Origin of the sequence: Catellatospora sp. NPDC049111, from assembly GCF_040648615.1 — a bacterium.
GTDB classification, from domain to species: Bacteria; Actinomycetota; Actinomycetes; order Mycobacteriales; family Micromonosporaceae; genus Catellatospora; species Catellatospora aurea.
In genome coordinates this window covers 1-55,437 of the sequence record NZ_JBEZEB010000022.1, presented here as the reverse complement: position 1 = coordinate 55,437, position 55,437 = coordinate 1, and the positions used below count along the sequence as shown (strand labels likewise).

56 protein-coding genes and 1 pseudogene (1 of these 57 only partly in view) are annotated in these 55,437 nt (G+C 71.1%); 27 read left to right on the top strand and 30 right to left on the bottom strand.

What is annotated here, in order from left to right; all coding sequences use genetic code 11:
• On the bottom strand, nt 1-54 hold the 5' portion of the coding sequence (locus tag AB0B66_RS26310; RefSeq protein ID WP_360534880.1) for a GGDEF domain-containing protein. It extends 1,404 nt beyond the left edge of the window; 54 of the gene's 1,458 nt are visible here — the first part of the coding sequence; its start codon is at nt 52-54; its stop codon lies off the left edge, out of view.
• A 180-nt stretch (nt 55-234) separates the two neighbouring features.
• Here AB0B66_RS26310 and AB0B66_RS26305 point away from each other — a divergent pair, with 180 nt between their 5' ends.
• Complete coding sequence (locus AB0B66_RS26305) at nt 235-384, top strand: hypothetical protein (RefSeq protein ID WP_360534878.1); 150 nt, start codon at nt 235-237, stop codon at nt 382-384.
• Between the two features lie 120 nt (nt 385-504).
• On the opposite strand, the gene AB0B66_RS26300 is transcribed toward AB0B66_RS26305, so the two are convergent.
• The 3 genes from AB0B66_RS26300 to AB0B66_RS26290 form a co-directional block, all read right to left on the bottom strand.
• On the bottom strand, nt 505-2,847 hold the full coding sequence (locus tag AB0B66_RS26300; protein ID WP_360534876.1) for a hypothetical protein: 2,343 nt from the start codon (nt 2,845-2,847) through the stop codon (nt 505-507).
• A gap of 150 nt (nt 2,848-2,997) precedes the next feature.
• A complete protein-coding gene (locus AB0B66_RS26295) occupies nt 2,998-4,428 on the bottom strand; it encodes a GH1 family beta-glucosidase (RefSeq protein WP_360534874.1) in 1,431 nt (476 codons plus the stop codon).
• Nucleotides 4,429-4,456: 28 nt separating this feature from the next.
• Nucleotides 4,457-5,479, bottom strand: a complete 1,023-nt coding sequence (locus AB0B66_RS26290) for a LacI family DNA-binding transcriptional regulator (RefSeq protein ID WP_360534872.1) — start codon at nt 5,477-5,479, stop codon at nt 4,457-4,459.
• Nucleotides 5,480-5,873: 394 nt separating this feature from the next.
• Here AB0B66_RS26290 and AB0B66_RS26285 point away from each other — a divergent pair, with 394 nt between their 5' ends.
• From AB0B66_RS26285 to AB0B66_RS26270, 4 genes are all read left to right on the top strand, one after another.
• Entirely contained in the window at nt 5,874-7,184 is a 1,311-nt protein-coding gene (locus tag AB0B66_RS26285) for a sugar ABC transporter substrate-binding protein (RefSeq protein WP_360534870.1), read from the top strand.
• Between the two features lie 133 nt (nt 7,185-7,317).
• On the top strand, nt 7,318-8,280 hold the full coding sequence (locus AB0B66_RS26280) for a sugar ABC transporter permease (protein WP_360534868.1): 963 nt from the start codon (nt 7,318-7,320) through the stop codon (nt 8,278-8,280).
• A gap of 15 nt (nt 8,281-8,295) precedes the next feature.
• Nucleotides 8,296-9,195: a carbohydrate ABC transporter permease gene (locus AB0B66_RS26275; protein WP_360534866.1), complete on the top strand. Its 900-nt coding sequence runs from the start codon at nt 8,296-8,298 to the stop codon at nt 9,193-9,195.
• On the top strand, nt 9,192-10,670 hold the full coding sequence (locus tag AB0B66_RS26270) for a trehalase family glycosidase (protein WP_360534864.1): 1,479 nt from the start codon (nt 9,192-9,194) through the stop codon (nt 10,668-10,670). The genes AB0B66_RS26275 and AB0B66_RS26270 overlap by 4 nt, the downstream gene beginning before the upstream one ends.
• 311 nt (nt 10,671-10,981) lie before the next feature.
• On the opposite strand, the gene AB0B66_RS26265 is transcribed toward AB0B66_RS26270, so the two are convergent.
• The 3 genes from AB0B66_RS26265 to AB0B66_RS26255 form a co-directional block, all read right to left on the bottom strand.
• On the bottom strand, nt 10,982-11,326 hold the full coding sequence (locus AB0B66_RS26265; RefSeq protein ID WP_360534862.1) for a MazG nucleotide pyrophosphohydrolase domain-containing protein: 345 nt from the start codon (nt 11,324-11,326) through the stop codon (nt 10,982-10,984).
• Nucleotides 11,327-11,682: 356 nt separating this feature from the next.
• Nucleotides 11,683-12,939 carry a GDSL-type esterase/lipase family protein gene (locus tag AB0B66_RS26260; protein ID WP_360534860.1) on the bottom strand — a complete coding sequence of 419 codons (1,257 nt, stop codon included), beginning with the start codon at nt 12,937-12,939 and terminating at the stop codon, nt 11,683-11,685.
• Between the two features lie 175 nt (nt 12,940-13,114).
• The gene (locus tag AB0B66_RS26255; protein ID WP_360534858.1) at nt 13,115-13,891 is read right to left on the bottom strand and encodes a pirin family protein; all 777 of its coding nucleotides are present in this window, start codon (nt 13,889-13,891) and stop codon (nt 13,115-13,117) included.
• A 92-nt stretch (nt 13,892-13,983) separates the two neighbouring features.
• On the opposite strand from AB0B66_RS26255, the gene AB0B66_RS26250 reads away from it, so the two are divergent.
• From AB0B66_RS26250 to AB0B66_RS26240, 3 genes and pseudogenes are all read left to right on the top strand, one after another.
• Nucleotides 13,984-14,439: a MarR family transcriptional regulator gene (locus tag AB0B66_RS26250; RefSeq protein ID WP_360534856.1), complete on the top strand. Its 456-nt coding sequence runs from the start codon at nt 13,984-13,986 to the stop codon at nt 14,437-14,439.
• Between the two features lie 24 nt (nt 14,440-14,463).
• A pseudogene (locus AB0B66_RS26245) lies at nt 14,464-15,275 on the top strand (DNA-formamidopyrimidine glycosylase family protein).
• Nucleotides 15,272-15,811 carry a DUF1697 domain-containing protein gene (locus AB0B66_RS26240; protein ID WP_360534854.1) on the top strand — a complete coding sequence of 180 codons (540 nt, stop codon included), beginning with the start codon at nt 15,272-15,274 and terminating at the stop codon, nt 15,809-15,811. Before AB0B66_RS26245 ends, AB0B66_RS26240 begins: the two are co-directional and overlap by 4 nt.
• A gap of 135 nt (nt 15,812-15,946) precedes the next feature.
• Here AB0B66_RS26240 and AB0B66_RS26235 read toward each other — a convergent pair whose 3' ends face one another.
• The 14 genes from AB0B66_RS26235 to AB0B66_RS26170 all read right to left on the bottom strand — a co-directional run bounded on the left by AB0B66_RS26235 (nt 15,947) and on the right by AB0B66_RS26170 (nt 26,971).
• Complete coding sequence (locus AB0B66_RS26235) at nt 15,947-16,984, bottom strand: family 2 encapsulin nanocompartment cargo protein polyprenyl transferase (protein WP_360534852.1); 1,038 nt, start codon at nt 16,982-16,984, stop codon at nt 15,947-15,949.
• Nucleotides 16,985-17,075: 91 nt separating this feature from the next.
• A complete protein-coding gene (locus AB0B66_RS26230; RefSeq protein WP_360534850.1) occupies nt 17,076-18,470 on the bottom strand; it encodes a family 2B encapsulin nanocompartment shell protein in 1,395 nt (464 codons plus the stop codon).
• Between the two features lie 214 nt (nt 18,471-18,684).
• Complete coding sequence (locus AB0B66_RS26225) at nt 18,685-19,884, bottom strand: hypothetical protein (protein WP_360534848.1); 1,200 nt, start codon at nt 19,882-19,884, stop codon at nt 18,685-18,687.
• On the bottom strand, nt 19,871-20,380 hold the full coding sequence (locus tag AB0B66_RS26220; RefSeq protein ID WP_360534846.1) for a SigE family RNA polymerase sigma factor: 510 nt from the start codon (nt 20,378-20,380) through the stop codon (nt 19,871-19,873). Before AB0B66_RS26220 ends, AB0B66_RS26225 begins: the two co-directional genes overlap by 14 nt.
• Before the next feature lie 68 nt (nt 20,381-20,448).
• A complete protein-coding gene (locus AB0B66_RS26215) occupies nt 20,449-20,847 on the bottom strand; it encodes a hypothetical protein (RefSeq protein ID WP_360534844.1) in 399 nt (132 codons plus the stop codon).
• On the bottom strand, nt 20,825-21,607 hold the full coding sequence (locus AB0B66_RS26210; RefSeq protein WP_360534842.1) for an SDR family oxidoreductase: 783 nt from the start codon (nt 21,605-21,607) through the stop codon (nt 20,825-20,827). Before AB0B66_RS26210 ends, AB0B66_RS26215 begins: the two co-directional genes overlap by 23 nt.
• Before the next feature lie 106 nt (nt 21,608-21,713).
• Nucleotides 21,714-22,520: a family 1 encapsulin nanocompartment shell protein gene (locus AB0B66_RS26205; RefSeq protein ID WP_360534840.1), complete on the bottom strand. Its 807-nt coding sequence runs from the start codon at nt 22,518-22,520 to the stop codon at nt 21,714-21,716.
• Nucleotides 22,517-23,629, bottom strand: a complete 1,113-nt coding sequence (locus AB0B66_RS26200; protein ID WP_360534838.1) for a Dyp-type peroxidase — start codon at nt 23,627-23,629, stop codon at nt 22,517-22,519. Before AB0B66_RS26200 ends, AB0B66_RS26205 begins: the two co-directional genes overlap by 4 nt.
• A gap of 259 nt (nt 23,630-23,888) precedes the next feature.
• On the bottom strand, nt 23,889-24,425 hold the full coding sequence (locus AB0B66_RS26195; RefSeq protein WP_360534836.1) for a hypothetical protein: 537 nt from the start codon (nt 24,423-24,425) through the stop codon (nt 23,889-23,891).
• 114 nt (nt 24,426-24,539) lie between these two features.
• Nucleotides 24,540-24,818 (bottom strand): DUF1622 domain-containing protein, encoded by a 279-nt coding sequence (locus AB0B66_RS26190; RefSeq protein ID WP_360534834.1) that lies wholly within the window; start codon nt 24,816-24,818, stop codon nt 24,540-24,542.
• Complete coding sequence (locus AB0B66_RS26185) at nt 24,815-25,213, bottom strand: DUF1622 domain-containing protein (RefSeq protein WP_360534832.1); 399 nt, start codon at nt 25,211-25,213, stop codon at nt 24,815-24,817. Before AB0B66_RS26185 ends, AB0B66_RS26190 begins: the two co-directional genes overlap by 4 nt.
• Nucleotides 25,214-25,367: 154 nt before the next feature.
• Entirely contained in the window at nt 25,368-25,775 is a 408-nt protein-coding gene (locus AB0B66_RS26180; RefSeq protein ID WP_360534830.1) for an OsmC family protein, read from the bottom strand.
• Between the two features lie 68 nt (nt 25,776-25,843).
• The gene (locus tag AB0B66_RS26175; RefSeq protein ID WP_360534828.1) at nt 25,844-26,419 is read right to left on the bottom strand and encodes a YdeI/OmpD-associated family protein; all 576 of its coding nucleotides are present in this window, start codon (nt 26,417-26,419) and stop codon (nt 25,844-25,846) included.
• A 96-nt stretch (nt 26,420-26,515) separates the two neighbouring features.
• Nucleotides 26,516-26,971 (bottom strand): GNAT family N-acetyltransferase, encoded by a 456-nt coding sequence (locus AB0B66_RS26170; RefSeq protein ID WP_360534826.1) that lies wholly within the window; start codon nt 26,969-26,971, stop codon nt 26,516-26,518.
• A gap of 137 nt (nt 26,972-27,108) precedes the next feature.
• On the opposite strand from AB0B66_RS26170, the gene AB0B66_RS26165 reads away from it, so the two are divergent.
• From AB0B66_RS26165 to AB0B66_RS26135, 7 genes are all read left to right on the top strand, one after another.
• Complete coding sequence (locus tag AB0B66_RS26165; RefSeq protein WP_360534824.1) at nt 27,109-27,747, top strand: nucleotidyltransferase family protein; 639 nt, start codon at nt 27,109-27,111, stop codon at nt 27,745-27,747.
• Nucleotides 27,748-27,794: 47 nt separating this feature from the next.
• On the top strand, nt 27,795-28,004 hold the full coding sequence (locus tag AB0B66_RS26160) for a hypothetical protein (RefSeq protein ID WP_360535016.1): 210 nt from the start codon (nt 27,795-27,797) through the stop codon (nt 28,002-28,004).
• Nucleotides 28,001-28,783: a metallophosphoesterase gene (locus tag AB0B66_RS26155; protein WP_360534822.1), complete on the top strand. Its 783-nt coding sequence runs from the start codon at nt 28,001-28,003 to the stop codon at nt 28,781-28,783. The genes AB0B66_RS26160 and AB0B66_RS26155 overlap by 4 nt, the downstream gene beginning before the upstream one ends.
• 15 nt (nt 28,784-28,798) lie before the next feature.
• A complete protein-coding gene (locus AB0B66_RS26150; RefSeq protein WP_360534820.1) occupies nt 28,799-29,167 on the top strand; it encodes a hypothetical protein in 369 nt (122 codons plus the stop codon).
• Nucleotides 29,168-29,273: 106 nt separating this feature from the next.
• A complete protein-coding gene (locus tag AB0B66_RS26145; protein WP_360534818.1) occupies nt 29,274-29,699 on the top strand; it encodes a cytochrome c oxidase subunit 4 in 426 nt (141 codons plus the stop codon).
• Nucleotides 29,700-29,770: 71 nt separating this feature from the next.
• Nucleotides 29,771-30,007 (top strand): CsbD family protein, encoded by a 237-nt coding sequence (locus AB0B66_RS26140; protein WP_360534816.1) that lies wholly within the window; start codon nt 29,771-29,773, stop codon nt 30,005-30,007.
• Nucleotides 30,008-30,184: 177 nt separating this feature from the next.
• A complete protein-coding gene (locus AB0B66_RS26135) occupies nt 30,185-31,516 on the top strand; it encodes a wax ester/triacylglycerol synthase family O-acyltransferase (RefSeq protein WP_360534815.1) in 1,332 nt (443 codons plus the stop codon).
• 119 nt (nt 31,517-31,635) lie between these two features.
• Here the strand turns inward: AB0B66_RS26135 and AB0B66_RS26130 are convergent, their stop codons facing one another.
• Complete coding sequence (locus AB0B66_RS26130; RefSeq protein WP_360534813.1) at nt 31,636-31,914, bottom strand: hypothetical protein; 279 nt, start codon at nt 31,912-31,914, stop codon at nt 31,636-31,638.
• A gap of 288 nt (nt 31,915-32,202) precedes the next feature.
• Here AB0B66_RS26130 and AB0B66_RS26125 point away from each other — a divergent pair, with 288 nt between their 5' ends.
• Nucleotides 32,203-32,652: a DoxX family protein gene (locus tag AB0B66_RS26125; protein ID WP_360534811.1), complete on the top strand. Its 450-nt coding sequence runs from the start codon at nt 32,203-32,205 to the stop codon at nt 32,650-32,652.
• Nucleotides 32,653-32,783: 131 nt separating this feature from the next.
• The gene (gene rnhA / locus AB0B66_RS26120) at nt 32,784-33,248 is read left to right on the top strand and encodes a ribonuclease HI (RefSeq protein ID WP_360534809.1); all 465 of its coding nucleotides are present in this window, start codon (nt 32,784-32,786) and stop codon (nt 33,246-33,248) included.
• A gap of 7 nt (nt 33,249-33,255) precedes the next feature.
• On the opposite strand, the gene AB0B66_RS26115 is transcribed toward rnhA, so the two are convergent.
• Nucleotides 33,256-33,855 carry a putative glycolipid-binding domain-containing protein gene (locus AB0B66_RS26115; protein WP_360534807.1) on the bottom strand — a complete coding sequence of 200 codons (600 nt, stop codon included), beginning with the start codon at nt 33,853-33,855 and terminating at the stop codon, nt 33,256-33,258.
• A gap of 159 nt (nt 33,856-34,014) precedes the next feature.
• Between AB0B66_RS26115 and AB0B66_RS26110 the strand changes: the two genes are divergently transcribed.
• The 4 genes from AB0B66_RS26110 (at nt 34,015) to AB0B66_RS26095 (ending at nt 37,344) form a co-directional block, all read left to right on the top strand.
• Nucleotides 34,015-34,797 carry an SGNH/GDSL hydrolase family protein gene (locus AB0B66_RS26110; protein ID WP_360534805.1) on the top strand — a complete coding sequence of 261 codons (783 nt, stop codon included), beginning with the start codon at nt 34,015-34,017 and terminating at the stop codon, nt 34,795-34,797.
• Between the two features lie 64 nt (nt 34,798-34,861).
• Nucleotides 34,862-35,809 (top strand): hypothetical protein, encoded by a 948-nt coding sequence (locus AB0B66_RS26105; protein WP_360534803.1) that lies wholly within the window; start codon nt 34,862-34,864, stop codon nt 35,807-35,809.
• Nucleotides 35,810-35,908: 99 nt separating this feature from the next.
• Nucleotides 35,909-36,400: a DUF402 domain-containing protein gene (locus AB0B66_RS26100; RefSeq protein ID WP_360534801.1), complete on the top strand. Its 492-nt coding sequence runs from the start codon at nt 35,909-35,911 to the stop codon at nt 36,398-36,400.
• 101 nt (nt 36,401-36,501) lie between these two features.
• Nucleotides 36,502-37,344: a hypothetical protein gene (locus AB0B66_RS26095; protein WP_360534799.1), complete on the top strand. Its 843-nt coding sequence runs from the start codon at nt 36,502-36,504 to the stop codon at nt 37,342-37,344.
• A 171-nt stretch (nt 37,345-37,515) separates the two neighbouring features.
• Here the strand turns inward: AB0B66_RS26095 and AB0B66_RS26090 are convergent, their stop codons facing one another.
• On the bottom strand, nt 37,516-38,829 hold the full coding sequence (locus tag AB0B66_RS26090; RefSeq protein WP_360534797.1) for an amino acid permease: 1,314 nt from the start codon (nt 38,827-38,829) through the stop codon (nt 37,516-37,518).
• A gap of 71 nt (nt 38,830-38,900) precedes the next feature.
• Here AB0B66_RS26090 and AB0B66_RS26085 point away from each other — a divergent pair, with 71 nt between their 5' ends.
• Both AB0B66_RS26085 and AB0B66_RS26080 read left to right on the top strand, forming a co-directional pair.
• A complete protein-coding gene (locus AB0B66_RS26085) occupies nt 38,901-39,875 on the top strand; it encodes a helix-turn-helix domain-containing protein (RefSeq protein WP_360534795.1) in 975 nt (324 codons plus the stop codon).
• 61 nt (nt 39,876-39,936) lie between these two features.
• Nucleotides 39,937-40,686: a hypothetical protein gene (locus tag AB0B66_RS26080; protein WP_360534793.1), complete on the top strand. Its 750-nt coding sequence runs from the start codon at nt 39,937-39,939 to the stop codon at nt 40,684-40,686.
• Between the two features lie 48 nt (nt 40,687-40,734).
• Here AB0B66_RS26080 and AB0B66_RS26075 read toward each other — a convergent pair whose 3' ends face one another.
• From AB0B66_RS26075 to AB0B66_RS26060, 4 genes are all read right to left on the bottom strand, one after another.
• Entirely contained in the window at nt 40,735-41,301 is a 567-nt protein-coding gene (locus AB0B66_RS26075; RefSeq protein WP_360534791.1) for a GNAT family N-acetyltransferase, read from the bottom strand.
• Between the two features lie 100 nt (nt 41,302-41,401).
• A complete protein-coding gene (locus AB0B66_RS26070; RefSeq protein ID WP_360534789.1) occupies nt 41,402-42,244 on the bottom strand; it encodes a hypothetical protein in 843 nt (280 codons plus the stop codon).
• A 294-nt stretch (nt 42,245-42,538) separates the two neighbouring features.
• A complete protein-coding gene (locus AB0B66_RS26065) occupies nt 42,539-42,967 on the bottom strand; it encodes a hypothetical protein (RefSeq protein WP_360534787.1) in 429 nt (142 codons plus the stop codon).
• A gap of 143 nt (nt 42,968-43,110) precedes the next feature.
• On the bottom strand, nt 43,111-44,856 hold the full coding sequence (locus AB0B66_RS26060; RefSeq protein WP_360534785.1) for a glycosyl hydrolase family 18 protein: 1,746 nt from the start codon (nt 44,854-44,856) through the stop codon (nt 43,111-43,113).
• Between the two features lie 164 nt (nt 44,857-45,020).
• Between AB0B66_RS26060 and AB0B66_RS26055 the strand changes: the two genes are divergently transcribed.
• Nucleotides 45,021-45,881, top strand: a complete 861-nt coding sequence (locus tag AB0B66_RS26055) for an NAD-dependent protein deacetylase (protein WP_360534783.1) — start codon at nt 45,021-45,023, stop codon at nt 45,879-45,881.
• 155 nt (nt 45,882-46,036) lie between these two features.
• Here the strand turns inward: AB0B66_RS26055 and AB0B66_RS26050 are convergent, their stop codons facing one another.
• Both AB0B66_RS26050 and AB0B66_RS26045 read right to left on the bottom strand, forming a co-directional pair.
• Nucleotides 46,037-47,296 carry an FAD-binding protein gene (locus tag AB0B66_RS26050; RefSeq protein WP_360534781.1) on the bottom strand — a complete coding sequence of 420 codons (1,260 nt, stop codon included), beginning with the start codon at nt 47,294-47,296 and terminating at the stop codon, nt 46,037-46,039.
• Between the two features lie 123 nt (nt 47,297-47,419).
• Nucleotides 47,420-48,826 (bottom strand): GH1 family beta-glucosidase, encoded by a 1,407-nt coding sequence (locus tag AB0B66_RS26045; protein ID WP_360534779.1) that lies wholly within the window; start codon nt 48,824-48,826, stop codon nt 47,420-47,422.
• Nucleotides 48,827-49,122: 296 nt separating this feature from the next.
• Between AB0B66_RS26045 and AB0B66_RS26040 the strand changes: the two genes are divergently transcribed.
• The 3 genes from AB0B66_RS26040 to AB0B66_RS26030 all read left to right on the top strand — a co-directional run.
• Nucleotides 49,123-52,614 carry a discoidin domain-containing protein gene (locus AB0B66_RS26040; RefSeq protein ID WP_360534777.1) on the top strand — a complete coding sequence of 1,164 codons (3,492 nt, stop codon included), beginning with the start codon at nt 49,123-49,125 and terminating at the stop codon, nt 52,612-52,614.
• Nucleotides 52,615-52,869: 255 nt separating this feature from the next.
• Nucleotides 52,870-53,922 carry a LacI family DNA-binding transcriptional regulator gene (locus tag AB0B66_RS26035; RefSeq protein WP_360534775.1) on the top strand — a complete coding sequence of 351 codons (1,053 nt, stop codon included), beginning with the start codon at nt 52,870-52,872 and terminating at the stop codon, nt 53,920-53,922.
• Between the two features lie 295 nt (nt 53,923-54,217).
• Nucleotides 54,218-55,437 (top strand): extracellular solute-binding protein (locus tag AB0B66_RS26030; RefSeq protein ID WP_360534773.1); only part of this gene is annotated, 1,220 nt, incomplete at its 3' end.

Here is a 55,437-nt window from a genome sequence, read left to right as displayed (position 1 = left end):
GGCCGCGACCTGCGCCACGTCCTCGATGACACCTTTACCGAGCCGGGGAGCCATCACATCCCGCCATGCCACGCCGCCTGCCGCGGACCGACTTCCAGCCTAATCCCGGGCACCTGCCCGGCGGCCCGGTTCCGGCTCGGCCGCCGCCCCACCGATGCGGGCCCGGCGGCTATTCTGCGCCGATGACGGGTTCCACGGACCGGCCGCTGGGCCGCGGGGCGGGCGTTCGTCTGGGTGGACGACGAGCTGACCGACCACGACCGTGACTGGGTGGCGGCGCACCACGAGGGCCGGGCGCTGCTGCACCGGGTGGACCCCCGCCGGGGCCTTCAGCCCGCCGACTTCGCCGCCATCCGCGCCTGGCTGGCGGCCCTGGAACGGTGAAGATCGCCGTTTCCGGTCCGAAGATGAGGTCGGACCTCACTTCCTGACCGGAAACGGCGATCTTCGTCCAGTCGGCCCGCCCACGGCCCGGGGGAAGGTGGGACGTGGGCGGGCGGCGGGTCAGATGCGGTAGATGGCCAGGCCCATGACGGCGGGCTTGCCGTACGCGCCGGTGACGTCGATGTTGAGCACGCCGTCGGACACCGTCACGGTGTACGCGCCGTTCTCGCGCCAGTGGCTCAGCGCCAGGTCACCGAGGTTGCTGGCCTTGAGGATGCCCTCCAGGGTGACGTTGAACCGGCGCGTGTTGCCCTGCACCGACTCCATCTCCCAGACGTACACCTGGTAGGTGCCGTTGGCGACGGTCTGCGACATCGAGATCGTGCCCAGGTCCGTGCCGATCAGGCCGGTGTGGAGCATGTCCACGGTGGCCGTGTCGGGCAGCGGGCTGGGCGTGACGGTGTTGGTGTGGGCGGTGCCGCCGGACACGGTGAACCCGGTGGACTGGGCCGTGCTCTGGCTGACCCACTGGTTGCCCTCGATGACGACCGCCGGCCCGTTGAGGTTGATGCCCTTGACGAAACCGGTGGCCGGCGGCGTGGACGGGGACGGCGAGGCGGGCGGTGCGGACGGCGACGGGGAGGTGGTGGACCCGCCGGTGACCACGGCCCGGTCGAGGGTGACGACCGTGCCGGAGGCGCTGGCGTTCTTGGTGCCGGTGTTGCGGATCCGCAGCGTGTGGTTGCCCGCGGCCAGCACCGGGCTGGTCCAGACCGCCACGTCGCCGGTCTTGGCGGCGGCGTACAGGTCGACGTTGACCTCGGTGCCGCCGTCGATCGACACCGCGGCGATGCCGTGGTGGGATCCGGTCACGGCCCGGTAGACGACCCGGGTGCCGTTGAAGGCCAGTGTCGCGGTCTCCCCGCTGGTGAGGCTCCAGCTCTGCGAGGCGTTGTAATACACCGCCGGGGCGGTCTCATTGCAGCCGGCGCAGTGGTTCCAGCCGCTGTAGTTCCACTGGTTCTGCCCGGTGCCCTGGGTCGCGTCGTCGACGTTGACCGTGCCCGGCGGCTGCGGCGACGCGCTGGGCGACGGCGACGGCGAGGCCGGGGGAGACGGCGGCGGCGACGACGGCAGGACCCCGCCGTTCTTGGCGATCAGGCGCGCGGCCTGGGTCGCGAACATCTGGTACGCCGGGTCGTACTGCGATTTGGTGGTGTCGGGTTCGCCGTAGATGGAGAAGCCCTCGCCGTTGTCGGGCGGCCAGATGAACGTGGCCGGGTCGACGGTGTCGTCCTGCGGGTGCGGCCTGGTCGCCGGGGGCACGACCTTGCCCTCGACCCGCCAGGACAGCCAGCCGGCGCAGTCGTTGTTGTTGTAGATCGTGTCGGCCCAGCCGCTGTAGATGCTCGACCGGGTGACCTTCTCCGCCGCGCTGCGGGCTGGGTAGGCGAACTCCTGCATGAGGACCGGCTTGCCGGAGGCCACCGCCGTCGCGCAGTGCTGCGTGATCAGGTTGTTGACCTGCTGCGGGGAGATGTTGTGGTACGTCGGGTAGGTGTGCCAGGTCTGGAAGTCGATCGCCGGCACGTTGGCGGCCTCGGTGTTCGGGTCGGAACCTGCCTGCCCGCCGTAGAAGCCCTCACTGCCGGTGGTGACCAGCTGCTGCGCGCCCTGCGCCTTGATGTAGGACGCCATCTCCTGGTACCAGCCCTGGGCCAGCGACACCGAGCTGACCTCGGGCTCGTTCATCAGGTCCCAGGCGAAGATGGTCGGATCGTCCTTGTACTTCACACCCGTGATGCTGTTGGTGCGGTTGAGCACGAAGCTCACCCAGTCCTTGTACAGCTGCTTGGTGCGGGAGTCGCTGTAGAAGAACGTGTAGCGCTGCGCGTGGCTCGACCCGTTGTAGCCGGGGATGTACCACGAGTTGATCTGCTGGGTGCCGCCCGCCCACTGCCAGAAGTCCATCATCGCGATGTTGAGCTTCAGGCCGAGCTGCCCGGCCTTGGCGATGACGTAGTCCCAGCGGCCCAGCCCGTTGGTGGTGCTCGGGTTGAACGCGTACGTGTTGGTGGCGGTGTCCCAGTAGATCAGGTACGTGCCGTGCATGCCCATGTTGGACGCGTCGCCGGTGCTGGCCGGGTTCCAGATGTGCGGCTTGGTGGTGCCGTCCAGCGACCCGATGACCGAGTGCAGGATGCCGCGTACGACGTTGTAGTTGCTCGCGTCGGCGTAGCCGAGCATCGAGTCGACCTCGGCGCGGGTGCCCCAGCCGAGGTAGTGGCTGTTGGTGCCCGCGACGTAGAACGGCTTGCCGTCGAGCATGAACTTGGTGCCGGAGGTGGTGACGAAGCCGGGGGCGGCGTTCGCCTTGTTGCCGACGAGCAGGGGTAGTGCCACGGCGAGGACCATCGCAATCATGAGCGGGATGGTGAGCCGGTTGAGCCGAAGAGCTTTCATGCCAGGTCTCCTACCTGTGTCTCTCCTGGTGCTCTGGGGGGAGCGCCGCGTCCGGGGCCGGGCGCCCCGAACGCGACGTGCTTCGATTAATGCGCATCTTTCAAACATCACGGACACAGGCGTCCCCGGGTCCGGTTCTTGCGACGCCCGTCAGCCGGCTGCGGGCGGGTCCAGTGGGGGGATGGCGTTCGCGGCGATGACCTGCCGGAACCAGTGGCCGCTGTCCTTGACGGTGCGGCGCTGGGTGTCGCGGTCGACGTGGATGAGGCCGAAGCGCTGGCTGTAGCCGTACACCCACTCGAAGTTGTCGATCAGGGACCACATCACGTAGCCGCGTACGTCCACGCCGTCGGTGATGGCGTCGTGCAGCGCGGCCAGGTGCGCGTGCAGGTAGGCGACCCGGCCCGCGTCGTCCACGCGCCCGTCCGGGCCGACCGTGTCCGGTGAGGCCACCCCGTTCTCGGCGATGACGATCGGCACCGGGCCGTAGTCGTGCCGGATGCGGTTGAGCAGCTCGCGCAGCGCGGCAGCGTCGACGACGCCGTGGATCGTGGACGGCCCGTCGGCGGGCGCGATGTGCAGCAGGCCGTCGCTGCCGACCCACCGGTTGTACGGGTCGGCGGGCCCGGGACCGGCGGCGACGTACAGCGGCGTGTAGTAGTTCACGCCCAGCACGTCGATCGGCGCGGTCGCCGTCGCCAGGTCCCCGTCGCGCACGAAACCCCAGTCGGTGATGTGCGCCGTGTCGGCGATCAGGTCGGCCGGATACTGCCCGCGCAGCAGCGGGTCGAGGAAGATCCGGTTGCGCAGGGCGTCGGCGCGGCGTACCGCGTCCTGGTTTTCCTGGGTGTCCACCGGCGTGCGGACCGGGGCCGGGTTGAGCGCGATCGAGACCTGGGCGGTGCCCGGCAGCGCGGCCCGCAGCGCCTGCACGCCCAGGCCGTGGGCGAGGTTGAGGTGGTGCGCCACGGTCAGCGTGGTGGCGTCGTCGGCGACGCCCGGGGCGTGGATGCCCGACGCGTGCCCGAGGAACGCCGTGCACCACGGCTCGTTGAGGGTGACCCACAGCGGCACCCGGTCGCCCAGGCGCGCCGCGACCAGGGCCGCGTAGTCGGCGAAGCGCTCGGTCATGTCCCGGTTCGCCCAGCCGCCCGCGTCCTGCAGCACCTGCGGGTGGTCCCAGTGGTAGAGCGTCAGCATCGGCTCGATGCCGTTGGCCAGCAGCTCGTCCACCAGCCGGGAGTAGAAGTCCAGCCCCTTGACGTTGACCGCGCCGCGCCCGTCCGGCTGCACCCGCGGCCAGGACACCGAGAAGCGGTACGTGTTCAGGCCCAGCTGCGCCATCAGCGCCACGTCGTCGCGGTAGCGGCGGTAGTGGTCGACGGCCAGGTCGGCGCGGTCGCCGTTGTCCACCCGCCCGGGGACTGCGGTGAAGGTGTCCCAGACCGAGGGCGTGCGCCCGTCGGCGTCCAGGGCGCCCTCGACCTGGAACGCCGCCGTCGCCGCGCCCCAGCGGAAGCCCGCGGGGAACTCCGGCGGGGCGTGGCGGCGGTCGGGCGCGGTCTGGCTGGGGGCGGTCATCGGCGGCACTCCTTGCGGGTCAGGGCGGTCAGGACGTGCGGTATTTCCCGGTGCTGCCGCGCGGCAGCAGCCGGTAGGGCTCGGCGGGCTGGGAGTCGGCCCCCGGCCCGCCGTCGATGGCGGCGAACAGCATGCGCGCCGCCTGCGCGCCCCGGCCCGGGATGTCGTGGGCCAGCGCGGTCAGCTTCGGGTTGACCAGCCGGCACAGCCGGGAGTCGTTGAACGCGACCAGGGACAGCTCGTCCGGAACGGACAGCCCCATCTCCAGGGCGACCTCCAGGCCGGTCACCGCGGTCAGGTCGGTGTGGTAGATGATCGCCGTCGGCCGGTCCGGAGAGGCCAGCAGCCGCCTGGTGGCCTGGGCGCTGTCCTCGTCGGAGTAGTCCGCGCGCACCGTCACCGGTTCGGGCAGGCCGCGCAGGCGGCACACCTCGTGCAGGGCGGTGGTGCGGTCGACGATGTGGCGCATGTCCGGGTCGCCCGCGACGTGCGCCAGGCGGCGGTGGCCGAGCGCCGCCAGGTACTCGACGACGTCGGTCATGCCGGCCGCGTCCTGCGACCAGATGCTCGGCAGCGAGCCCGTGCCGACGGGGCCGCCGATGACGACCGCGGGCAGGTGCAGGTCCTCCAGCACGCCGACGCGAGGGTCGTCGTCGCGCAGGTTGAGCACGATGACGCCGTCGACGCGGTGCTCGGCCCACCAGCGGCGGTAGGTCGCGATCTCGGCCTCGGTGTCCTCGACGACCTGGAGGTTGAGCCCGCAGGAGCGGGCCGACAGCTCGGACTCCAGACCGCTGATCAGCTCCATGGTGAACGGCTCGGCCCCGAGCAGTCGCGCGGGCCGCTGCAGCGCCAGGCCGATCGCGCCGGCCCGGCCGCCGCGCAGGGCGCGGGCCGCGCTGTGCGGCCGCCAGCCCAGTTCGGACGCCACGGCCAGGACCCGCTGGCGGGTCTCCTCGGAGACCCCGGGCTGGTCGTTGAGCGCGAACGAGACCGCCGACCGGGAGACTCCGGCACGGCCGGCGATGTCGGCGATGGTGGGGCGCTTCACGGCCGTCCTCCGTTCCGCATGGGCAGCTCCCTGGTCGTTGGCACTAAACCGATTTTGTTACGGACCGGGACAGTAGCAGCGCGCTCCGTCGTGTGGAAGACCCCGGTCGATCCGACCGCCACCCGGCGGGATCCGTTGAGCCGCTGGAGATAGTTGCTCATCTGCGGTGATGCTCCTCTGGGGATGTGGCGGAAAAGTTTCCGGCGTAACACGGTGTTGACGTACCTGTGGGGGCGGGCTATGGTCCCGGTCACTGTTTCGATTTAGTTCGCCATCGCGTCAAGATGGATCGCGACAGGACCGCCGGGGCACCGCTCCGGAGGCCCGCCCGATGCCGGCCGGACGCAACGCTTCCGCACCTCTCCACGCGCATCGCACCTCACAGGAGTTCACTATGGAGCATGCTCGATCCAGGAAGTCCCGCCGGAGGCCCGGCGTCGTCCTGAGCGCGCTGCTGCTGGCCGCGTCGCTCGTCACGGCGGCCTGCGGCGGCGGTGACGAGCCCGAGGCCGCCGGCGGCCCGGTCACCATCAGCTGGGGCTGGTGGAGCAACACCCCCGAGAAGGACGCGCTCTACCGCAAGTGGCTCGACGGCTTCGAGGCCGCCAACCCCAACATCAAAATCAAGTCCGAGTTCCTGCCCTGGGACGCGTACTGGGACAAGGTCAAGACCACGACCGCGGGCGGCAACGCCTACGACGTGGTCGGCCTGTGCTCCTGCTTCGCGGCGTCGTACTTCGACAACGAGGTCTTCGCCGACCTCAAGAAGATGGACGGCTACGCCGACGCCGTCAAGGGCGCCCAGCCCGGCCCGGTCGGCGTCTTCGGCTGGCAGGACAAGCAGTACGCGATGCCCGTCGGCATCTCCGTGCCGCTGGTCGGCTACAACAAGGACCTGTTCAAGGCCGCGGGCGTCGCCGACCCGGACCCGGCCGTGCCGATGACCCTGGACGCCTTCAAGGAGATGGCCAAGAAGCTCACCAAGGTCAACGGCTCCGGCAAGGTCACCCAGTACGCCCTGCACCCGGGCAGCCTCAACTTCTGGGAGTCGCTGATCGCGATGCGCGGCGGCTCGATGTACGACAACTTCGTCAGCCCGACGAAGGTCACCATCAACACCCCGCAGGGCATCGCCGGCCTGGCCGACTACGCCGGCCTGTTCACCGACAAGATCGTGCCGCCGATCGACGAGCAGCGCGAGAACCAGTGGCTCAACGGTGACCTGGACAGCCTGCGCACCGGCAAGGTCGCCATGGCCCGGGTCGGTCCCTGGAACTTCGCCGACATCGCCGCCAAGTCCCCGAACATCGGCGTCTTCCCGCTGCCGAAGGTCGGCGACAGCCTGGTCCTCTACTCCGGCGCCAACGGGTACGCGATCTCCGCCGAGAGCGAGCACCCCAAGGAGGCCTGGGCGTTCCTGAAGTGGATGCTCAAGACCGAGAACCAGGTCGAGTTCGCCAAGTTCAGCGACGTGCCGGTCGACGTCGAGGCGCTGAAGAAGCTGCCCGACTTCATCACCCCGAAGGACTTCGCGCCGACCCTGCTGGCCTCCGTGCCGGCCTTCCGCCCCGGTCTGCTGACCGTCAAGGAGGAGCTGGGCAAGGACGTCGGCCTGATCATCGACGACCTGGGCCGCGGCAAGCTCACCCCCGAGCAGGCCGCCGCCGAGATCGAGAAGAAGGGCAACGCGCTGCTGGCGCAGTGACCCGTCCCTGCGGCGACGCCCCACACGCGCGGGGCGTCGCCGCCCGGGCCCGGCCGCCCCGGGGGCGGCCGGGCCCACCCCGCCCGACCCCATCCGCGCCCGTTCCCGCAGGTCCCGACCGGAGGCGTACCGCATGACCATGGCTCTTAACCCGCAGCGGCCCAAGCGCCGCTGGTGGCGGCGGGAGGGGGTGCAGGGATACCTCTACATCAGCCCGTGGCTGCTGGGCTTCCTGATGTTCGGCGTCGCGCCGCTCATCGCCGCGTTCATGACCAGCCTGTCCAAGGCCAACGTGTTCCGCACGATCCGGTTCGTGGGCACCGACAACTACGAGAAGATCCTCACGAACGACCCGGTGTTCGCCACCATCGCCGGGAACATGCTGATCTACGTGATCGGATCGACGGTCATCTCGATCGGCCTGGGCCTGATCCTGGCGCTGCTGCTGTTCAAGGACTTCCGCGGCAACCACGTCTTCCGCACCCTGATCTACGTGCCCAGCCTGCTCGTCGGCATCGCCACCGCGTACCTGTTCAAGCAGGTGTTCCGGGGCGGCGAGGTGGGCCTGGCCAACATGTTCCTCAGCCTGTTCGGCACCGAGCCGGTGAACTGGCTCGGCGACTCCGACAAGCCCTGGCTCGCGCTGGTCGCGCTGATCCTGGTCAACGTATGGTTCGCCGGCGGCACCATGCTGATCTTCCTCGCCGGGCTCAAGGGCATCCCGGCCAGCTACTTCGAGGCCGCCCGCGTCGACGGGGCCGGGCCGTGGCAGATGTTCCGCAAGGTCACCCTGCCGCTGCTGTCGCCGGTCATCGTCTTCAACACCGTCATGGCGCTGATCGGGCACATCCAGGTCTTCGAGACCCCGCTCGCGTTCGCCAACAGCGGCGGCGTCGCCACCGGCAACCCGCTCGGCTACGAGAACAGCCTCGGCACCTTCGTCACCTACCTGTACGTCAAGGGCTTCGTCTACCAGGACATGGGCTATGCCTCGGCGCTGGCGTTCATCATGTTCGCCGCGACCCTGCTGCTGACCGGCCTGGTGCTCTGGCTGGCCCGGCGCTTCACCGCGTACGGCGACGCCGACCAGAACTGACCCCGGAGGACTGTCATGCACGACGTGTTGGAGCGCCCCGCCGCCACGACGCCCGCCCCGCCCGCGGCGAACACGCTCAAGCGCCGCCGCAACAGCCGCACGCGCTGGGAGCTGACCGCGCGGATCACCGCGCTGAGCCTGTTCTGCCTGCTGTTGCTGTTCCCGTTCGTGTGGCTGGTGTCGCAGTCGCTCAAGGACACCAACCAGTACTTCGCCGTGCCGTTCGAGTGGATCCCCAGCCCGTTGCGCTGGGAGAACTTCACCGACGTCATCTTCAAGTACGAGTTCCTGCACTACATCGGCAACAGCCTGTGGCTGGCGGTGTACGCCGTCGTGGTCAACATCCTGTCGTCGTCGTTCGTCGCGTACGGCTTCTCCCGGTTCCGCTTCCCCGGCCGCAACGCGCTGTTCATGGTCGTGCTCGCCACCATGATGCTGCCCGGCCAGGTCATGACGATCTCGCTGTACCGCTTCTACCGCGACATCGGCTGGATCGACACCTTCTACCCGCTGCTGGTCCCGAAGCTGTTCGGGGCCGCGTTCGAGATCTTCCTGTTCCGGCAGTTCTTCCTCAGCCTGCCCCGCGAGATCGACGAGGCCGCCCGCATCGACGGCTGCGGCACCCTGCGCACCTGGTGGCACATCATCCTGCCGCAGTCCAAGCCGGTGATCATCGTCGTCGCGGTGTTCACGTTCCTGGGCAGCTGGCGGGAGCTGTTCGGGCCGCTGATCTACCTCACCGGGGAGGAGAACCGCACCCTGCCGCTGGGCCTGCTCTACTTCACCTCGCCGTTCGGCTCGTCGCTGCCCATGCTGATGGCCGCCATCGTCATCTCGCTCATCCCACCCGTCGTCCTGTACGCCCTCGGGCAGAAGTACATCGACAAGGGCGTCGCCATCGCGGAGATCAAATGAACCTGCCCCAGCCTGTCGCTCTTCGCCGGCCGTTGGACCGGGCCGCGCTGCCCGCCCCGGTGCTGGACGCCGAACCCGAGCTCGTCGAGCTGTACTGGGCCGCGTGGGAGCTGGCGTACCAGCACGTCGTGACGCGGGAGGGGGCGCCGCGCTCGCCGTACATGGACGAGGGGTTCGATCCGGACACGATCTGGATCTGGGACACGTGCTTCATGGCGCACTTCTGCAAGTACGCCCCCGACCTGTTCCCCGGGGTGGAGAGCTTCGACAACTTCTACCGGCCGATGTACGACGGTTCGCCGACGTCGTTGAAGATCCATCACCCGGACAACCCGCCGCTGTTCGCCTGGTCCGAGGAGGAGTACGTCCGCCACACCGGCGACCTGGACCGGGTCCGGTGGCTGCTGCGCGATCGCCGCTACCTGCAGCAGCACTTCGCGTTCATGGAGGGCACCCCGGCCGGCAGCCGCTTCCCGCACAGCAACATCCCGACCACCGTGCAGCGCGTGCCGCGCGGCTACCTGTGGGAGGGCGTGACCAGCGGCATGGACAACACGCCCCGCGCCCCGATCCAGGGCGAACACGGCACCTCCGGCGGCATCCTCTGGTTCGACGTCGCCGCTCAGCAGGCGTTGTCGGCCCGCTCCATCGCCACGCTCGCCAGGCTCATCGGGGATTCGGCCCTCGCCGAGGAGTACGACGCGCACCACGCGCGGCTCGTCGCGCTGGTCGACGACTTCTGGTCGACCGAGCACGGGTTCTACCTCGACCGCTTCGCCGAGGAGCCGTACAACTTCCACCGGGTACGCACGCCCGCCGCGTACTGGCCCCTGCTGGCGGGTGCGTGCGACGCCGAGCAGGCCGCCGTGCTGGCCACCGCGCTCGCCGACCCGACCTGCTTCGGCGGCACGGTGCCCTGGCCGTCGGTGGCCCGCGACGACCCGGAGTTCCGCCCCGACGGCATGTACTGGCGGGGAGGGGTCTGGGTCCCCGTTGCCTATGCCAGTGCCCGTGCGCTGGCCGACTCCGGCCACCACGACGTCGCCCACCGCGCGTCCCTCGACCTGATCCGCCACATGGCCGCCACCTGGTCGTCCTACTCGCCCCCGACGATCTGGGAGGCCTACTCACCGACCCGCCCGGCCCCCTCCACGGCCAAGGACGACCGCACTCCCGTACGCCCCGACTTCTGCGGCTGGTCAGCCCTGGCCCCGATCTCCATGCTCATCGAACACGTCCTCGGCTTCCGCGTCGACGCCCTCACCCGCACCCTCCACTACCGCCCCCACCTCCCCGGCCGCACCGGCATCCGCAACCTCCGCGTCGCCGACACCCGCATAACCGTCGTCGCCGACGACACCACCCTCACCGTCGACACCGACGGCCCCCTCACCCTCGCCCTCCCCGACCGCACCCTCCCCCTCACCCCCGGCCACCACCGTTTGGAAAGGAAGGGCACCTTCACATCGCCATAGGTAGCGGAAGGGCACCTTCTTAACGTGGCATGCCGGCTGGGCTGCGGTGGAAGAACGCCGCTGGTGGGCAGGGCGTGGGCAGCGCGGGGGAGGGCAGGCGCGCGGTCGCGGGTAGGCGGCCGCGCCGTGCGTCGCGCCGTCTTTGTCGGCGCAAGATCTGTTTTTGTGGACGATGGACGTCGTCAGGGCAGCGTCCATCGTCCACATAAACAGATCTTCACGGGCGCGGTGAGTTCGCGGAGCCAGGCGCGTAGAGCAACGCCTTCGGGCATGGCGTCGTCGGAGCCACCGACGACGGGGTGTTCGCGCAGTCAGTCCGCAGGGGGGAGCGCGTCCAGGCGGGCGGCCACGTGTCGCTCGACGCGGGCCATGGTGCGGGTGAACTCGGCGGCGAGGTCGAAGTCGTACCGTCGGGCCAGTACCAGCACCGACCACAGGCAGTCGGCCAGCTCGTGCGCGAGCGCCTCTCGCCCGCCGGGCAGCTCGCGCCGGCCCTCGGCGGCCATCACCTGCTTGGCCAGGTCGCCGACGTCGCCGACGAAGCCGAGCATCAGGTCTTCCCGGGTCCACGCCCGGCCCTGGACGCGCAGGTTGAGTTCGTCGTACAGCTCGCAGATCTGCAGCGCTCGCTCCTGCAGGCTTTCCAACTCGGTCATGGTCTCCCCGTCTGCTCCGTCGCGACACCGCACGGTATCGCGTCGCCCGCCCGCCATGGGGGCGCAAGCACGCAGCTCACCGCAGGTGAGGAGTTAAGAAGGTGCCCTTCCTCTACGAAAAACGATGGGAAGGTGCCCTTCCTTCATACAGTGGCGGCGCAGCCCCGAGGGGTGCGCCGCCGCCGTTGTGTCAGAGGCCCTGAGCGGCCTACTCGAGTGCGAACTCCAGTGCGTACTCGAGAGCGAACTCCAATGCGGACATGGCGAACACCACCTTTCCGAGGACTGCCTGACGTGCGTGGACTCAGCTTCCTGCCCCCGCAACAAAGTGTCAAGCAACTCTATATTTAGATTGATTACGATCCGGTCAACAGATCCAGTGGCACGGCCTTCGCGATCGCCTCGTTGCCCGCGTCGTTGGGGTGGATGTGGTCGCCGCTGTCGAAGGCGGCGCGCAGTTTGCCGGACGCGTCGGGATCGCGGAGCACGGCGTCGAGGTCGATGACGTCGTCGAACTGGTCGCTGTCGCGCAGGTACGCGTTCACCGCGAGGCGGGTGTTCTCCTTGCCGGGTGTCCACGAGCTGAACCCCTGGAACGGCCCCAGCGTGCAGGCCACCACCCGCAGCCCGAGCTGGCGGGCCTGGGTGGCGAGCTGGCGTAGGCCGAAGATGATGCGCTCGGGGGAGTCGTCGTAGATCTGGATGTCGTTGATGCCCAGCGCGATGACGACCGTGTGTGCGCCGGTCTGGCCGGGGGCGTCGCGCAGGAAGCGGGCCAGGCCGTTGACGCCGAGTTCAGGGAAGCCGATCTCGGAGCCGTCGTGGGTCAGCGCGTTGCCGGCCAGGCCGAGGTTGAGCACGGCCGGGTCGGCGTCCGCCGGGTCGTCGTGCAGGCGGGTCGCCAGGTAGTCGGTCCAGCGCCGGTGCAGGCCCAGCGTGGAGCCGTTGCCCGCGGTGAGCGAGTCGCCGAGGACCGCCACGGACCCGGCCGCGTGCCTGGTGTGCACGTCGACGCCGCTGAGGAAGAACCAGTAGTTGCGGCTGTCGGTGACCGTGTACTCGGCCTTGGCGGCCTGGTCGCCCGCGCCGATGTACGCCGGCTCGCGGGCGTTGAACTGGAACGTCACCGGGCCGGTCGCCACCGGCAGGAAGAGGCTGACGGTCAGCTCCTGCAGCGCCTGCACCGGCATCGGCACCGGGTCGCTGAGCACCTGGCCGCCCTTGGGCACGGTGACCTGCTGGCGGCCGTCGAAGGTCAGCTCACGCAGGGTGGCGGGCTGGATCTGCGGGGTGTCGTTGGCGACCGGCAGTGCCAGCGTCGCCCGGCCGATGGTCAGCGGCTGCGTGCCGTACGCGTTCGACAGGCGGATGCGGGTCTCGTCGCCGCCGACCGAGGTGCGCACGGTCATGCGTACCGTCTGGTTGGTGAAGCCCTTGCCGGCGATGCCGCCACCTGCCGGGGCCAGCGCGGCCGCCCACGTGCCTACCCAGCCCTCGCCGGGCGCCGCCTCGGCCGGCGAGCCGGACCGGCCCCACGCGACGGCCAGGGTGAGCGCGGTGGCGACGAGCACGACGGCCGCGACGACGACGCGCCGCTGCGAGGGATTGGCCACGGACATCGACCTTCCAGGCGGGACGCCGCACCACGTCGCGCGATGTCCAGGTAGGAGGTCATCAAAGACCGGTCATCGCACGTACGTCAATACGTCGATCACCCGATCCGGGGTGGAGGCCGGACCTCCGGCCGCGTTGGGGCGCAGGGTCGGAGATCCGGCGGCTGTGGGGCCGTCAGCCGGCGATGGTGGCGTGCATCTCCCAGATCATCACTTCGGCGGGTCCGCTCGCGGTGATGCGCTGGCCGCCGCTGCCGGTCAGGCGTACGGCGTCGCCCTGGGCCAGTGGGCCGGCCTGCTCCATGGTCACCGAACCGCGTGCCACGAACAGGTGCAGGTACGGCGCGTTCGGCAGCTCGACGCTGCCGCCCGCCTCCAGCCGCGCGACGTGCAGCGCGGCGTGCCGGTTCTTGATCCGGATCGCGGCCGCGCCGTCGTGCTGCTTCATGCCGGAGGCCACCGTGACCAGGCCGCCGCGCAGCAGCTCGTCGTCGATCTCGAGCTGCTCGTAGCCGGGCTTGATGCCGTCGGTGTCCGGGACCACCCACATCTGGATGAAGTGCACCGGGTCGGCGTGCTTGCTGCCCTCCAGCCGCCAGGAGTCGTTCTTCTCCGAGTGCAGGATGCCCTTGCCCGCGCTCATCCGCTGGGCCAGGCCCGGGTAGATGATGCCGGAGTGGCCGGTCGAGTCCTGGTGCACCAGCGAACCGCGCAGCACCCAGGTCACGATCTCCATGTCGCGGTGCGGGTGCGTCTCGAAGCCCATGCCGGGCTTGACGATGTCGTCGTTGTTGACCAGCAGCAGCCCGTGGTGGGTGTTGCGCGGGTCGTAGTGGCGACCGAACGAGAACGAGTGCTTGGAGTCCAGCCAGCCGATGCGGGTCTTGGCCCGCTCGTCGGCGTACCGGACGTCGATGAGCTCGCGGCGGGGCTTGGCGGTGGAGGTCTTCACGGCCGTGCCTTTCGATCAGGTCGTTGCGTTGTCAACGAGTGCAGCATACATGACATTGTTGCGCGGTCAACTATTCCCGGTAGACTGCAGCCATGGCTGAGACGCGCTGGCTGGACGACGACGAGCAGGCGACCTGGCGGGCGTACCTGGAGGGCACCCGGCTGCTGATCCACGCGCTGGACCGGCAGCTCGAAACGGACTCCGGGGTCTCTTTCGCCGATTACGAGCTGCTCGTCCTGCTCTCCGAAGCGCCGGGACACCGGTTGCGCATGCGTGATCTGGCCGACGCCAGCTTCACCTCCCGCAGCGGGGTGACCCGTGCGGTGACCAGGCTGGAGGACGCAGGCTGGGTGCGCCGCGTCGAGTGCGACGCCGACCGGCGCGGCATGCACGCCGAGCTGACCGAGGCGGGCGCGGCCAAGCTCGCCGCCGCCGCGCCCGGCCACGTCGGCGCGGTGCGCGAGCACATGTTCGACCACCTCAGCCAGGCCGAACAGGAGCACATCCGCGAGGCGTACACCCGGATGCGGGCGCATCTGCGTCCCTGAGCCGGCCCCGGATATCGTGTACCGATGCCCGAGGGTCACACCGTACGCAGGCTCGCCGAGCGGCACCGCGAGCTGTTCGCGGGGGAGCGGTCGCCGTCACCAGCCCGCAGGGCAGGTTCGCCGAGGGCGCGGCCCGCATCAGCGGCGCGGTCCTGCTCGACACCGAGGCGTACGGCAAACACCTGCTGCATCACTACGGCGATGTCAGCCTGCACGTGCACCTGGGGCTCTACGGCAAGTTCGCCGACGGCGACCTGCCCGTGCCGGCGCCCGTCGGCCAGATCCGGCTGCGTTTGGCCAACACCCGGCACTGGCTCGACCTGCGCGGCCCGACCGCCTGCGAACTGCTCGACCCGCCCGAGGTCGACGCGCTGCGGGCCCGGCTGGGCGCCGACCCGCTGCGCCCCGACGCCAAACCCGAGCAGGCGTACGAGCGCATCCGCCGCAGTGACCAGGCGCTGGCCGCACTGCTGCTCGACCAGTCGGTGGTGGCGGGCACCGGCCTGATCTTCGTGCTGGAGGCGCTGTTCCGGGCCGGGCTGTCCCCGACCACGCCCGGCCGCAGGCTCACCCCCGACGGGTGGCGGGAGCTGTGGGCCGACCTCGTCGACCTGATGGGCAAGGCCGTGGTCAGCGGCCGGATCGACACGGTGCGCCCGGAGCACGAGCCGCAGGCGATGGGCCGCCCGCCACGGGTCGACCGGCACGGCGGCGAGGTCTACGTGTACCGCCGTCCCGGACTGCCCTGCCTGGCCTGCGGCACCGAGGTGAGCCGCGGCGAGCTGGCCGGGCGCAATTCGTACTGGTGCGCGACGTGTCAGAAGGGGGCGGCGTGACGCGGTACGCCGGGTTGCTGCGCGGGATCAACGTGGGCGGCAACAAGAAGATCGCCATGGCCGACCTGCGCAAGCTGGTTGAGGGACTGGGCCACGCGGACGTGAAGACGCTGCTGCAGAGCGGCAACGTGGTCTTCTCCAGCGACTCGCCGGACCAGGCCGCCCTGGCCGCCGAGCTGGAACGGGCCATCGAGGCCGAGCTGGGTTTGTCCGTCGGCTGCCTGGTGCGCGACGGGGCCGACCTGGCCCGGATCGTCGCGGCCAACCCGCTCGGCGAGATCGCTGACAACCCGTCCCGCCAGTTCGTGGTGTTCCTGTCCGGCCCGGTGGACCCGGCGAAGCTGGCCGAGGTCGAAACGCTGGCCAAACCGGGGGAGCGGCTCGCGGCGGGGGAGCGCGAGGTCCACATGTGGCTGCCCGACGGCGCGGCCGAGACCAAACTGACCCACCTGCTCTTCCAGAAGCGCCTCGGCGTCACCGTCGCCACCGCCCGCAACTGGAACACCGTCACCAAACTCGCCACCCTTCTCACCTGACCCCGCCCCCGCCGCGCTGCCCCGCGCCGCCCACCCCGTTCCGTCATAGACGCTGGCCTATCACATCGAAAATCCGTGCCCCGGATTCGATGTGATAGGCCAGCGTCTATGTAGAGCGGGCCGCGGGAGCGGACGTCAGTGGTGGCGGTGGGTGGCCAGACGGGCCAGGGCGTGCAGCTGCGATGCCGGGGCCAGGGCCAGGTCGGCGGCGTGCAGGCGGCGCAGGGCCTGGGCGAGCAGAGCGTCGGCGCGGGCGCGGGCCCAGGCGCGGGCGCCGGCGGCGTCGACCAGTTCCGCCGCGCGGGTGAGGTCCGGGCCGTCGAGCGGGCCTTGGCGCTGGTACAGCAGGGCCAGCTCGTGGCCGGCGGGGGTGCCGGAGGTGAGCGCGGCGACGACCGGTAGCGACTTCTTGCGGCTGGCCAGGTCGGAGTGCACCGGTTTGCCGGTGACGGCGGGGTCGCCCCAGATGCCGAGCAGGTCGTCGACGAACTGGAAGGCCAGCCCCGTCCGGCGGCCGAACTCGGTCAGCGCCGCGACCTGGTCGACGTTGCCGCCGCCGAGCAGGGCGCCGAGCGCGCACGCCCCGCCCAGCAGCGCGGCCGTCTTCGCCTCGGCCATCGACAGGCACTCGGCCAGGCGCACGTCGTCGCGTTCCTCGAACTCCAGGTCGGCGCTCTGGCCGTCGAGCAGTTCCTGGACCGCGATGTTGAGCAGCCGGCCCGCCTCGGGCACGGCCGGATGCCCGCAGCCGGCGAGCACGTCGAAGCCGAGCGCGAGCAGCGCGTCCCCGGCGAGGATGGCCGGGGCCTGCCCGAACACCGTCCACGCGGTGGGCCGGTGCCGCCGGGTGACGTCGCCGTCCATGATGTCGTCGTGCAGCAGCGAGAAGTTGTGGATCAACTCCACCGCCACCGCCGCGGGCACCGCCTGCGCCGCGTCGGCGCCCACCGCCTCGGCCGCGACCAGCGCCAGCGCGGGCCGGATCGCCTTTCCGGCGTCACCGCTGGCCGGGGTGCCGTCGGCGTCCCACCAGCCGAAGTGATACCCCGAGATGCGGCGCATCGAGGGCCGCAGCGTGCCTACCGCGGTTCTTAACGCGGGGTCGACGAGGGTGCGGCTCCACGCCAGCACGTCCCGTGCGGACTGACCGCGTGCCATCTCCACAGTGCTCATGGTGCTACCACCTCTCCGAAAGGCTTACGACAGGAAACGCCGGGCACCCTGTCCAACGTGCGCACACGCCCGCAAGGTGCCCGGCGGCGGATCAGTGGCCGAGTTCCACGTTCTCCAGCACCCCGAGCGCGTCGGGGACCAGCACCGCGGCCGAGTAGTAGGCGCTGACCAGGTACGACAGGATGGCCTTGTCGTTGATGCCCATGAAGCGCACAGACAGGCTCGGCTGGTACTCGTCCGGCAGGCCGGTCTGGTGCAGGCCGATGACGCCCTGTTCGGCCTCGCCGAGGCGCATGACCAGGATCGAGGTGGTCCGGGTCGGGCTCACCGGGATCTTGTTGCACGGGAGCAGCGGCACGCCGCGCCAGGCGGGCACGGTGCTGCCGTTGATCTCCACGCCCTGCGGGTAGATGCCCCGGCGGGTGCACTCGCGGCCGAAGGCGGCGATGGCCTGCGGGTGCGCCAGGAACAGGTGCGAGCTGCGCCGCCGGCTGAGCAGCTCGTCCAGGTCGTCGGGGGTCGGCGGCCCGGACCTGGTGTGTATGCGCTGCTTGAGGTCGGCGTTGTGGAGCAGGCCGAACTCCCGGTGGTTGATCAGCTCGTGCTCCTGGCGCTCCTTGAGGGCCTCGATGGTCAGCCGGAGCTGCTGCTCGATCTGGTTCATCGGCTCGTTGTAGAGGTCGGCGACCCGGGTGTGCACCTGGAGCACGGTCTGCGCGACGCTGAGCTCGTACTCCCGGGGGGTCAGCTCGTAGTCGACGAACGTGCCGGGCAGCTGCGCCTCGCCGACGTGGCCGGCCGAGATCTCGATCGCGGCCTCGCCGTGCTTGTTCTGCGGCGGGACCGGGTTGGCCTGGAACCGCCGCACGTGGTCGCGCAGCAGCTCGGACTGCCCGACGACCTCGTCGAACGCCGCCCGGCTCATGGACATGACGATGCAGCTGGTCACCGCCTTGACGGTGACGTCCCAGGTGCTGCCGAGCTTGGTCAGCGACTGGTCGCCGAAGTACTCGCCGTCGGCGAGCACGCCGAGCACGATGCGGTCGCCGTACTTGCCGGTGCCCATCTTGTTGACCTTGCCGTGCGCGATCAGGTGCACCTGGTCGGCGGGGCGGCCGGCCTCCACGATGACGTCGCCGGGGGCGTACTCCGCCTGCGTGAAGCGGTCGGCCAGCGCGCCCAGCACGCCTAGGTCCTCGAAGTCGCGCAGCAGGGGCAGCTCACACAGCTCCGGCGGCACGACCTTGACCTGCGCGCCGACTGTCGTGAAGCTGACCCGGCCGTCGCCGACGGCGTAGCTCAGCCGCCGGTTGACCCGGTAGGTGCCGCCCTTGACCTGCACCCACGGGAGCATGCGCAGCAGCCACCGGGACGAGATCTCCTGCATCTGCGGCGCCGACTTCGTCGTCGTCGCCAGGTTGCGAGCCGCGGCCGTGGCCAGACTCGATCGTGCCTGTCCACTCTCGACTTCCGCGGAGGAATCCACAGACACCACCATCACCCACCTCTGGTAGTACGAACCGGCTGGAGTCTTCCCGCCGGTGTGTCCGGTTCGCACTAATTCTTAGTGTTCAAGTGGTATGAACGAAAGGTCTGGAAGTGGTGATCCTGCTCTGCTAGGGTGCGGCCGCCCCCGGACATGACCAAGGCTCCGTCCCCGCCGGGTGAGCGGCGTGAACGGAGCCTTGATCGGTGCCCGGTTACAGCTTCAGCTCGGTCCAGGTCAGCCCGTCGAGGGAGTGCTCGAAGGGCGGCTCGAACGTCTTGCGCCCGGCGCCTCGCAGGTAGCGGGCGCCGAACCGGTCCCAGAGCGGCGCGTCGCCCACCCTGCCCAGCGTCGCCTCGGACGGCATGGCCCGGTAGACCGCGCCCGAAAGCGGCTCGTACACCAGCAGGGTGCCGTCGAAGCAGACCACCGCGCCCAGCCCGGCGTCGCCGGTGGGGTCCGGTGGCAGGTCCTTGCCCAGGTCGGCCCAGTGCGCGCCGTCGTCGGTGGTGCGCCACACCCGGCGCTTCGGGGACGACTCGACGACGTACAAGATCCGGCCGTGATCGACATAGGGCCTCTGGCCCGCGCCCGCCCGCGCGGCGTCGCCGGGCAGCGGCACGTCCCGCCAGGTGCGGCCACGGTCGCGGCTGACCCACAGCCAGGTCTTGGCGTCGTCCCCGCCGTGCACCCAGGCGCTGCCGTCGTCACCGCGCACCACCTTGGTCCACATCGAGGTCAACGGCTTGGTCAGCGGTGGCGTCGCGAGCAGCGCGGAGCTTCCGTCCGGACGCAGCACCACGATGTCGATGGGCCTGCCCGTGTTCGACCGCACCTCGGCGAGCCCGCCCTCCGGGATCTCCAGAACCGTGCCCTGCGGCTCCATCGGCGGCGAGGTCCAGGTCCGGCCGCCGTCGGTGGTGAACCTTCGGCGCGTGCCGTCGTAGCTGTCCAGCGCGACGGTGGTGGCGCTGAGCACACGCAGATTGAGCAGCGGGCTGCGCTGGTCGGCGGGCATCGTCTCGCCCGGCACGGCGTGCCGCTGCCAGGATGCGCCGCCGTCCTCCGTCCGCGCGAGATAGAGCTGGCAGGGGTCCGCCGGGCAAGCACGGGCGAGCGCGAACCCGTGGTCGGCGTCGGCGAACCAGACCTCCGGCGACTCGGTCAGCGACACCTCGGCGGCCGGTGACGACGGCGGGAACGCCGGTGGCACCGAGCCCGCCGTGGGCCGCAACGCGGAGATCGTCCCGGCCAGCGTGGCCAGCACCGCGACCGCGCCCAGCGCCGCGACCGCGGTGATCCGCCGCCGGCGGCGCAGGCCGTGCACCGCGGTGACCACCGCGGCCCCGGACGGGGCGGGCAGCGCCGAGCGCCGGTGCAGCTCGTCGCGCAGCAGCTGTTCAACGTCGTGCATACGAGCCGCCCTCCACCTGGTCGTTGTCGAGCTGTCGGCGCAGCGCCGCCAGACCCCGGTGGCGCAGCGAGCGCACCGTGGCCGGGCGGCGGTCCAGCATCAAGGCGATCTCCTCATCGGACAGATCGTCGAGAAAACCGAGCACCAGCACCGCGCGCTGGGCCCGCGGCAGCGCGTCCAGCGCCCGCCGCAACTGATCACGCACATCGACCGGGCCGTACGCGTCAGGCCCGGGCCAGTCGACCTCCAACGGCACGCTCGCGGGCCGCCTGCGGCGGATACGCCACGCGCTCAGGTATGTGTTGAGCATCGTCGTGCGCGCGTACGCCAGCGCGCTGCCGTCGCGGTTCACCCGCCGCCACGCTCCGGCGACCTTGACCAGGGTGTCCTGGATCAGGTCCTCCCCGGCCACCCGTTCGCCGGTCAGGGCGTACGCGTAGCGGCTGAGCGCGGGCAGGGCGGCATGGACGAAGTCGTCGAACGAATGATCCGGCACCAGTCGCCACCTCCACCCGGTAAGTACGCCGGAGGCAGGCGGCCTGTTGCACCGTCACCCGGAAGATCTCAGCCGGTCTTGAGCCAATCCTCCACGGACTGCATCGAGTCGAAGTACCCGGTCGGGAACGAGGCCGGTCCCTCGGGCACCGGCTCGGCCTCGGCCGCCTCGGCGGGACGCGTCAGGTAGGCGAGTTTCGCCAGCCCGGCCCGGTCGAACGAGGGCACGACGTGCTGGTCGTACCAGCTGTCGAAGTCGGCGTCGGGCCGGTGGTGCAGCTCGCGCGCGTCGACCACGGCGTAGCGGGTGGGCAGCTGCTCGGCGGTCTGCGCGAAGCGCGACATCAGCGCCTTGAACTCGGCCTCGCTGATGTGGTCGGTGGCCGGTGACCAGGTCAGCTCCAGCAGCGAACGGCCGTCGTCGCGGCTGATCGTGCCGTATTCGTCATGGTAGATCGAGTTCGACATGGCGCTCCCTCCTCGGCCCGCGGGCGGCCACGGCCTCACTGAGCCCGTGCTCCCCACCGCTGACCTCGATCACCTGTCCGGTCACGCCGCCGGACGCGTCGGACGACAGCCAGGCCACCGCCCCGGCGACCTCGTCCGCGGTCACCGGCCGGCCCAGCGCGTTCTCGTAGTACATCGGGCCGCCGGACAGCCGGGTGGCCCGCACATGGTTGACCCGCACCCCCGCCGGGCCGTACTCGCTGGCCATGCTGCGCGACAGCGCCTCCAGCGCGCCGGCCACCGCGCCGAGCGCACCGGTGTGCGGGCGGCCGCTGCTGCCGTTCGTCGAGCCGACCGTGATGATCGAACCGCGCCCGGCCGGGACCATCACCCGGGCCGCCTCCCGGGCGGTCAGGAACTGCCCGCCGATCACCTCGCCGAGGGCCTCGGTGAGCACGGCCGGGTCCAGATCGCGGTAGGGCACGCCGACGCCCGCGGCGTGCGCGGGCAGCTCGAAGCCGTTGAAGCACACGTCGACCGGGCCCTTCGACGCGACGGCGGTGACGTATTCGCGCACGTGGTGTGGGTCGCAGGGATCGACGGTGGCCGGGTGGGCCTCGCCGCCGTCGGCATGGATCTTCTCGGCGAGCGCCTCGACGGCCTCGGTGTCCAGCCCGCTGACCCACACCTCGGCGCCCAGCCTGCCCAGGTGCCGGGCCACGGTCTCGGCGAGCCGCTCGTCGGCGGCGAAGACCAGGGCGCGTTTGCCGGAGAGCATCATCGAAATCCCCTCACGCGGGCGGGCGCGTCACCGCACGCCTCCTCACCGGAATCGTGCCACGTCCGACACCCCCCACCTGCCGCAACTCTCAAAAAGCCACCGGCGGTCAGGCCGGGGTGAGTTCGACGCCGGCTTCGGTGGTCTGGGTGAAGAAGGTCAGGGACTCCTGGAAGTACAGCTGGACCTCAGACGCGTCGTGGGACAGGTAGCCGATCGACAGGTCCTGGCCCAGGTGCAGCTCGTAGTCGCCGCCGCGGGCGGACAGCAGCAGACCGCCGGTGAGCGCCGGAGCCCAGATGATGTGGCTCTCCTTGCCCAGCACTCGCGAGATGTGCTCCCGGATCGGGTAACCGTGGTCGGTGGTCTCCGCGACCGCCGTGTAGGCGTCCGCGCTGAGCAGCAGCGTGTACGGGCCGGCCACCCCCGCCAGGCGCAGCTCCGTCATCGCCTGGGCGACCGCGTCGGGGTACATCGCGGCGTCGGCGGGCAGCGCGATCGGCGGGTTCGACGCCGCCTGCCTGATGCCGACCACCCCGGCGTCGGCGAAGCCGTCGAAGACCATGCCGTCCTCGGCGAACGCGATCTGCTTCGCGGCGTCCTTGACCGGCTGCCAGTCCGGGTCCTTCGCCCCGCGGGCGACGTCGTCGACCGCCTGCCGGCTCACCGTGAACGGCGCCCGGAACTCGACCAGCGGCCGGGCCTCGCGTACCCGTGCCTGCACCGCGCCACCCGAGCCGCCGGCCGGACGCAGGTGCCCGGTGCCGACCGCGGCCTGCGCCAGGCCCCCGGGCCCGATCACGTCGACGGCGCGGCGGCCCGCCACGTGCCGGGTGAAGGTGCGCCGCGCCTCGGCCTCCAGGTCCTCCCACGCCTCGTCCGAGATCGGGGCGAGTTCACGATGCAGGTTGTTCATGCGCGGCTTCCCTTCAGACTCCCGATGCCCAGCGAGGTGTCGCCCGGCTCCGCCTGTTCCGCCGTCGCCGCCGTGCCCCGGGCGACGGCCAGCGCGCCGGGCACACCCACCGGCCCGAGTTCCACCGCCGGGGCCGCGTCCGCCGCCTGACCGGCCCCGGCCCCGGCCACGGCCCCGGCGGACGGTGGCAGGTCGTCGAGCAGGTCCGCCGACGGCACGAAGAACAGGCCGCCCGTCACCGCGGTGGAGAAGTCCAGGATGCGATCGGTGGTCCCGGGCGGGTCGCCGAGGAACATGTTGCGCAGCATCTGCTCGGTGACCTCGGGCGTGCCCGCGTACCCGATGAAGTAGGTGCCGAACTCGCCCGCGCCGGGCGAACCGAACGGCATGTTGTCCCGCACGATCTTGCGCTCGGTGCCGTCGGCGTCGGTGATCGTGTTCAGCGTCAGGTGGGAGTCGGCCGGTTTGGCCTCGTCGGGGAACTCGATGTCGTCGAGCTTGGTCCGGCCGATGACCCGCTCCTGCTCGGCCACCGAGATCGCGTTCCAGGCGGCCATGTCGTGCAGGTACTTCTGCACGATGACGTAACTGCCGCCGGTGAAGTCCGGATCCTCGTCGCCGATCAGGGCGGCCCTGGCGGCGGCCAGGCCGGTCGGGTTCTCCGTGCCGTCGACGAAGCCGAGCAGATCGCGCTCGTCGAAGTACTTGAAGCCGTGCGTCTCGTCGGCGACGTCGACCCGGCCGTCGAGCCGGGCCATGAACTGCTTGGCCAGCTCGAAGCACAGGTCCATGCGCCGGGCCCGCAGGTGGAACAGCAGATCGCCGGGGGTGGCGACGGCGACGTGGCGCGGCCCGGTGAGCTCCTGGAACGGATGCAGGCCCGCCGGCCGCGGTCCGCTGAACAACCGGTCCCACAGCAGCGACCCGATGCCGACCACGCACTGCAACTGCCCGTCCGGCACCCGGAACCCGACCGCACGGGCCAGGCTGGCGACATCGCCGAGCAGGTCCCGGACGTCGTCCTCGGCGCCGTCGCGCACGGTGACGACCAGGAACACGGCGGCCTCGGTGATTCCCGTCAGCACCGGCTGCGACTCGACACTGCCCACAGGACCTCCCGATCAGGACAGTCAGGCGACGGGGCGGGCCGCGGTCGCCATCCGGCCGAGCACCGTCGCGCGGCAGGTCACGGCCCTTTCCGGATCGTGTCACGTCGCGTTCGGCCGCACCCCCGGAATGTGCGAAAGGAAGGGCACCTTCCCATCGCTACGCGATGTAGAAGGTGCCCTTCCTAACCACTTAAGCCCGCGGCCTGCGGGGATGGGCCCGAGAGCCGCGGTTTGGGCGCGTCGCCCGTCCGGGCCGGCGTCAGGCGGTCAGCGGCTCGTACACGTCGCCGAGGTCGCTGACCGGCAGGTAGCGCTCGTCGGCCGCCGCGGCGTGCAGCTCCGCCAGCAGGCCGGCCGCCTCGGGCAGGCCCAGCGCTTCACGCAACCGGGCCCGGTCGTCGTCCAGGTCGGGCCAGTCCTCGCGGATCTCGTCGTCGGCGAACGCGAGCCACTCGCGTAGCGCCGCGCCGTCGCCGTACGGCATCGAGGTGGCGTCGTGCAGGCTGGGCAGCCCCACCACCAGCGCCAGCGCCGTGCGCAGATCCGCGGCGATCAGCCCGCCCTCGCCCTCGGAGCCCGCGTAGACCACCGGCCGGTTGTCGGCCGGCGGCCCGGCCAGCATGAACGCGCCGCCGGACGCGTCACCGGCGATCATCTCCAGAGCACCGCCGTCCGCCAGCCGCACCGCCTCGACGGGCCCGTTCGCGGCCCGCCGAAGGTCGAAGTCGAACCGGACGAGCAGGTCGGCGATCCACTGCTCGTCCTGTATCTGCCGCAGCAGGTCCTCATCACGCATGCGAGGCACCGTACCGGCGACCCCCGTCAGTCCTTCCTCGACGCGGCACCCGCCGGGCGGCCCGGCGTGGCGGGCAACGGTCTGCCGGCCTCTCGCCGTGAGCGAGCGGTCGCCTCAGCCCGGCCGGTCTCCGGCGGCTGGGTGTGCGCCCTGGGAGAGGGCCAGCTTGAGCATGCGGCGCAGCCCCACGATCGCCGTCGCGGCGAGGATCGCCGTCCACGTCGTGGCCACGGACAGGTTGAGCAGTCCCGCCGCCAGCCAGAAGTCCAGCGCCACCGCCAGGGCCATCCGGCCGGATCGGCACCGCGCGAACATCAGCGCCCCGGCCGTGAAACCCGCCGCCACGCAGAGCTGTGCCGCGCCGCGTACCACCTCTTCCGGCAGCAGGGTCACGGCGTGCCCCGCGCCGGGCCGGGCGCGGTGACCTCGACGCGGCCGCTCAGCTCGGCGCGGGCCTCCTGGATCTCCTTGGTGAGGAAGTAGTTCAGCGCGGTGCGGATCGTGGCGATCGCGGCGAGTTCGGCGATCTCGCGCAGGGTGGGCGAGACCGCGGTGCGCAGGATGTCGCCGGCGAGCTGGAACTCCAGGCCGAGGGTGAGGAAGCGGCCGAGTCCCAGCCGGATCGGTACGAAGTCGACGGTGTGCCGCCCGCGGATCGCTGAGCCGACGAACTGGACGAACGCGACGCTCGCGCCGATGAAGATGACGATCGCGCCGGCCGCCTCGACCAGCATGACCAGCAGATCGACGAGGTTGGCCAGCGCTGCCTGGCCCCACGGGTGCTCCATCGACCGCCCCCACCGGTCCCTTGTGTGCCCTCACGCTACGCCGCGACCCGCCTTGATCGTCGGACTTGCCAGGCAGTCGTGCGTATGAGCGCTCAAGATACGCACAGGTGCCGGGCAAGTCCGACGATCAAGCGGCGCGGGCGGGCCCGCGCGGTCAGGCGGCGCGGGGCGGGAGGATCTGGATCGTCTCGGTGCCCTCGCGCAGGGCGCGGCCGACGGTGCAGTGGTTCTCGTGCACCCGGTGGGCCACGGACTCGAAGACCTCGGCGGCCTTGTCGTCGCCGGGCGGCAGCTCGATCTCGTACGTCGCCGTGATCGGCCCGAGCTTCGTCGGCGCGACCTTCTCGGCGTCGACGCGCACCGCCAGCTTGACCAGGCGGTGGCCGCGCTTGGCGGTCAGCGGCTCGACGGTGACGATCTCGCAGCCGCCCAGGGCCACGAGCAGCAGCTCGACCGGCGAGAACACGCCGTCCTGATCGGAGCTGCCCACGGCGACCGAGGCCCCGCGCTCGTTGGTGGCGATGAAACCGTCGTCGGTGCGTTCGACCCTTACCGTTGCCATGATCGCCATGCTACCGGCGAGCCCGCGGCCCCGGTGCGCTTGGCTCGCGGCCCACCGGGCGCCGGTGGTCACGGGTAGATCTTGCGACCCTCCGCGAGCATTTCGACGTACTGGGCGATCCGCCTGGCCCGGGTCTCCGGTCGCTTGGCGTCCTGGACGCGGTACAGGATCGCGTACCGGTTCTGCCGGTCGAGGGTGGCGAAGAAGTCCTGCGCTGCCGGGTTGGCGGCCAGCGCCTCGGCGAGATCGTCGGGGACCTCCGCCGTGCGCATGCCGTCGTAGGCGGCCTCCCAGCGCCCGTCGGCCTGCGCTCGTTCGATCTCGGCCAGCCCTGCCGGACGCATCCGGCCCGACGCGATCAGCGCCGCCGCCTTGTCGCGGTTGATCTTCGACCAACGGCTGTGGGCCCGGCGCGGGGTGAACTTCTGCAGCCAGTACACGTCGTCGACGCCTGATTTCGGCCCGTCGATCCAGCCGTGGCACAGCGCCACGTCGAGCGCCTGCGCGTAGTCGACCGACGGCACGCCGGAGGCCTTCTTCGCCAGCTTGAGCCATACGCCGGCGCTGCCGGCGGGCTGGGCGGCGAGCCACTGCTCGAAGGCGTCGGCGTTCTCGAAGGTCAGCGTGGGTGTTTCGGCGGCCATCGGGCCAGTCAAACACGCGGGTCCGACAGTCCCCGGCGTTCAGGCGGCGGCGCGGTCCGGACGGTGCGGGAGCGCGCCGGTCAGCCGGTGTGCCGGTCAGGCGGTGTACTGGTGCAGGTAGACGTCGCCGGAGGGGGTGGTCCAGCCGAACACCGTGCCGGTGCGGCGCCAGCCGGTGCGCTCGTACAGGGCGATGGCGGCGTCCTGCCCGGTGGTGACCTGGAGGGTGAGGGTCAGGCCGCTGTCGGCGGCGTACGCGCGGGCCTCGGCGAGCAGCGCCTTGGCCAGGCCGGCGCCCTGCGCGGCGGGTGCGACGAACAGGCGGCTGATCTCCGCGCCGCCGTGCTCGCCGACGCGGACCATGATGTGCCCGACGATCGCCGAACCCTCGACGGCGACCCAGGTGCGCGCTGCGTCGGGCGGGCTGAGCCACCGGTGCGGGCTGTCCGGCCAGCGCGTCGGGTAACCCCCGCCGCCGTGGTGCACCGCGGACAGAGCCGCCACGCACCCGTCGAGGTCTTCGTCCCGCCGCTGCCGTATCTCGACCGCCACAGCAAGCGATCATGCCACTCACGGCCGGTCATCGGCGGTGCGGGGTTAAGAGGGTGCCCTTGCTCTACCCATGGCGATAAGAAGGTGCCCTTCCTTCGTCAGGTGTGAGGGGTGGGGGCTTGGGGTATAGCGACCCCATGCTCAGCGAGATCAGTGCAGAGCTCCTGGAGACGATGAAGCGTGCGGCCAGCGTGCTGCGCCGCGCCGAGGTGCCCTTCGCACTGGCGGGCGGGTTCGCGGTCTACGCCCGTGGCGGCACCTCCAGCGAGCATGACGTGGACTTCGTCATCCGTGAGGAGGACGTCGAGCGGACCCTGCAGGCGTACGCCGAGGAGGGCTTCCGGACCGAGCGTCCCCCCGAGGACTGGCTGGTGAAGGTGTACGACGAGGACCGGCTGGTGGATCTGATCTTCCGGCCGGTGCAGCGCCAGGTGACCGAGGAGGTGCTGGCGGAGAGCTCGATCGTGCCGGTCGGCGCGCTGCACATCCCCGTGCTGTCGGCGACCATGCTGATGGAGCACAAGCTGCTGACCTTCTCCCAGCACCACTGCGACTACTCCCGGGCGCTGCCGCTGGCCCGCTCGCTGCGCGAGCAGATCGACTGGGAGCAGGTGCGCCGCGACACGGCCCACTCGGTGTACGCCGAGGCGTGCCTCTACCTGCTGAGCCTGCTGGAGATCATCCCGCCGGCGGCCGAGGGCGGCGCGCACGAGCAGCACGAGCGACCCACGCAGGCGTCGGTGCCTGCCGGAGCGGACAGGACGGGGGCATGGTGAGCGAGCCCAGAGTGGTCGACGAGTACGCCGACGCCGAGGTGCACCGCATGCTGACCGAGGACGGCACGATCTGCGAGCAGGGCATCGAGGTGATCCGCCGGGACGGCGCGGTGCTGCTGCGCGGCCAGGTCGAGACAGCGCACCGGCGCGACGCGATCGGGGAGCGGGTGGCGGCGATGTTCCCGGACAAGCACGTGCACAACGACATCGTGGTGACGGCGGTGGCAGGACCGTCCGAGCCCGAGGTGATCACGTGATCCGGGTGGCGGCGGTCGGCGACGTGCACATGGACGTGGACGTGCTCGGCCGGTACCGCCCGTCCCTGGAGCAGCTCGGCGAGCGCGCCGACGTGCTGCTGCTGGCCGGTGACCTGACCCGGCACGGCACCGTCAACGAGGCCGAGTGCGTGGCCCGCGAGTTCGGCGACCTGCCGGTGCCGGTCGTGGCCGTGCTGGGCAACCACGACTACCACAGCGACCAGCAGCGCGAGGTCACCAAGGTGCTGGCCGCCGGCGGCATCACGGTGCTGGAGGGCGACGGCATCACCATCAGCTGCCGGGACGTGAAACTCGGCGTGGCCGGGATCAAGGGCTTCGGCGGCGGTTTCGCGGGGCGCTGCGCGTCGATGTTCGGCGAGCAGGAGATCAAGGATTTCGTGCGGACGACCGAGAAAGCCGCGACCCGCCTGCAGGCCGCCCTGCTGTCGCTGGACGCCGACGTGCTCGTCGCCCTCACGCACTACGCGCCGGTGCCGGACACCCTACTGGGCGAACCGCTGGAGATCTACCCGTTCCTGGGCTCATACCTGCTGGGCCAGGCGATCGACTCGGCGCCCACCTCGCTGGCCGTGCACGGGCACGCGCACGCGGGCGTGGAGCGCGGGGTGACCCCGGGCGGGGTGCGCGTGCGCAACGTGGCGCACCCGGTGATCCGTCAGGCCTACAGCGTCTATCAGCTGGAAGCGGCCCCACCGGCCCGAACGCCCGTTTCGCAGGGTGCCGGCCGGGGTATCGACACGATGTCGCACGACGTCTGACGTCAGGAGATCATGATGTTCCTCCGTACCCGGAACAACGACAGTGTCGCCTCGGCCACCTGGAACGAGTTCCTGCACGGGTTGGGCAGCACCCGTGACGTGGCAGCCGAACGGGCGAGGGAGAAGGCGGGGAGCATGCGCAGCACGCTGTCCGACACCGGCTCCGAGGCGCGGCACCGGGCCTCGCTGGCCCTCGACGCGCTCGCGGGCCGGCCTGCTCCGATGCGCTGGGGATGGGTGGTGGCGGCTGCCGGGATCGGCGCGCTGGCCGGCTTCGCGGTCGCGGAGCTGCTGCGCGGGCACCCGGTCGACGAGGCGGTCGCCTCGCTGCGCCGCCAGCTCAGCCACAACAAGGAGCAGTCCGAGCAGCTGTTCGTCGGCTGACACGCCGAACCGCCGGAACCCGGGCGGGCGCGGTGGGACCGGTGCTAACTTGCACTCGCCCCCCACGCCCGCCTCTGCGTTTCGGCAAGCCTTCCGGGGGATCGCGATGAAGACCGAGTACCGGCTGTTTCTCGGGGTGGCCGCGTTCCTGTTCGTGACCGCGGTCGTGTACTGGTTCTGGAGCGGTGCGGCGCTGCCGCAGTACGACTGGATCGGCACCACCGCGCTGACCCTCAGCGGCCTGCTGTGCCTGATGTGCGGCGGCTACTTCTGGTTCGTCTCCCGCCGCATCGAGCCGCGCCCTGAGGACCGCCTCGACGGCGACATCGCCGAGGGCGCCGGCGAGATCGGCTTCTTCAGTCCCGGCAGCTACTGGCCGTTCGGCATCGCGCTCGCCGCCCTGATCGCCTCGCTGGGGCTGGTGTTCTGGATGTGGTGGCTGATCGCTGTCGGGATCATCGCGACCATCGTGACCGCGTCGGCGCTGCTGTTCGAGTACTACACCGGCACTCGGCGGACAGCCGAGCACTGAAGCCCCGCACGCGCCATAATCGAGGAGGGGACGCAATCGCGCCGGTGGAGCGCGGAGCGGAGGCGAGGGCGATGGGATTCGACGAGAAGATCCACAACATGTCTCAGCGGGTGGCCGGCAAGGCCGAAGAGGTGGCCGGCAAGGTCACCCACAACGAGCGCTGGGAGCGCGAAGGCCGGGCCCGGGTGGCCGCGGTCGACGAGGACGAGGCCCGGCAGCGGGCCAAGGACGTCGCCAAGGCGCAGGAGGCGACCGGGCACATCAGCCACGACGAGCGGCTGCGCCTGGAACGCCGCGACGACGCCTAGCAATCCACCAGCGATGATGCGATCCGGGGGTGTCCGGCGACACCTTCATACAGGCCTGTAACAGCGCCGACAAACCGCAGCCTTAACGTGGTCTCAGACGTTGTATCAAGGTCAGGTCGCCTCGACGCGGCAGCGCAGCCGCTCGGCAGGCCGACCACGTCACCCGACGACGCGAGGATGGCCATGGTGGACGGGCGGCTCAGCGCTCTGGACATGTCGTTTCTGTGCCTGGAGAACACCGCTTCGCCCATGCATCTGGGCGCGGTCGCGGTGTTCCACCCGGCCGAGTCTGTAAGCCCCGACGAACTGGTGGCGCTGCTCGCGCAGCGGGCCAGCCGGGTGCCCCGGATGCGGCGCAAGATCGGCCCCGCCGGGCTCGGTGGCGCGGCGTGGAGCGAGGACCCGGTCTTCAACGCCCGCAACCACATCTTCCACCACCGCCTGGAGGCCGGCGGCCGCGACGACCTGGCCGCGCTCGTCTCCGACCTGATGACGGCCCCGCTGGACCGCAACCGCCCGCTGTGGCAGCTGCACCTGGTCAGCGGCCTGGCCGGGGGCCGGTTCGCGCTGCTGGCCAAGATGCACCACGCGCTGTGCGACGGTCAGGGCGCGGTCGGGATCGGACTCGGCCTGCTCGACGGCGGCGACCTGCTCGCCGACGAGCCGCCGCAGGCTCCCCGGAGCGCGCCGTCGGCGCTGTCGACGCTGGCCCGGCAGGGGGCCGAGCTGATCACCCGGCCCGAGCACGTCGTCGGCGACGTCGTCGGGCGGGCAGGCAGGATGTTCGACATCGCGTCGGCGATCGTCGGGCAGATGCGCGCCCCCGCGCCGACCCCGCTGCTGGCACCCCCGTCCGGCACCCGCCGGGCCGCGTTCGTCAGCCTGGAGACCCGCGAGCTGCAGCGCATCCGCCGCAAGCACGGCGGCACACTCAACGACCTGCTGCTGGCCGTGGTCGCCGGGGCGCTGCGGCACTGGCTGCTCGGCCACGACCGGCCGGTCGACGTGCTGCGCGCGCTGATCCCGGCCAGCCAGCGGCTGCGCTCGGGCGGCAGCGACGACGCCAACCAGCTCTCGGCGTACCTGCTGGACCTCCCGGTCGGCGAGGCCGACCCGGCCCGTCGGCTGAGCCTGGTCCGCGAGGCAATGGACCGCAACAAAGCCGCCGGTCCGAACCGCGGCGCGGGCGCGATCCCGGTGCTGGCGGGTCTGCTCCCGTCGGCCCTCAACCGGCTCGCCGCCCCGTTCGCCGCCCACGCCGCCCCGCTGCTGTTCGACATCGTGGTGACCAGCGTGCCGCTGCCACCGCTCCCGCTGCACCTGAACGGCGCCCGCCTGGAGGAGCTGTACCCGATCGCCCCGCTGGCCAGCGGCCACGCCCTGGCGATCGGCCTGTCCCGCTACCGCGACGGCGTCCACATCGGCCTCTACGCCGACGGCGCGGCCCTGCCCGACATGGAGAAGCTCACCGAAGCCCTCCCCCTCGCCCTCGCCGACCTCGACGCCTGAACCAAAGGAAGGGCACCTTCACAACGCTCCGCGTTGTAGAAGGTGCCCTTCCCGTCATCTGCGCGCTGGAGGCGCTGGATGGCGTCGGTCCATGGGCCGGGCGGGGTCCGCGCCGGCGGTCACGACTCCTTGGTGCGTTCCACCATCGCGTCGGGGGTGAGCAGCGCGGGCGGCTTGCCGCGGCCGCGGGCCGGCCAGGCGTAGTACTGCCCGTCGGACAGGTAGAGGTCGAGCTGGCGGCCGATGTTGCGGTCGCTGAGGTCGATGTTGACGGAGTAGACCACGTGGGGCTGGTCGTCCATGACGATCGCGAGGCGCTTGCCACCGTCGTAGTCGGCCACCGTGCAGTGGTGGCCGTTGTACTCGAAGCGCCGGTTGATCAGACGATCGGACGACATCGGGTCCTCCGTTCTCCCCAGGTTGATGTTCATACGGCCACGTCAGGGTAAGCCGAATCGGCAGCGATGCCAACAGGATCGGCGAACCGGGCGCGATCCTGACGACCCGTACGCACCACCGCATCTCACCATGTCCGCGATCGTGGCGGGTACCCGGGCGACACATCCGTGCTCGTTTCGCGTGTCGCGCGCCGCCCGTGATCGCAGATATCACCACGAGACATGCCATAGCTGTGAAAAAGTGATGTTCGAACCATTCAGTACAGCCGACCGACCGGAGGCGGCGTGATGTTCGTCTTTCCCGCACAGATCCGCGACCTGGCCATCCTGATCGCCCGGCTCGGCATCGGCATCATCTTCTTCGCCCACGGCTGGCAGAAGCTGTTCACCGTCGGCCTCGGCCCCACCGCCGCCGGTTTCAAGGCCATGGGCGTGCCGCTGCCGACCCTGTCCGCCTGGTTCGCCGGCCTCGTCGAGTTCATCGGCGGGGCGATGCTGATCGTCGGCCTGCTCGTGCCGATCGCCGGCGTCCTGCTCTTCCTCGACATGCTCGGCGCCTTCTTCACCGTGCACATCGGCCACGGCCTGTTCGTCAACTCCGGCGGCTCCGAACTCGTCATCGCCCTCGGTGTAGGCAGCCTCCTGCTCGCCGCCGTCGGCGCCGGCCTCTACAGCATCGACCACGCCATCGCCGCCAACCGCGCCACCCGCCCCCACGGCCCCAACACGATCCCCTGACCCCGGCCCACCCTTGGTTCGCGCAAGATCGCGACGATCTTGCGCGAACTGTGGTGCAGATGACTGGTACGCCCGTGTCGCCCCACGATTCGCGCAAGATCGTCGGGGGTGGGGGCTGGTACGGTGCCGGGGTGGGTGAGGGTGACGGGCGGGTTGTGGTGGTTTACACCGACGGGGCGTGCTCGGGGAATCCGGGGCCCGGCGGGTGGGGAGCGGTGCTGCGGTACGGGGGGCACGAGCGGGAGTTGTGCGGTGGGGATCCGGGGCCGACGACGAACAACCGGATGGAGCTGACCGCGGCGATCGAGGCGCTGGAGGCGCTGACCCGGCCGGTCACGGTGCACCTGCACACCGACAGCACCTACGTGCGCGACGGGATCACCAAGTGGATGCACGGGTGGCGGCGCAACGGGTGGCTGACCTCGGAGCGCAAGCCGGTGAAGAACGCGGATCTGTGGCAGCGGCTGTCCGAGGCGGTGGCGCGGCACACCGTCGAGTGGCGGTGGGTGCGCGGGCACGCCGGGGACCCCGGCAACGAGCGGGCCGACGCGCTGGCCAACAAGGGCATGACGCAGGCCCGCGGGGCGGCTCGCTGACCGGGGTTCAGACCACCAGGCTCGCGTATCCCGGGTAGGTCACCACGAAGCCGTCCTTGTCGACGGCCAGGTCGGCCGTGAAGCTGCCCGAGGTGTAGCGGATGGTGTCGGCGTCGACCACCGTGTACGTCTGCTCCACCGGGATCACCTGCAGCGACGGCACCCGGATCCAGGCCATCGGCACGGTGTGGGTGGTGCCGGGCTCCGCCCCGAGCAGGCCCAGCCGCCGGATCGGCAGCGTGTTGGTCAGCGCGGTGGCCTCCAGGTCCACGTCCAGCACCCCGGCCAGCCGGCCCGGGTCGACGATGCCGGGCAGCTGCACCGAACCGAACTTGCCCTGCTCGCTGGTGGTCACCCGCCACGAGTCGCCCGAACGCTCCAGGCGCACCTCGCGCTGCCAGCCGGCGCCCTCGGACTCCACGGTCATGGTGTCGGTGGCGAAACCGTCCACCGTGGTCAGTTTGTAGCGGCAGGCGTGCGGCACCGGTTCGGCGGCGACCACCTGACCGTGGGCGAGCAGCTTGTCGGGACGCAGATCGACCAGGGCGATGTCGGTGCCGACCTCGACCATCCGGTCCCACAGCAGGGCGCGCGGCAACGGGCTCATGCCCTGAGATTAGTGACGCCGCGCCGCCTGCGGGGCGGATTCGCCCGTACGCGTCCACAGTGCTCGGCCGACGGAGAATTCCGCCAGGTCATCTTCACGTTCGTGAATGTTTCTGACAGCATGTGCGCACCCGTCCCACACCCCCGTGATGGAGCCCCCATGGTGTTCCCGCTCCGCGCCGCCGTACCCCTGCTGGCGGCGCTCTCGTTCGTGCTGCTCGGCACGCCCGCGCACGCCGCCGCCCCGACCTACACCGCCCTCGGCGACTCCTACGCCTCCGGCACCGGCACCCGCGAGTACTTCGACACGACCTGCCAGCGCTCCAACAGCGCCTACCCGAAGCTGGACGCCGCCCGGCTCGGCGCGACCCTCACCTTCGCCGCCTGCGCGGGGGCGAAGATTCCGGCCATCCTCAGCGGCCAGTTGGGCAGCCTCAACGCCGACACCCGCTACGTCACCGTCAGCGCGGGCGGCAACGACATCGGCTGGTCCTCGGTGATCGTCCAGTGCGCCAAACCCTGGCCGTACACCTGCTGGGGCGACATCGACAAGGCCGAGGCGTACATCCGGAACACCCTGCCCGGCCAGCTCGACCAGCTCTACACCCGCATCCGCGCGCTGGCCCCGAACGCGACCGTGGTCGTGGTCGGCTACCCGCGGCTGTTCAACGGCGAGGAGTGCAACGCCATCGCCCGCATCTCACCCGGCGAGCAGGCGGAGCTGAACGCCGCCGCCGACCTGCTGGCCACCACGACCAAGGCCCGCGCTGCGGCCCGCGGCTTCGCTTTCGTCGACGCCCGCGGCCCGTTCACCGGCCACGCGGTCTGTGACGACGTCGAATGGATCAACGGCACGTCCTGGCCGACGGGGGAGTCCTACCACCCCAACAAGGCCGGGCACGTCGGGTACGCGAACGCGGTGGAGACCGCGATGCGCGCCTGACATTCATCGAAGTGTGTCCTCGCGCAGGCTGGTGCGGCAAACGGAGCGGCACTAGCCTGCGCGGGTGGGCAGTAGGCCGAACCACGCCGTGATCCGCGACGGCTCGCACACGCTGTACTTCCCCGGCGACGCCGGGGACGGCCTCGACTACCTGCTGGCGCCCGGCCCCGACGTCGTGCTGCGGTGGCTGGACGGGCAGACCGGCGACCGGTGGCCCGCCGACCCGCGCTGCCCGGCCGGTGTCCTGATCGACCCGGCCCGGCAGGTGCTGCTGCTGTTCGCCACCGCGCTCGGCGACTACGCCTACCGCGCGGCCGTGCTGGACGCCTTCACCCGCACCTGGTCGGGCTGGCAGATCCACTGGGCCTACGACGGCCTCGCCGATCTGGCCGAGCACACCGGGGCAGACCCCGCCGCGGCAGCGCTGCCGCTGGAAACGCCGCGGCTGCCACGCTACGACGGCCACGATCCCGAGCTGCCCCTGGCGGCACTGGTCACGGTCGCGGGCGAGCACGGCTGCCGGGCGTACGGCCTGAGCCCCGACCTGGCCGCCGAGCAGCCGTTCCGGGCGGGCCCGGGGCTGGTGGACTGGCTCGCCGGCGGGGAGCCGCTCGAGTGGTGCGACGAGATCCCCAGCGCCGGCCTGCACCTGGACCCCGCGACCCGCACCGCGGGCCTGTGGAGCGTCCAGCCGCTGCACGGCCTGCGCGAGCAGTGGCCCGTGCTGTGGCCCGGCTGGACGCTCGACTTCTGGGGCGACGCCTACACCAGGCAGGTGGCGCTGTGCCCCGACGTGCTCGACGAAGTGCCGCAGGTGCAGGTCGAACCCGGCCTGCGTGAGCTGGCCAGGTGCCTGGTCGACCGGTGGCCGGTGCGCTCGGCGCTGGCCGAGGCGGGGCTCGACGTGGACCGGCTGCACGTCCAGGACGTCGGCGGCATGCGGGCCATGCTCGACGTCGGGCTGACCGCCGACGAGCTGGCCCGGACCGTCGACGCCGTCATGGGGCGCTGAAAACCCCGGCGAGCGCCGCCGCGCGGCCGGTACGCTGCGTCGACTGGAGATCATTCCCGCGGGCCGTGCGCCGTCCCGCGGCAGGTGGGGAGCGACGCGATGGGGCAGGCACTGGCCGTGGGCGACCGGATCGAGGTGCTCCTGCTCAAGGAGGAGCGGGAGAAGATCCGCTACACCGCGGACGTGCTCGCCGACGACGGCACGCACCTCGTCGTCCGGGCCCCGTGGGCCGGCACGCAGGCCCGCGACTTCGGTTTCGTACGCTTCGAGCAGGGCGACGTGTTCACCGAGCACTTCTGGCGCGACCGCTGGTACGCGGTCAAAGAGGTGCGGGACGCGTCCGGCGTGCTCAAGGGCTGGTACTGCGACGTGACCCGCCCGGCCGTGCAGGACGGCGGCGTGCTCCGGGTCGCCGACCTCGATCTGGATCTGTGGGTGCCCGCCGGCGGCGGCGCGCCGCTGCGCCTGGACGAGGACGAGTTCCTCGCCAGCGGATTGACCGAACGCGATCCCTCCGCCGCCGCACGAGCCTGGCAGGCACTGTCCGACCTCGAAGAACTGGCCGCGGACCGCTTCGCCGCCCTGGGTTGACGCGCGTTGCCCCGATCGGCGGAAAAGTTGTCGACGCCGGGAACCGAACCGGACCCGGCGCGGTCACAGGGGGCATGAAGGCTACGACTCTTGGACTCCGGGTGGCGCTCGCGTCGCTCGTGCTGCTGGCTGCCGGATGCGGGCGTGCGACCGACACCGCCGACGGCGACGGCGGCGGCTATTCGTTCCCCGGCGGCGACACCGTCGCGGTGCGCGTGGACCACGTCGGCGGCTTCGTGCCCGCGACCGTCAACCTGACCCGGCTGCCCGCCCTCAGCGTGTACGCGGACGGCCGTGTGATCAGCGAGGGCCCCACGACCATGGAGTACCCCGGCCGCGCGCTGCCGAACATCCAGCTGCGCCGGATCTCCAGTGGCGACGTGCAGGCGCTGGTCGCCAAGGCGATCGAGGCGGGCGTGGGCCAGCCGACCGACTTCGGCACCCCGGGCGTCACCGACCTGCCCAACACCCGGATCGTCGTCACCACCGCCGACGGCGTGAAGAAGACCGAGGTGTACGCGCTGCTCGACGACATGAGCCACGCCGGGCTGACCCCCGCCCAGGAGCAGGCGCGGCGCAAGCTGCTGGATCTCATCAAGGCGCTGACCGACCTGGACACCACGCTCGGCGCGGGCAAGGTCGGCCCGGTCGAGCAGTACGTCCCGACGAAGGTCGCGGCCGTCGCCGCCGCGTGGCAGGACCCGGGCGCCGGGGTCGACGCCGGTCCCGCCGTGGCGTGGCCGGGGCCGGCGCTGCCGGGCGCGTCACTGGGCGAGGGCCTGAGCCTGGGCTGCGTGGTCGCCGACAAGGACGCGCCCGCGGTGCTCGCGGCCGCCGCCAAGGCCACCACGATCACCAAGTGGACCTCGGGCGGCAAGGACTGGACCGTCACCCTGCGTCCGCTGCTGCCCGACGAGACCGGCTGCGAGTCCCTCGGCAAGTGACCGAGGCCGCTCCGCGGCCCTTCGACGAAGCCCCGCCCAGGCTGCCTCCCCGGCCCGGACGGGGCTTCGCCCATTCCGCCCGCCCGCCTGCAGCGCCCGTCCTTGATAAACGTTGGCCTATCTCATCGAATTTCCGGCGCTCGGATTCGATGAGATAGGCCAACGTCTACGTCAGGCGGGGTCGGCGGCGGCGGGGTGGCGGTGGCGGTGGCGGTGGCGGTGGTAGAGCAGGGCGCCGGCGGTGAGGACGAGTGGCCAGAGCAGGTACCAGCCGGTGGCGGCCAGCAGGCCGACGACCGCGATCAGCGCGACCATCGCGTGCTTGCGGGCGGCTGAGCCGCGCGGCAGCAGCCGCAGCGCCGAGGCCGCACCCAGGGCGTACACCGCGACGAACGCCCCCGTGGCCAGCAGCACCAGCGGCTGAGCCCCGGTGCCGGTCAGCGCGACCACGACCATGGCCACCGCGGACAGCCCCGATGTGATGGCAAGGCTGCGCCGGGGCACGTCACCGGCGCTCGCGCCGCGGGCCAGCCAGGCGGGCAGCGCCCCGTCGCGGCCCAGCGCCGCGCCGAGCTTGGCCGCGCTGCCGTAGTAGGCGTTCATGGTGCCGAAGGTCAGCAGCAGCGCGGCCGCCGCGGCCAGGGTGCTCGCCGGGCCGCCGAGTCCGATGGCGAGCAGCCGGGCCAGCGGTGCGTCGGCGGTGGCGTCGGGGCCGAGCACCAGGATGCCCGCACCGGCCACGGCCAGGTACAGCACGCCGACCACCGCGACCGCGATGGCGGCGGCGCGGGGCAGGTCGCGTTCGGGCCGCCGGAAGTCCGCGGCCAGGTGGGTGATCGCCTCCCAGCCGGCGAAGCTCCACACCAGCAGTGCCGCCGCGGGGGCGATGGCGAGCCAGCCGTGCGGGGCGAACGGGCGCAGGTTGGCGGTGTCGCCGTGCGGGGCGGCGCTGAGCACGGCGGCGAGCAGCAGCACGACCAGCAGCACGGCCAGCACGAGCTGGACCTTGCCGGAGACGGTGACGCCGAAGACGTTGGTGACGGTGACCGCGAGGATCAGCGCGGCCGCGGTGAGCAGCACGGTGCGGTGGCCGCCGCCGACCGCGGCCTCGACGTAGGCCCCGGCGAACATGGCGGCGGCGGGGGCTCCGGCGGGCACCGCGAAGTAGAAGCACCAGCCGATCGCCCCGGCGGCGCGGGGGCCGAAGGCCAGCCGGACGTAGGTGGAGACGCCGCCCGCGTCGGGGTGGCGGGCGCCGAGCGCGGCGAAGGTCATCGCCAGCGGGATGGACAACAGCACCAGGCCGAGCCAGGCGATCAGCGAGGCGGGCCCCGCGGCCTGCGCGGCGAGTGCGGGCAGGGCGATGACACCGGTGCCGAGCACGGCGCCGACGTAGAGCGCCGCGCCCTGGGCCGTGGTGAGCCGTCCGGCGTGCGCGGGGCCGGCCGCGGTGGGGGTCTGCGGCCTGGCGAGGGTCTCGGTCATGCTGTACAGCCTGTCTTGCGCGGAGTGATCACAACAGTGGCAGGAATGCCGTCGTGCGATAGGATTCTGCCATGAAGCGGCACGTGGTCGCCCTGGCGCTGACCGACGACATCCCCGTGTTCGAGCTGGCGGTGCCGTGCGAGGTGTTCGGCATCGACCGCTCCGATCTGGTGGATCCGTGGTATGAGCTGCGCCTGTGCGCCGCCGAGCCGGGTCCGCTGACGGTGCGCGGCGGGCTGACCGTGCAGCCGCGATACGGCCTGGAAGGGCTCGCCGACGCCGACACGGTGATCATCCCGGCGTGCAACCGGATGGTGCAGTGCGGTCCTCCGCCGCCGATCGTCGAGGCGGTGCGCCAGGCCCACGCCCGGGGCGCGCGGATCGCCTCCATCTGCAGCGGCGCGTACGTGCTGGCCGCGGCGGGTCTGCTGGACGGCAGGCGGGCCACCACGCACTGGATGAACATGGTCGACTTCGCCAACCGCTTCCCCGACGTGAAGGTCGACCAGGAGGTGCTCTACGTCGACGAGGGTGACGTGCTCACCTCGGCGGGCACCGGCGCGGGCATCGACCTGTGCCTGCACCTGGTGCGCAACGACTTCGGCGCGGCGGTGGCCAACGAGGTGGCCCGGCGCATGGTGGTGCCCCCGCACCGCGAGGGCGGGCAGGCGCAGTTCGCCCACCCGCTGGCGCGCGGCGAGGCCCGCTCGGAGATCTCGCCGGTGCTCGACTGGGCCCGCGACCGCCTCGACCAGCCGCTGACCGTCGCGCAGCTGGCCCAGCAGGCGCACCTGAGCCCGCGGACGTTCGCCCGCCGGTTCCGCGACAACCTGGGGGTCAGCCCGCTGCAGTGGGTCCTGGAGCAGCGCATCCGCCGCGCTCAGGAACTGCTGGAGACGACCGACGAGCCGGTGGAGAGGATCGCGTGGCGCACCGGGTTCGGCACGGCGGTCAACATGCGCCAGCACTTCCGCCGCTTCACGTCGATCTCTCCGCAGACCTACCGGCAGACGTTCCGCCGCGCGCACGGCCGCACCGCCGGATAACAGTTAGGAAACCTTAACGAAGGTCCCCACCTTGACCCGGGTCCACCGAGTCGAGCCCAGTATGAGGACAACGTGGAAGACCGCCGCCCTGGTGGCGCTGGCGGCGACGGTGCTGGGCCTGGGCGCGTGCGGCGGGGAGCAGCAGCCGGCGGCCGCACCCGATCCGTCCGCCGCGGCGCGGCAGCGGGTGATCGACGACGCCAACGCCCCGTGCGTGAGCGACCCCGGCCAGCTCGTCGTGATCGAGAACGCCAGGCACGGCCTGACCGCCGCCTGGCAGACCGGGCAGGGCGACACCGGCGTCGTGCTGCTGCACCAGGTCGACGGCGGCATCTGTCAGTGGTCGGCCTTCGCCCGGCTGCTGGTCGAGAAGGGACACCGCGCCCTGTCCGTCGACGTGGCCTCCCGAGACGCGGTCGAGTTCGCCCAGGCCGCCGTCGCCCACCTACGCGAGCAGGGAGCCAAGCGGGTCTTCGTCTTCGGCGCGTCCCGCGGCGGCACCATCGCCCTGGCCGCGGCCGCGGGCGTGACCCCGCCCGTGGACGGCGTGGCCAGCCTGTCCGCGCCCACCGTGTACGACGCCGACGCCCGCGCCGCCGTGGCGAAGCTGCCCGTCCCGGTCGTCTTCGCGGCGGGCTCGAACGAGGCCCGCTTCGCCGACGCGGCCCGCGAACTGCACGAGCTGTCGGTCTCGGCGCACAAGAAGCTGGTGCTGCCCAGCTCCTCCCGGCACGGCGTCGGCCTGCTCGACGACGCGATGAACACCCTGCTGCTGGCCTTCCTGGCCGATCCGGCGGCGGCGACCGCCTGACGGACCACACCGGGCCGGTCGGATCGGCGGACCGACCGGCCCGAGCGCTCACCCCGCGGCGCGGCCAGCCGCCCACTCGTCGTAGCGCAGCTCGTACTCCACGTCGCCGTGCTCGCCGCCCTCGATCTGGTCCGGCCAGTCGAGGAAGAACGTGCGCAGGAAACGCAGGCCGGTCTTCTCCATCACCCGGCGCGAGCCGACGTTGACCGTCATCGTGTTCGCGGTGACCCGGCGCATGCCCAGCTCCGCGAAACCCTTGTCCACCAGCGCCCGCGAGCCTTCCGTGGCGTAACCCCTGCCCCACGCCGCCCGCCGCAGCCGGTAGCCCAGCTCGGCGGTCCCGGGTTCGGCCGGGTCGGCGGTCAGCGCGAACCAGCCCAGGAACGCCCCCGTCGCCTTCTCGACCGCGGCCCACCGGCCGAAGCCGGGAGACTCGCCGTACTGGGCGAGCCAGCGGGGGAGCAGCTCGTCACGGATCTGGTCGCGGGGCGTGGGCCTGCCGCCGTTGAGGTACCGGGTGACCGCCGGATCGGCGTCGAGGTCGTACAGCGCGTCCACGTCGTCGGGGGTGAACCGGCGCAGGATCAGCCGCGCCGTCTCCAGGTAGCTCGCCACCGGCGCATCCTCGCACGCCCACGGCATGCCGCCACGCGGAATAAGCCGGACGGCCGCGTCCCGGCGGTGGGACGCGGCCGTCCGGCCGTGCGGGGTCGGCTCAGGAGAACATCTTCTTGAGCGCGGCGTCGACCGAGGCGGTGTCCGGCGACGCGTACGACTTCAGCGTCTCCTTGTTGTAGGTCAGGAAGGACGGGCAGCGGTTGGCGGGGGCGTTGACGGTGCCGCCGTCGCCGATCTTCTCGCCGGTCCGGGCGTTGTGGAAGGTCAGCGTGTAGCGCGAGGACAGGTAGTCCACGGTCAGCTTCTTGCCGTCGCTGGCCTTGACGTCGCACTTCTGGCCGGCGGCCTCGCTGCCCTCGACGTAGCGCAGGCAGCCGACGACACTGACCTGGGCGTAGTCGGCGGACTTCGCGTAGTACGACGCCCGCGAGTCGATGGACTTGTAACTCCAACCGGTCGGCCGGGTCGGGCTGTTGGCGAAGACGTACGCCTTCGCCGAGGCCGGGGTGGTGTACTCGGCCGCGTTGAGGATCGCGCCGCCGGAGCACACGTCGCCGAAGTCGCTGGAGGAGTCCGCGGTGATCGCGTTGTTGTTGCCCGGCGGCGGGGCCGCCGCGGAGGTCCCGGGTGTGGAGGTGCGCGTCGGCGTGGTCGGCACGACGGGGTCGTCGTCGGCGTTCGCGAGCACCGCCACGCCGATCGCGCACAGGATCAGCAGCAGCACCGCGGCAACGGCGATGATGCCGATGATGAGGCCCTTGTTGGACTTGGCCGGCGGCTGCTGCGCGTATCCGGGTTGGCCGTAGGGCTGCTGCCCGTAGGCGGGCTGCCCGCTGTACGGCTGGCCCGGTGCGCCGTACTGCTGCGGCGAGGCCGGCTGCGCGTACGGATCGGTGGGCGGGCGGTACGGGTCGGGCTGCTGGGCGTAGGGGTCGCTCACGTGTGGGTCCATTCACCTGATCTGCGGGGTTCAAACCAACGTCTGAGGACCGTAGAGTCCGCGCGCCACCTCCCGCGACGCCGACCCGGCACGCGGTCGGCCGGACCGGGTCCGGTTCCGGGAACGTGAGCTCAGGTCGACCCGTGACAGGACGCGCACGTCAGCAGGGGTGTGGCAGGCCGGTGCGACATTCCGGCCCCTGGTGCGGCCGCACCCGCCCACGCTGGCGAAAAGTGACAGAGATCACTCAATTCGGCGGCAGATTCTTCCGACCTGTGGGACGTCGTCCACCGGTCAGGAGTCGCCCCACGGGTTCAGTGCCCCGGTGGCCTCGCCGCAGGTGGCGCTGACCCAGCCCAGCGGCTGGCCGTAATAGTTGGTGGTGACGGCGCGGCCGTTGCCGTCCCCGTCGACCGTCGCGGTGTACGCGCCGAAGAAAGTCGGGCCTTCGGCGCTGTCGAAGGTGCAGCGCACCGCGCTGCCAGGCGTGAAACCGGTCAGCTGCAGGCCGACGTAGGCGCACGCGGATCCGGGACAGTTCGCGTTCTGCGGCGGGCCACCGCGGAAGACGGTGACCGTAGGCTTCGCGCCCTCTGGGAACGGCGGCCACTTCACCGCGGCGGCCAGCGACAGGTAGGCCAGGACGGTGCCGACGACGGTGGCCACGAGCGTGACGATCGCGGTCGTCCGCTTCAGCGGGGTGGGGGATTCCGCGCTCGACATCTGCTGACTCCTGGTGACGAAGGGCTGCCGCGATGGTACGCAGCGCACCCGTCCGGCCGTTCGGCCAGGTGTTCGTCCACCGGGGACGGGAGAGCGGCAGGCGCCCCGTGGGAAAGGCGCCTGCCGCTCCGATGTGGGGTGGGTCAGCCGAGGCCGTTGCGCATGGCCGTGATCAGTTCACCGTTCGTGGTGTCGCCGGACAGCTCCCAGAAGAAGCCGCCGCCGAGGCCCTGGTTGTTGGCGTACGACATCTTCCCGCCGATGGTGGCCGGGGTGTCGTAGCTCCACCAGTTGCTGCCGCACTTGGCGTACGCGGTGCCCGCGATGGTCCCGGTCGCCGGGCAGCTGTTCTTGAGGACCTTGTAGTCCTCGATGCCCGCCTCGTAGGTGCCCGGCGCCGCCCCGGTGGCGGTGCCGCCCGGTGTGGCCTGGGTGACCCCGGTCCAGCCGCGGCCGTAGAAGCCTATGCCCAGCAGCAGTTTCGCCGCCGGAACGCCCTTGCCCTTGAGTTTCTGAATGGCGGCGTCCGAGTTGAACCCGGCCTGCGGGATGCCCGTGTACGACGTCAGCGGCGAGTGCGGGGCGGTCGGCCCCTGCGGAGCGAACGCGCCGAAGTAGTCGTAGGTCATCACGTTGTACCAGTTGAGGTACTGCGCGGCGGCGTTGTAGTCGGTGGCGTCGATCTTGCCGCCGCTGCTGCCGTCCGCGGTAATCGCGGCCGTGACCAGGTAGCTGCTGCCGAACCTGTTGCGCAGCGCCTGCATCAGGTTCCGGAAGGCCAGCGGTCCGCTGCTGTCACAGGACAGGCCGCAGGCGTTCGGGTACTCCCAGTCGATGTCGATGCCGTCGAACACGTCGGCCCAGCGCGGGTCCTCGACCAGGTTGTAGCAGCTGTTCGCGAACGCGGTCGGGTTCGCCGCGGCCTGGCCGAAGCCGCCGGACCAGGTCCAGCCGCCGAACGACCACAGCACCTTGATGTTCGGGTACGCCTTCTTGAGCTTGCGCAGCTGGTTGAAGCTGCCACGCAGCGCGCCCGCGTCCCAGGTGTCGGCGACGCCGTCCACGCTCTCGGCCGCGCTGTAGGCGCGGTCGTAGTCGGCGTAGGAGTCGCCGATCGTGCACTGCCCGTTGGTCACGTTGCCGAACGCGTAGTTGATGTGCGTCAGCTTCGCGGCCGAGCCGCTGGTCACCATGTTCTTGACGTGGTAGTTGCGCTGGTAGACGCCCCACTCCACGAAGTAGCCGAGCAGCTTCTTGCCGCCGGGCGGCGCGGTCGGCCCGGACGGGGACGGCTGCGGCGGGGAAGGCGACGTGCTCGGCGAGGCGCTCGGCCGCGGCGGGCTGGGCGACGCGGTCGGGGTCGGCGGGTTGCTCGGCGGGGTGCCGGGGCCGTCGAGGGAGAAGTCGTCGGCCTGGTAAGCGGCCAGGCCGTACCAGCCGTGCACGTTGACGGTCAGCGAGGTCTGCCCGGCGGCCGTGGTCAGGTTCAGGCTGAGTTTGGTCCAGGCGTTCGCGGCGGCCGGGTTCCAGGTCTCGGTGCCGCCGGTGTAGCCGAGGTACACGTAGCCGCCGCCGCCGCGTACCCAGGCGCTGAGCACGTACGCGGTGTTGGGCAGCACGGTGACGGTCTGGCTGCACTGGGCGTGGTTGGAGCCGTTGGGCGTGCCCTGCAGCGCCCGGGTGCCGGCGTGCACGGGGGTGGTGACGACGCTGCCGAGCCCGGCGCTGCAGCTCCAGGGGGACAGGCTGCCGGTCTCCAGGCCCGGGTTGGCGATCAGGTTGGCCGCGTTGGCGGCGGACGAGATGGCCAGTGATGCGCCCATCGCGACGACGGTGGCGGCCGCGGCCGCGAATATCCGGGTGCGAAGGCTCTGAACGGGGCGTTTCATGAGCTACCACCTACCTTGGGGGAGTGCAGGCTTACTTCATGTAATCGCCAACATAAATTAAACAAACCTAATAGTAAATACGGTCATCAATGATCTATTGCGATGTGCCGCGCGCGTGACGCTCGCCGCTGGTCAGGGGATGAGCGTCGAGGCAGCATGGTGGGGTGCATGCCACGAAAGAGCGCGTCGCGGAACTCGCCGCGATGATGGCCGAGGGCGGCGTCGCCGTGCTCAGCGGCGCGGGTCTGTCCACCGAGTCCGGCATTCCCGACTACCGCGGACCGGACGGGGTGCAGCGCCGCCACGCGCCCATGACGTACCAGGCCTTCACCCGCGAGCCGCAGTCCCGGACCCGCTACTGGGCGCGCAGCCACCTCGGCTGGCGCACCATCGCCCGCGCCTCACCCAACACCGGCCACGAGGCGGTCGCCGCGCTCCAGCGCCACGGCGTGCTCTCCGGCATCGTCACCCAGAACGTCGACGGCCTGCACCAGGCCGCCGGGGCCGAGGGTGTCATCGAGCTGCACGGCAGCCTGGACCGGGTGATCTGCCTCGGCTGCGGCGAGGTCACCCCGCGCGCCGACCTCGACCGGCGGCTGCACCGCGCCAACCCGGGCTTCTCCGCCCGCATCACCGCCGTGCACCCCGACGGCGATGTCGAGTTCGGCGACGACGAACTGGCCGGCTTCGGCACCGTCGACTGCACCGGCTGCCCCGCCGGCATGCTCAAGCCCGATGTCGTCTTCTTCGGCGAGACCGTGCCCCCCGACCGCGTACAGCAGTGCTTCGACCTCGTCGAACGCTCCCGCCTGCTCCTGGTCCTCGGCTCCTCGCTGACCGTCATGTCCGGCCGCCGCTTCGTCATCCGCGCCGTCAAACTGGGCATCCCCGTAGCCATCGTCAACCGCGGCGCCACCCGCTCCGACGCCCAGGCCACCCTCACCCTCGACGCCCCCCTCGGCCAAGCCCTCCCCGCTCTCGTCCACCACCTCTCCGGCCACCACCTCACCCCCCTCCCGGGATGATCATGAACTTATGGGCAGGTTCGACGGTGTGTCGCGCCCACAACTTCGTGATCGATTAGTGGGGGGCGGCCTGGGTGGTCGGGCCAGCGGGTCGACTGCGGTGACCATGACGTTGTGGCCACGGCGCGCCGTCGAGCCGTGCCATAAGTTCATGATCAACCCGGGAGGGTGGGGGTGGGCAGGTAGCGGTCGAGGTAAGGGTTGCGGAACTTGCCGGCGGGGTCGAGGCGGGTGGCCAGGGCGGTGAAGGCGGGCAGGTGGGGGTACTGGGCGCGGATCAGGTCGGGTTCGAGGCCGAAGACCTTGCCCCAGTGGGGGCGGGCGCCCAGGGGGATCAGGCGGTCCTCGACGGCGGCGACCACCGGGGCGACCGCCGCCTCGTCGGCGATCCAGGTGAAGTGGAACGCGATGCTGTCGCGGCCCTGAGCGGGGCTCAGCCAGAGGTCGTCCGCGGCGATGCTGCGGATCTCGGACACCTGGATCACCAGCGCGATCCGGTCGGCGATCGTGTCCAGGGCGGCCAGCGCCTCCAGCGCCCGCGAGCGCGGCACGAAGTACTCCGACTGCAGCTCGTCGCCCGCGCTCGGGGTGAAGTCGAGCCGGAAATGCGGTAGCCGCTCGTGCCACGGGCCGGGCTCGCCCCGCTGGGCCGTGCAGTGCACCGGCGACATCGTGACGATCGGGTGCCGGGGTCCGTCGGCCGGCCCAGCCCCGAACAGGTCCGCGCCGAGCGGCTCGGCGTCGGCGCGCTGCTTGAGCCACACCTGCTCGACGTCCGGCCCGCGCCATCGGGTGAACAGGCTGACGCTGTACGCCGCCCCGAACACCTCGTCGAAGTGGTCCTCCAGCGCGGTGCGGGGCAGGTGCTCGTACACGTGCTGGCGCACCTCGAACGTCGGCACGACATCCAGGGTCAGCGCGGTGACGACGCCCAGCGCGCCGAGCGACACCACGCTGCCCGGCAGATCGTCGCCGTCGACCTCGATCAGGTCGCCGTCGGCGGTGACCAGCTCGATCCCGCGTACCGCGGTCGCGAGGTTGCCGTTGCGGTCGCCGGAACCGTGCGTGCCGGTGGCGACCGCGCCCGCGATCGAGATGTGCGGCAGCGAACCCAGGTTGTGCAGCGCGTACCCGTGCCGGTGCAGGTACGGCGCGAGCTCGCCGTACCGCGTGCCCGCCGAGACGCGGACCGTGGAGCGCCCGCGGTCCAGGTCGGCGATCCGCGGCAGCCGGGCCGCGGTGACCAGGTCGTGCGGGGTGTCCGCGATGCGGTTGAACGAGTGCCCGGTGCCCAGCGCGCGCACGTGGCGCGCCCCCGCGACGGCGGCCCGCAGCTCGTCCACCGTGGACGGCCGATGCAAGCGCGCCGCACTGAAGGTGACATTGCCGGCCCAGTTGGTCCCGTCAGTGGCCATGAACATGAGCCTAGATCACATCCCGCCCCGCCGTTCTTCCCGGCGGGTGGTGGGGGCGGGCGGCGTCGCCTGAGAGGTGGCGACGCCGCCCGGTTCTGACATCGGCCCAGCCCCGGGCCGGTGTCAGGCCGCGATGCCGCCGGCGTGGATCACATCGCGGTACCAGCGCGCGCTGTCCTTCAGCAGGCGCTGCTGGGTGTCGTAGTCGACCCGGACGATGCCGAAGCGCTTGCCGTAGCCGAACGCCCACTCGAAGTTGTCGAGCAGCGACCACACGAAGTAGCCGCGCAGGTCAGCCCCGGCGGTCATCGCCTCGTGCGCCGCGGCGAGGTGGGCGCGCAGGTAGGCGATGCGCTCGTCGTCGCGGACGCGGCCGTCGGCGTCGACCTGGTCGTCGTAGGCCGCGCCGTTCTCGGTGACGTACAGCGGCAGGTCCGGGAAGCGGCGGTGCACGCCGATGAGCACGTCACGCAGGCCGGTCGGGTCGACGGTCCAGCCCATCTCGGTGCGCGGGCCGGGGGTCTGGTGGAACGTGATGTCCTGGCTGGCCGGGTACACCGAGGGCTCCTCGTGCGGTGTGGCCGCGGCGCTGACCAGGTCGGGGGCGTAGTAGTTGACGCCGAGCGCGTCGATCGGCGCGGAGATCACGGCCAGGTCGCCCTCGCGCACGAAGGACCAGTCGCTGACTGCCGCGGTATCGGCCATGACGTCGGCCGGGTACGCCCCCGTCATGATCGGGTCGAGGTAGATGCGGTTGAGCAGGCCGTCGATGCGCCGGGCGGCGTCGCGGTCGCCGGCCGAATCGGTCAGCGAGCGCACCGCGCCCTGGTTGAGGGCGATGGACACCTGCGCCGTCGGCACCGCCGCGCGCAGCGCCTGCACGGCCAGGCCGTGGCCGAGCAGCAGGTGGTGGGTCGCCAGCAGCGCGTCGGCGGGGTTCTTGCGGCCCGGGGCGTGGAAGCCCGCGCCATAGCCGAGGAACGCCGAGCACCACGGCTCGTTGAGGGTGCACCACAGCTTGACCCGGTCGCCGAGCCGGGCGGCGACGACGGCGGCGTAGTCGGCGAAGCGCAGCGCGGTGTCGCGGGCGGGCCAGCCGCCCCGGTCCTCCAGCTCCTGCGGCAGGTCCCAGTGGTAGAGGGTGGCCGCGGGTTTGATCCCGGCGGTCAGCAACTCGTCGACGAGTCGGTCGTAGAAGGCGATGCCGGCCGGGTTCTCCCCGGACCGCCCGCCGGGCTGCACGCGCGGCCAGGACACCGAGAACCGGTACGCCGACAGCCCGATCTCGCGCATCAGCGCGACGTCCTCGCGGTAGCGGTGGTAGTGGTCGGCGGCGACGTCGCCGGTGTGCCCGTCGACCACCAGGCCCGGGGTGGCGCAGAAGGTGTCCCAGATCGACGCGGTGCGGCCGTCGTCGGCCACGGCCCCTTCGATCTGGTACGCGGCGGTGGCCGCCCCCCACCAGAAGTCGGGTGGAAACCGCAGCTCCTGCGCGGTGGCTGCGGCTGGTGCCTCGGTCTGGGTGGGCATGGGTTCCCTTTCGTGGAAACGGGCGGCGGGAGAGCGCATCGGGAAACGCGATGGAGAGCGCTCTCCGAGTGAGTCCCAGGCTCCCGGCAACGGGCCGCCGATGTCAAGAGCGGATAGCCCAGCGGCGATGAGGGAATCGATGAGACGAGATACAAAACGCTCTCATGCGGACAGTTCGGCATAGCCGGCAGTCGCTGTCTTGACAGCGGGGAAATGTCGGCGTAACACTCGGAGAGCGCTCTCCACCTCACGGCCCTCCGGCCGGAGCTCTCCCCGTTGCAACAGGTAGGAGCCCCATGACCCCCGTCAGTCACCGCCCGGGTGCGCGGCATCTCGCCCGCCGCTGGCGGATAGCCATACCCATCGCGGTCACCACGGTCATCTCATCCCTCGCTCTGGTCATCCCGTTCACCAGCGCCAGCGCCGCCGACTCGCTGATCTCGCAGGGCAGGCCCGTCACCGCGTCCTCGGTGCAGGGCGCGGACCTGGCCGCAGCCAACGCGGTGGACGGCAACTCCGGCACCCGCTGGGGCAGCGAGTGGAGCGACCCGCAGTGGATCCGCATCGACCTCGGTCAGACCGCGTCGATCAGCCAGGTGATCCTGGAATGGGAGGGCGCCTACGGCCGCTCGTTCCAGATCCAGACCTCCGCCGACGACGTGAACTGGACGCCGATCTACACGACCACCACCGGACCCGGCGGCACGCAGACCCTCAACGTCACCGGCTCCGGCCGGTACGTGCGCATGCACGGCACGGTGCGCAACAGCGGCTACGGCTACTCGCTGTACGAGTTCAAGGTCATCGGCTCGTTCGGGCCCGCCCCCAGCCCGAGCGTCAACCCGGGCGCGTGCGGCACCACGAACGTCGCCCAAGGCAAGACCGCCACCGCCTCCTCGATCGAGGGCGCGGGCACCCCCGCCTCGGCGGCCGTCGACGGCAACGTCGGCACCCGCTGGTCCAGCGTGTACAGCGACCCGCAGTGGCTGCAGATCGACCTCGGCAGCACGCAGAGCATCTGCCAGGTGGTGCTGCAGTGGGAGGGCGCGTACGCGACCGCCTTCCAGCTGCAGACCTCGGCCACCGGCACCGGCGGCTGGACGAACATCTACAGCACCACCACCGGCCCCGGCGGCACCCAGACCCTCAACGTCGGCGGCAGCGGCCGGTACCTGCGCATGTACGGCACCACCCGCGCCAACGGCTACGGCTACTCCCTGTGGGAGTTCAAGGTCTTCACCGGCGGCATCGTGACCTCCCCGTCGCCCAGCCCCAGCACCCCGACCAGCCCGAGCCCCAGCCCGTCGGGCAACTGGACCACGGTCTGGGAGGAGAACTTCGACGGCGCGGCCGGCACCTCCCCGAGCGCGGCGAACTGGCTCATGCGCACCGGCACGCAGTACCCGGGCGGCGCGGCGAACTGGGGGACCGGCGAGATCGAGACCGCCAGCAACTCCACCGCCAACGTCTACCTGACCGGTGACGGCAAGCTGAACATCAAGGCGATCCGCGACGGCGCGGGCGCGTGGACCTCGGGCCGGCTGGAGACCCAGCGCACCGACTTCGCGCCGCAGCCGGGCGAGCTGCTGCGCTTCTCGGCCGTCATCCAGCAGCCCAACGTGGCCAACGGCCTGGGTTACTGGCCGGCGTTCCGGGCCACCGGCGCGGCGTACCGCGGCAACTACAACAACTGGCCGGGCGTCGGCGAGACCGACATCATGAGCGGTGTCAACGGCCGCAGCCAGCTGTCCAACACCCTGCACTGCGGCACCGCCCCCGACGGGCCGTGCGGGGAGTACAACGGGCGCACCTCGGGCCTGGCGACCTGCCTGGGCTGCCAGACCGCGTTCCACGAGTACGCGCAGGTCATCGACCGCACCAAGACCGACGAGGAGATCCGCTTCTACCTCGACGGCCGGCAGACCTGGGTCGTGCGGGAGAGCCAGGTCGGCGTGGCCGCCTGGCAGGCCGCCGTGCACCACGGCTTCTACCTGCGGCTCGACCTGGCCATGGGCGGCCTCTACCCGAACGCCATCGCGGGCGAGACCGTGCCCACCTCGGAGACCACCTCCGGCGGCGTGCTCGCCGTCGACAAGGTCACCGTGTCCAAGCAGGTCGGCACCACCGCGCCGGCGATGACCGACCCGGCGATCCCCGGCGGGCCGAGCGTCGTGCGGGTCACCGGCACGCAGGGCAACTGGCAGCTCCAGGTCAACGGGGCCCCGTTCCTGGTCAAGGGCCTGACCTACGGCCCGCCGCAGGGCGCGGCCGACGGCTACATGCGCGACCTGAAGAACATGGGCGTCAACACGATCCGCACCTGGGGCGTGGACGACACGCAGACCCCGGTGCTGCTCAACACCGCCGCCCGCCAGGGCATCAAGGTGATCGTCGGGCACTGGTTGAACCAGGGCGCGGACTACGTCAACGACACCGCGTACAAGACCAGCGTCAAGGCCGAGATCGTGGCCCGGGTCAACGCGCTCAAGAACAACCAGGGCGTGCTGATGTGGGACGTCGGCAACGAGGTGCTGCTCACCATGCAGGACTTCGGGCTGCCGGCCGCCGAGGTCGAGGCCAGGCGCAACGCGTACGCCGCGTTCGTCAACGAGGTCGCCGTGGCGATCCACGCCGCGGACCCCAACCACCCGGTCACCTCGACCGACGCGTGGGTCGGCGCGTGGCCGTACTACAAGAACAACTCGCCCGCGCTCGACATCTACGGCATCAACTCCTACGGCGCGGTGGGCGGCCTCAAGCAGGCCTGGATCGACGGCGGCTACACCAAGCCGTACGTGCTCACCGAGGGCGGCCCGGACGGCGAGTGGGAGGTGCCCAACGACCTCAACGGGGTGCCGACCGAGCCCACGGACCTGAGCAAGCGGGCGCAGTACACGGCGAGCTGGAACGCGATCCTCAGCCACCCCGGCGTCGCGCTCGGGGCCACCGAGTTCCACTACGGCTTGGAGAACGACTTCGGCGGCGTCTGGCTCAACACGCTGACCGGCGGCTGGCGCCGGCACGGTTGGCACGCGCTCAAGCAGGCTTACAGCGGCACGGCCTCGGCCAACACACCGCCGGAGATCACCAGCCTGACGCTGTCGAACCAGACGTCGATCCCGGCCGGCAGCCAGTTCACGCTGTACGTCGGCGCCACCGACCCGCAGGGCGACCTGCTGCGGTACAACATCATGTACAGCAACAAGCACATCAACGGCAACCGCGGCTTCGACAACGTGCGGTTCACCCAGCTGGGCGGCAGCAACGAGTTCTCGGTGACCGCGCCGCAGCAGATGGGCGTCTGGAAGATCTACGTGTACGTGTTCGACGGCCACGGCAACGTGGGCATCGAGCAGAAGTCGATCCGCGTCGTCGCGCCGACGTTGCCGGGCACGAACATCGCCCAGGGCCGCCCCGCGACCGCCTCGACGTACCAGCCGACCGGCACCAACGGGCCGCAGCTGCCCTCCTACGCCGTGGACAACGACTACGGCACCCGCTGGGCCAGCGAATGGGTCGCCACCGCGTGGCTCCAGGTGGACCTGGGCTCGGTCAGGACGTTCAACAACGTCCTGCTCGGCTGGGAGGCGGCGTACGCCAAGTCCTACCAGATCCAGGTCTCCAACGACGGGACCAACTGGAGCACGGTCTACTCGACCACCGCCGGCAACGGCGGGTTCGACATCCTCCCGGTCACCGCGACCGGCCGTTATGTCCGTATGAACGGCCTGGACCGGGCCACCGCGTACGGCTACTCACTGTGGGAGTTCGGCGTCTACCAGAGCTGACGCCGGACCGCTCACCGGGTGCGGCGGGTGGAGGCATCGACCCGCCCGCCGCACCATCACGCTCGCGCACGTTGCGTGATCGCTCGACTTGCCAGGCACCGGGGCGTATCTTGAAGCGCCTTTCGCCCACCTGCCTGGCAAGTCGAGCGATCATGGCTGCGGCCGCACGCGCGGCGCGGGCGGGCCGGTAAAAGGGTCTCAATACGGGCAGGTCGAGGGCGGAGAGCGCTCTCCCTTTGTGCTATAAAGACGTTCATGACCAGTGACCAGACGCCGGCGCAGCGGCTGCCGACGCTCGAGGACGTCGCGCAGGTGGCCGGCGTCTCCAGGGCCACCGTCTCGCGGGTGATCAACAACATCCGCAACGTCGACCCGCAGCTGCACAAGGTCGTCTGGGACGCGGTCACCGCCACCGGCTACGTGCCCAACCGGGCGGCGCGGTCACTGGTCACCGGCCGCACCGGCGCGATCGCCCTGGTCGTCTCCGAGGCGGAGAACCGGGCCGCGGACGATCCGTTCCTCGGCCGCTTCTTCTCCGACCCCTTCTTCGGCCGGGTGGTCGGCGGCGTGCTCAGCGTGCTGCGACCGTCCGGGGTGCACCTGGCGCTGGTGCTCGCCGGTGACGAGGACGCCTGCGCCAAGGTCGTCTCCGACGTGCGCCAGGGGCAGGTCGACGGCGTCGTGGTGCTGTCCCTGCACCCGCACGACCCGCTGCCCAGAATGCTCGCCGACGCCGCGGTGCCCGCCGTGCTGTACGGCCGCCCCGCCGCACCCATGCCGATCAGCTACGTCGACGTCGCGACCTACCAGGGCGCGAAACTGGCCGCGGACCACCTGGTCGCGCGCGGCTGCCAGCACGTCGCCACCATCTCCGGCTCCGTGGACATGCCGGCCGGCGTGGACCGCCTCAACGGCTTCCGCGAGGCGATGGCCAAGCAGGGCGTGGCGTACGTGCCCTCCTACGACGGCGGCTTCACCCAGGAGGGCGGCGAGCGCGCCATGGAGCGACTGCTCGCCGAGCATCCCGAGGTGGACGGCGTCTTCGTGGCCAGCGACGTGATGGCCCAGGGCGCCATGATGGTGCTGCGCGACCACGGCAAGACCGTGCCCGACGACGTCGCCGTCATCGGCTTCGACGACAGCAGCGCGGCCCTGTCCAGCCGCCCCCCGCTCACCACGGTCCGCCAGCCGGTCGAGGACATGGCCGCCGAAATGGCCCGCCTCCTGCTCACCCGCATAGACTCCCGCGCCAACCGGACCACCAGCGTCATCTTCGACCCCGACCTGGTCCACCGCGCCTCCGCCTGACCCCCGCCCGTTCCGGATCGCCGTTTCCCGTTGATCATGAACTTATGGCACGGCTCGGCGGTGTGTCGTGGTCACAACATCATGATCAACGTTGGTCGATCCTGCGCGCGGTTGGGTCATGACCTGCGCCGATGTCTTGTTCTGTAACAGCACGGCAACTGACTCTTGACAGGACCTGGCGGCGGGGCGATGCTCTGGCGTGGGAGAGCGCTCTCCGGTAGAGCGCTCTCACGAAGCTCCTCTGCACGTTACCCCAAAAGAACGCACCATCCCTTCCTGTGTTTGGAGGAAAAGCATGCGTCCAGCCCTGAACGGCGGAAGCCTGCGCCGCCGCGCCCTCGTGGTCGCGGGCCCGCTGCTCGCGACCGCGCTGGTGCTCGGCACCGCGGCCTGCGGTGGCAGTGACGATCCGGCGAAGCCGGGTGGCAAGGTCAAGCTGACGATCGCGACGTTCGGCGAGTTCGGTTACAAGGACTTGTACAAGGAGTACATGGCCGCGAATCCGAATGTGGAGATCGTGGAGCGGATCACCAAGGCCGAGGACCACCACAAGAACCTCGCCGCGCACCTGGCGACGAACACGGGTGCCGCCGACATCGAGGCGATCGAGGAGGGCTGGGCGGGTCAGTTCACGGCCAACCCGGGCAAGTTCTACAACTGGATGGATTACGGCGGCGGGGACATCAAGTCGCAGTGGCCGGCGTGGAAGTGGCAGCAGGGTTCCTCGGCCAAGGGTGAGGTCGTCGGCCTCGGGACCGACGTGGGTGGCATGGCGATGTGCTACCGGCGGGACCTGTTCGAGAAGGCGGGTCTGCCGACCGACCGCGAGGCTGTCAGCGCGCTGTGGCCGACGTGGGAGAAGTACATCGAGACGGGCGTGAAGTTCAAGAACGCCAACGTCAAGGGTTCGGCGTGGATGGACGGCCCGACGATCATCTACCGGTCGATCCTCGGCCAGCAGCCGGTGGGTATCTACGACGGTGACAAGGTCGTCGTGGAGTCGAACCCCGGTGTGAAGCGGGCGTGGGACCTGACGATCGACGCGATCAACAAGGGTCTGTCGGCGAAGATCGCTCCGTGGTCGGCTGACTGGAACGCCGGTATGGCCAAGGGCTCGTTCGTCACGCTTGCCTGCCCGTCGTGGATGATGGCGTACATCCAGAGCCAGGCCAAGGACTCCTCGGGCAAGTGGGACATCGCCGCGGTGCCCGGTGGTGGCGGTAACTGGGGCGGCTCCTTCCTGACGCTGCCCAAGCAGGGCAAGAACGTGCAGGAGGCTGCGAAGCTGGCGAAGTGGCTGGTGGCTCCCGAGCAGCAGGCGAAGGTGTTCCGCGCTCTCGGTAACTTCCCGTCGACCGTCTCCCTGTACGAGGACGCGGTGATCAAGGACTTCAAGAACCCGTTCTTCAACAACGCGCCTGTCGGTCAGATCTTCTCGAACTCGGTGAAGACGATGGTGCCGCAGTACATGGGTCCGAAGTCCGGTGACATCAACACGGCGATCCAGAACGGTCT

What these genes read in the sequence shown, in the direction of transcription:
- AB0B66_RS26300 (WP_360534876.1), bottom strand. Translation starts at nt 2,847, where the DNA reads ATGAAAGCTCTTCGGCTCAACCGGCTCACCATCCCGCTCATGATTGCG.
- AB0B66_RS26295 (WP_360534874.1), bottom strand. Translation starts at nt 4,428, where the DNA reads ATGACCGCCCCCAGCCAGACCGCGCCCGACCGCCGCCACGCCCCGCCG.
- AB0B66_RS26285 (WP_360534870.1), top strand. Translation starts at nt 5,874, where the DNA reads ATGGAGCATGCTCGATCCAGGAAGTCCCGCCGGAGGCCCGGCGTCGTC.
- AB0B66_RS26280 (WP_360534868.1), top strand. Translation starts at nt 7,318, where the DNA reads ATGACCATGGCTCTTAACCCGCAGCGGCCCAAGCGCCGCTGGTGGCGG.
- AB0B66_RS26275 (WP_360534866.1), top strand. Translation starts at nt 8,296, where the DNA reads ATGCACGACGTGTTGGAGCGCCCCGCCGCCACGACGCCCGCCCCGCCC.
- AB0B66_RS26270 (WP_360534864.1), top strand. Translation starts at nt 9,192, where the DNA reads ATGAACCTGCCCCAGCCTGTCGCTCTTCGCCGGCCGTTGGACCGGGCC.
- AB0B66_RS26265 (WP_360534862.1), bottom strand. Translation starts at nt 11,326, where the DNA reads ATGACCGAGTTGGAAAGCCTGCAGGAGCGAGCGCTGCAGATCTGCGAG.
- AB0B66_RS26250 (WP_360534856.1), top strand. Translation starts at nt 13,984, where the DNA reads ATGGCTGAGACGCGCTGGCTGGACGACGACGAGCAGGCGACCTGGCGG.
- AB0B66_RS26235 (WP_360534852.1), bottom strand. Translation starts at nt 16,984, where the DNA reads ATGAGCACTGTGGAGATGGCACGCGGTCAGTCCGCACGGGACGTGCTG.
- AB0B66_RS26225 (WP_360534848.1), bottom strand. Translation starts at nt 19,884, where the DNA reads ATGCACGACGTTGAACAGCTGCTGCGCGACGAGCTGCACCGGCGCTCG.
- AB0B66_RS26215 (WP_360534844.1), bottom strand. Translation starts at nt 20,847, where the DNA reads ATGTCGAACTCGATCTACCATGACGAATACGGCACGATCAGCCGCGAC.
- AB0B66_RS26210 (WP_360534842.1), bottom strand. Translation starts at nt 21,607, where the DNA reads ATGATGCTCTCCGGCAAACGCGCCCTGGTCTTCGCCGCCGACGAGCGG.
- AB0B66_RS26205 (WP_360534840.1), bottom strand. Translation starts at nt 22,520, where the DNA reads ATGAACAACCTGCATCGTGAACTCGCCCCGATCTCGGACGAGGCGTGG.
- AB0B66_RS26195 (WP_360534836.1), bottom strand. Translation starts at nt 24,425, where the DNA reads ATGCGTGATGAGGACCTGCTGCGGCAGATACAGGACGAGCAGTGGATC.
- AB0B66_RS26185 (WP_360534832.1), bottom strand. Translation starts at nt 25,213, where the DNA reads ATGGAGCACCCGTGGGGCCAGGCAGCGCTGGCCAACCTCGTCGATCTG.
- AB0B66_RS26180 (WP_360534830.1), bottom strand. Translation starts at nt 25,775, where the DNA reads ATGGCAACGGTAAGGGTCGAACGCACCGACGACGGTTTCATCGCCACC.
- AB0B66_RS26175 (WP_360534828.1), bottom strand. Translation starts at nt 26,419, where the DNA reads ATGGCCGCCGAAACACCCACGCTGACCTTCGAGAACGCCGACGCCTTC.
- AB0B66_RS26165 (WP_360534824.1), top strand. Translation starts at nt 27,109, where the DNA reads ATGCTCAGCGAGATCAGTGCAGAGCTCCTGGAGACGATGAAGCGTGCG.
- AB0B66_RS26160 (WP_360535016.1), top strand. Translation starts at nt 27,795, where the DNA reads ATGCTGACCGAGGACGGCACGATCTGCGAGCAGGGCATCGAGGTGATC.
- AB0B66_RS26150 (WP_360534820.1), top strand. Translation starts at nt 28,799, where the DNA reads ATGTTCCTCCGTACCCGGAACAACGACAGTGTCGCCTCGGCCACCTGG.
- AB0B66_RS26145 (WP_360534818.1), top strand. Translation starts at nt 29,274, where the DNA reads ATGAAGACCGAGTACCGGCTGTTTCTCGGGGTGGCCGCGTTCCTGTTC.
- AB0B66_RS26140 (WP_360534816.1), top strand. Translation starts at nt 29,771, where the DNA reads ATGGGATTCGACGAGAAGATCCACAACATGTCTCAGCGGGTGGCCGGC.
- AB0B66_RS26135 (WP_360534815.1), top strand. Translation starts at nt 30,185, where the DNA reads ATGGCCATGGTGGACGGGCGGCTCAGCGCTCTGGACATGTCGTTTCTG.
- AB0B66_RS26130 (WP_360534813.1), bottom strand. Translation starts at nt 31,914, where the DNA reads ATGTCGTCCGATCGTCTGATCAACCGGCGCTTCGAGTACAACGGCCAC.
- AB0B66_RS26125 (WP_360534811.1), top strand. Translation starts at nt 32,203, where the DNA reads ATGTTCGTCTTTCCCGCACAGATCCGCGACCTGGCCATCCTGATCGCC.
- AB0B66_RS26115 (WP_360534807.1), bottom strand. Translation starts at nt 33,855, where the DNA reads ATGAGCCCGTTGCCGCGCGCCCTGCTGTGGGACCGGATGGTCGAGGTC.
- AB0B66_RS26110 (WP_360534805.1), top strand. Translation starts at nt 34,015, where the DNA reads ATGGTGTTCCCGCTCCGCGCCGCCGTACCCCTGCTGGCGGCGCTCTCG.
- AB0B66_RS26100 (WP_360534801.1), top strand. Translation starts at nt 35,909, where the DNA reads ATGGGGCAGGCACTGGCCGTGGGCGACCGGATCGAGGTGCTCCTGCTC.
- AB0B66_RS26090 (WP_360534797.1), bottom strand. Translation starts at nt 38,829, where the DNA reads ATGACCGAGACCCTCGCCAGGCCGCAGACCCCCACCGCGGCCGGCCCC.
- AB0B66_RS26085 (WP_360534795.1), top strand. Translation starts at nt 38,901, where the DNA reads ATGAAGCGGCACGTGGTCGCCCTGGCGCTGACCGACGACATCCCCGTG.
- AB0B66_RS26080 (WP_360534793.1), top strand. Translation starts at nt 39,937, where the DNA reads ATGAGGACAACGTGGAAGACCGCCGCCCTGGTGGCGCTGGCGGCGACG.
- AB0B66_RS26065 (WP_360534787.1), bottom strand. Translation starts at nt 42,967, where the DNA reads ATGTCGAGCGCGGAATCCCCCACCCCGCTGAAGCGGACGACCGCGATC.
- AB0B66_RS26060 (WP_360534785.1), bottom strand. Translation starts at nt 44,856, where the DNA reads ATGAAACGCCCCGTTCAGAGCCTTCGCACCCGGATATTCGCGGCCGCG.
- AB0B66_RS26050 (WP_360534781.1), bottom strand. Translation starts at nt 47,296, where the DNA reads ATGGCCACTGACGGGACCAACTGGGCCGGCAATGTCACCTTCAGTGCG.
- AB0B66_RS26045 (WP_360534779.1), bottom strand. Translation starts at nt 48,826, where the DNA reads ATGCCCACCCAGACCGAGGCACCAGCCGCAGCCACCGCGCAGGAGCTG.
- AB0B66_RS26040 (WP_360534777.1), top strand. Translation starts at nt 49,123, where the DNA reads ATGACCCCCGTCAGTCACCGCCCGGGTGCGCGGCATCTCGCCCGCCGC.
- AB0B66_RS26035 (WP_360534775.1), top strand. Translation starts at nt 52,870, where the DNA reads ATGACCAGTGACCAGACGCCGGCGCAGCGGCTGCCGACGCTCGAGGAC.